The organism is Variovorax atrisoli (genome assembly GCF_014195185.1).
Classification (GTDB): Bacteria; Pseudomonadota; Gammaproteobacteria; order Burkholderiales; family Burkholderiaceae_C; genus Variovorax; species Variovorax atrisoli.
Window position 1 is genome coordinate 221,107 of the sequence record NZ_JACIBG010000005.1, and the last position, 57,143, is coordinate 278,249.

A 57,143-nucleotide genomic window follows, 5' to 3' on the forward strand; every position below is an offset into this window, starting at 1 on the left:
CTGAGCGCAGCGGCGAGAAGGCAGGGGCGGCGCGCCGCCGCTCAGCCTTTCTGCAGACGCTCGACGGCCATCGCCAGCGCGGCCGGCTTGCCGGACAGCACCAGGGTGTCGCCGTCCGACAGCACCGTGTCGTCGGCCACCGAGCGCGGCTGGCCGTCGTGGCGGCGCAGGCTTGCGATGCGCACACCCAGCGTATTCAGCCCGAGCCCCGACAGCGTCTGTCCGACGGCGCGCGCACGGGCGTCGAGCGTGAAGCTGTTGAGCCGCTCGTGGTCGATCTCGTCGGCGTTGTCGTCGTCGGCACCGTGGAAGTAGCCGCGCAGCAGGTTGTAGCGGGCGTCGCGCTGGTCCTGCACCACGCGGATCACGCGCCGCATCGGCACGCCGACGAGTGCCAGCGCATGGCTCGCAAGCATCAGCGAACCCTCGATGGCCTCGGGCACCACCTCGGTCGCTCCGGCGGCCTGCAGCTTCTCGAGGTCGTGGTCGTCCTGCGTGCGCACGATCACCGGCACGTGCGGCGCGTGGGCGCGCGTGTTGGCCAGCACCTTCATCGCGCCGGGCACGTCGAGGTAGGTCACGACCACCGCGCTGGCCCGCGCCAGGCCCGCGGCCATCAGCGCCTGCAGCCGCGCCGCGTCGCCGAACACCACCGAATCGCCGGCGGCGGCGGCCTGCCGCACGCGGTCGGGGTCGAGGTCGAGCGCCATGTACGGGATGCCCTCGCGCTCCAGGATGCGCGCCAGGTTCTGGCCGCAGCGTCCGTAGCCGCAGATGATCACGTGCTGCGCCGTGTTGATGGTCTTGCGCGCGATGGTCGTCATCTGCAGCGACTGCTGCAGCCAGTCGCTGGCCACGAGCTTTCGCACGATGGCGTTGCTGTACATGATGATGAAGGGCGTTGCGAGCATCGACAGCACCATCGAGGCCAGCACCGGGTTGGCCAGCCATTGCGGCAGCAGGCTGCGCTCCTGGGCCAGCGTCAGCAGCACGAAGCCGAACTCGCCGGCCTGCGCGAGATACAGGCCGGTGCGCAGCGACACGCCCGAGGTGGCGCCCAGCACCCGCGCCAGCACCGTCACCAGCGCCAGCTTGAAGGCCAGCGGCAACAGCAGCAGCACGCCCACCAGCACCCAGCGCTCCACCACGATGTGCCAGTCGAGCGACATGCCCACTGTGATGAAGAACAGACCCAGCAGCACGTCGTGGAAGGGGCGGATGTCGGTCTCGACCTGGTGCTTGTATTCGGTTTCCGATACCAGCATGCCCGCGATGAATGCGCCCAGCGCCAGGCTCAGGCCGGCCAGTTCGGTGAGCCAGGCCAGGCCCAGCGTGATCAGCAGCACGTTCAGGATGAAGAGCTCCTCGCTGCGGCGGCGCGCCACCAGCGTGAGCCACCAGCGCATCACGCGCGGGCCGCCGTACAGCAACACGCCGATCAGGAAGCTCGCCTTCAGCAGCGCCAGGCCCAGCGCCTTGGCCAGCGCTTCCGGCGGCGCGCCCAGGGCGGGGATCAGCACCAGCAGGGGCACGACCGCCAGGTCCTGGAACAGCAGCACGCCCATCACGCGCTTGCCGTGCTCGCTCTCCAGTTCGAGCCGCTCGGCCATCAGCTTGACCACGATGGCGGTGCTGCTCATGGTGAGCGCGCCCGACAGCGCCAGCGCCGTCTGCCAGCCCAGGTGCCATGCGGGCGGCAGCAGCCGCGCCATCAGCAGCGCGCCGGCGGTGGCGAGTGCCATCGTCAGCAGCACCTGCAGCATGCCCAGGCCGAACACGTGCTTTCGCATCGCGCGCAGCTTGGGCAGGCTGAATTCCAGCCCGATCACGAACATCAGGAACACCACGCCGAATTCGCCGAGGTGCTGGATGCCCTCGGTGTTCTGGGCCAGCGCGAAGGCATGCGGCCCGATCAGCACGCCGGCCGACAGATAGCCCAGCATCGGCGGCAGCTTGAGGGAGCGGCACGCCACCACGCCGATCACCGCGGCCAGCAAATACAACAGCGTGAGATCGAACGAAGACATAGACGCCGATGCTAGAGCAAGAGCCGTGCGCGCCGCCTCAGTGAGGACACCGGGCGCCGCGCGGCGCAGGCTGGCCGGCGTGCCCGTGCCGCAAGGGGCCCGCCGGGCGCGGGGGCAAGCCGCGGGCCCGTAAAATCCGGCGATGAGCTCCCGTCCCGCCCCGGCCCCCGTGGCCGATCCCGAGGCCATCCTGGCCCGGGCACGCCTCACCTTCGACATCGAAGCCGAAGCCGTTGCCGGCCTGAAGAGCCGCGTCGGCCCGAGCTTCGTCGAGGCCGTGCGCAAGATCCTCGAAGTGCGCGGCCGCGTGGTCGTGATGGGCATGGGCAAGAGCGGCCACGTCGGACGCAAGATCGCCGCCACCCTCGCCTCCACCGGCACGCCGGCGATGTTCGTGCACCCGGCCGAGGCCAGCCACGGCGACCTGGGCATGATCAAGTCGGTCGACCTGGTGCTCGCCATCTCCAACAGCGGCGAGGTCGACGAGCTCACCGTCATCCTGCCGGTCGTCAAGCGCCAGGGCGTGCCCCTGATTGCCATGACCGGCCGCCCCGAATCCACCCTCGCCCGCCACGCCGACATCGTGATCGACGCCGGCGTGTCCAAGGAAGCGTGCCCGCTCAACCTCGCCCCCACCGCCAGCACCACCGCCCAGATGGCGATGGGCGACGCGCTGGCCGTGGCGCTGCTCGACGCACGCGGCTTCGGCTCGGAAGACTTCGCGCGCTCGCATCCGGGCGGCGCGCTCGGACGCAAGCTGCTCACCCACGTGAGCGACGTCATGCGCTCGGGCGACGACGTCCCGCGCGTGGCGCCCGACGCCAACATCAGCGAGCTGATGCGCGCCATGAGCAACAAGGGCTTCGGCGCCGCGGCCGTGGTAGAGCCCGACGGCCGTGCCTCGGGCATCTTCACCGATGGCGACCTGCGCCGGCTGATCGAGGCCGGCGCCGACCTGCGCAGCCCGAGGGCGGCCGAGGTCATGCACCGCAACCCGCGCACCATCCGGGTCGACGCGCTGGCGGTGGAGGCCGCCGAGCTCATGGAGCAGTGCGGCATCACGCGGCTGTTCGTGATCGACGGCGAAGGCGTGGTCGTCGGCGCGATCAACACCAACGACCTGATGCGGGCGAAAGTCATCTGATGCCGCTCGAGTTCCAGGCCGAGGCATTGCTCGCCGCGCAGGACGTGCGCATCGCCTTCTTCGACATCGACGGCGTCCTGACCGACGGCGGCGTGTACTTCACCGAGCACGGCGAGACGCTCAAGCGCTTCAGCATCCTCGACGGCTACGGCCTGAAGCTGCTGCGCAAGGCGGGCATCGTGCCGGCGGTGATCACCGGGCGAGATTCCAAGCCGCTGCGCGTGCGCCTGGAGGCGCTGGGCATCAAGCACGTGCGCTACGGCACCGAAGACAAGCTGCCCGCCGCGCAGGCGATGCTCGACCAGCTCGGCTTCGGCTGGGCGCAGGCCGCGGCCATCGGCGACGACTGGCCCGACCTGCCGGTGCTATCGCGCGTGGGCTTCCCGGCGGCGCCGGCCAATGCCCATGCGGAAGTGCGCGGCATCGCCCGCTACGTGACCAAGGCCCGCGGCGGCGAAGGCGCGGCGCGGGAGTTCTGCGACCTGCTGCTCACGGCCTGCGGGCAGTACCGCGTCATGCTCGACGCGGCCCGGGGGCCGATCGCATGAGCGGCATGAAACGCGCGTGGGGCATGGTGCGCGACGGCCTCGACCGCGCCACGATCTACCTGCCGATCATCCTGACGGCCGCCGTCGCGCTCGGCACCTACTGGCTGGTGCGCAACGCGCCCAAGCTGCTGGAGCCCACTCCCAAGGTCGCGCCCACGCACGAGCCCGACTACTTCATGCGCGACTTCGTCATCAAGAACTTCCTGCCCAACGGCGACCTGCGCAGCGAGCTGCACGGCGTCGAAGGCCGGCACTACCCCGACACCGACACCATCGAGATCGACAAGGTGCGCATGCGCTCGGTGTCCCCCGAGGGGCTCGTGACGCGCGGCAGCGCCGACCGCGGGCTGTCGAATTCCGACGGCAGCGAGATTCAGCTCTTCGGCAATGCGATCGTCATCCGCGACCCCTCCGTGGGACCGAACGGCAAGCCCACGCCGCAGCTGGAGTTCCGCGGCGACTTCCTGCATGCCTATGTCGACACCGAGCGCGTCACCTCGAACAAGCCGGTCACGCTCATCCGCGGCACCGACCAGTTCACCGGCGACACGCTCGACTACGACAACCTCAGCGGCGTGGCCAACCTGAACGGCCGGGTGCGCGGCGTGCTGATCCCGTCGGCGGCAGCGGCCGCAGCTCCCGCGCCGGCCAAGAAGCGCTGAGGAAGATTCGTCGCATGGCCAACGGCAGCTCCCCGCTCGTCTTCATCACCGGCGCTTCCAGCGGCATCGGCCAGGCACTGGCCGCGAGCTTCTACAACGCGGGCTACCGGCTGGCGCTGGTCGCGCGGCGCACGGAAGAGATCGAATCGTGGGCGAGCGCCCACCGGCTGAGCCCCGACCGCTACCGGGTCTACGGTGCCGACGTCGCCCAGACCGACAGCATCGTCGCCGCCGGCAACGCGTGCATCGAACAGCAGGGCCTGCCCGACGTGGTGATCTCCAATGCGGGCATCAGCGTCGGCATCGACACGGGGGAGCGCGAGGACATCGACGTGATGGCGCGCACCTTCGCAACCAACAACGTGGGCCTGATGGCCACCTTCCATCCCTTCGTGCGGGCGATGGTCCGGCGCGGCAGCGGGCGGCTGGTTGGCATCGGCAGCGTGGCCTCCATCCGCGGACTGCCGGGGCACGGCGCCTACTGCGCCAGCAAGGCCGGCGTGGTGGCGTACTGCGAGAGCCTGCGCGGCGAACTGCACAAGAGCGGCGTCAAGGTCGTCACCCTGTGCCCGGGCTACATCGACACGCCGCTCACGCAGGGCAACCGCTATGGCATGCCCTTCCTCATGAAGGCGGAAGACTTCGCCGCCCAGGCGCTGCGTGCCATCGAGGCCGGCACCAGCTATCGCGTGATCCCTTGGCAGATGGGTGTGGTCGCGAAGATCATGCGCATGCTGCCGAACGCCGTGCTCGACCGGGCCGTGCAGGGGCGCGAGCGTAAAAAGCGAAGCGGCGAAGCCTGAAGAAACTCGGCGGCCTGATCGCATCCGGTCGGACCGAATCCACCGGCAGACACGCAAACAAGCAGATAAGTGGACAGGCAAAGAAAAAGGCTCCCGAGGGAGCCTTTTCAGTCTGAGTGTGCTTTGCAGGAGTGTCGCAGGGTTCAGTAGCCGCTGTTGCCGCCGCCGTAACCACCGCCACCGCCCGAGCGGCCGCCGCCACGGGGGCCTGCGCCGTAGGGGCTGCGGAAACCGCCATCGCCACCACCGCCGCCGCCACCACTGCGGCCACCGCCGCCGTAGCCGCCACCGCCGCCGGAGCGACCGCCACCACCGTAGCCGCCACCACCACCGCCGCCGTAGCCACCGCCACCACCGCCGCCATAACCACCACCACCGCCGCCGCCGTAGCCGCCGCTGCGCGGGGGACGGGCTTCCATCGGACGTGCTTCGTTGACGACGACGCTGCGGCCGCCCAGGGGCTGGCCGTTCATGCCGTTGATTGCGGCCTGTGCTTCCGCGTCACTGCCCATCTCGACGAAGCCGAAGCCCTTCGAGCGACCGGTGTCGCGTTCCATCATGACCTTGGCGCTGGTCACGGCGCCGAACTGCCCGAAGGCTTGTTCGAGATCTCCGTCGCGCACCGAGTAAGGCAGGTTGCCGACGTACAGTTTGTTGCCCATCAAGGGACTCCTATAAACACATCAAGAAAAGCGATGGAGTCCCGAAAGCATCACTCAAACGAGAGCGTCGAGTCGCGCGAAACTGACCGATCACCGAACTGCCTCCCGACCAAATTGAAGAGGGAGGCTCGTGCATTATGGGTGAAATATCCGAATTGCAAGCGGGAATTTGCTTCTTGAGGTAGCACCTGTCAAAACAATTCGGAAGTTTGCGCATACTCTCGTGATGAAGCGAAGTCCTTCGCCCTACATCCGTGCCTGCATGTAGAATTCCGATCGTCATTGGGGAGTAGCCGCCTTCCGATCTGCGAGAAGGGCCCGCGTCAACAGACTTGTCCTGTCCCACCAGGATATGGCGCGTGCAGTGAAAAACACCTGGCGAGACCTTTGACCGTGCAACTTCGGGAATATGGCCGAAGGTGTTGCACGGTCAATTGCGTCCTTCGGCCCAAGGAACCCCACGTCATCATGGAAGCTTTTCTCGTAGCAACGGGCGTCGTCGCGCTCGCGGAAATGGGCGACAAGACCCAGCTCCTGGCCCTTCTCCTGGCCGCGCGTTTCAGGAAACCCTGGCCGATCGTCCTCGGCATCTTCGCCGCCACCGTCATCAACCACGCGCTCGCGGGCGCGGTCGGCAACTACCTCACTCGCTGGCTCGGACCCGAGGTGCTGCGATGGATACTGGGCGGCTCGTTCATCGCGATGGCCGTCTGGATGCTGATCCCCGACAAGCTCGACGACGATGACGCCCCCGGTGCATCGAAGTTCGGCGTCTTCGGCACCACTGTCGTCGCGTTCTTCCTCGCCGAGATGGGCGACAAGACCCAGATCGCCACCGTCATGCTCGCCGCCCGCTTCACGCACGACTACTTCTGGGTGGTCGTGGGCACCACGCTGGGCATGATGCTGGCGAACGCGCCCGTGGTGTGGCTCGGCGAGAAGATCGTGCGGCGCGTGCCGATCAAGCTCGTGCACGGCATCTCGGCAGCGATCTTCCTGGTGCTCGGCGTTCTCATGATCGTCGGCATATAAAAAACACCGTCCCCCTCCCAGGAACACCGCGGAACCGGCTTTGCCGGGCCGCAGGTGTTGCCCCTTCCCAAGGGGGTAGGCGAAGCGACACGCAGTGCGCGAAGCCTGGGGGATATACTCTCTCTGCGCCGATTTGCTTCAGCTTGCGGGCGCTTGATAAATGCAGCTAAAGACAGTCAGTTGGCGAACAACCCGGCTCGTTTTTGGCGAGGCCGGGTTTTTTCATTCATGTCTTCGTCGCCACCTTTGGTCGTCACTCCGCAGTCGATGCAGTTCGCAGGCCCGCTGGCCCTGCGCAGCGGCGCATCGATCAGCGACTACACGCTCGCCTACGAAACCTACGGCACCCTGAACGCCGATCGCAGCAACGCCGTGCTCGTGTGCCACGCGCTCAACGCATCGCACCACGTCGCCGGCGTCTACCAGGGGCAGGCCCGCTCCGAGGGCTGGTGGGACAACATGGTGGGTCCGGGCAAGCCGGTCGACACCGACCGCTTCTTCGTGATCGGCGTCAACAACCTCGGCTCCTGCTTCGGCTCGACCGGCCCCATGCACGTCAACCCCGCCACGGGCCGTGTCTACGGCGCCGACTTCCCCGTGGTGACGGTCGAGGACTGGGTCGACGCCCAGGCCGCGCTGCTCGACGCGCTCGGCATCGAGACGCTCGCCGCAGTGATGGGCGGCAGCCTCGGCGGCATGCAGGCCCTTTCGTGGACGCTGCAGTATCCCGAGCGCGTGCGCCACGCCGTGGTGGTGGCCAGCGCGCCCAACCTCACGGCCGAGAACATCGCGTTCAACGAAGTGGCGCGCCGCGCCATCGTGACCGACCCCGATTTCCACGGCGGCCATTTCTACGAACACGGCGTGGTGCCCAAGCGCGGCCTGCGCATCGCGCGGATGATCGGCCACATCACCTACCTCAGCGACGACGTGATGAACGCCAAGTTCGGCCGCATCCTGCGCAGCGCGGTGGAAGGCGAGGCGGCAGGCGCGGACTACCGCTACTCCACGCAGGACGTCGAGTTCCAGATCGAGAGCTACCTGCGCTACCAGGGCGACAAGTTCAGCGAGTACTTCGACGCCAACACCTACCTTCTGATCACCCGCGCGCTCGACTACTTCGACCCCGCGCGCAACCACGGCGGCAAGCTCAGCGCCGCGCTGGCCCAGGCGCGCGCCAAGTTCCTGCTCGTGAGCTTCAAGACCGACTGGCGCTTCTCGCCCGCGCGCAGCCGCGAGATCGTCAAGGCGCTGCTCGACAACAGCCGCAACGTGAGCTACGCCGAGATCGACGCGCCGCATGGCCACGACGCCTTCCTTCTCGACGACGTGCGCTACATGGGCGTGGTGCGCTCCTACTTCGAGCGTGTCGCCAAGGAGTTCCAGCAATGAGCGACCTCGAACACCAAAGACTCATAGCGGAACTCGTGCCGCAGGGCTCGCGCGTGCTTGACCTCGGCTGCGGCGACGGCGCCCTGCTCGACCTGCTGCAGCGCGAGCGCGGCTGCACCGGCTACGGCGTGGAGATCGCCGACGGCAACGTGCTGCAGTGCATCCGCCGCGGCGTCGACGTGATCCAGCTCAACCTCGACGAAGGCCTCGCGATGTTCGACGACGCCTCGTTCGACGTGGTGCTGCAGATCGACACGCTGCAGCACCTGCGCAATGCGGAGGTCATGCTGCGCGAGACAGCGCGCGTGGGCCGCATCGGCATCGTCGCCTTCCCCAACTTCGCGCATTGGCCCAACCGCCTGAGCGTGGCGCGCGGGCGCATGCCCGTCACGCGCCGCCTGCCCTACCAGTGGTACGACACGCCCAACATCCGCGTCGGCACCTTCAAGGACTTCGAGGTGCTGGCCGGCAAGAACAACCTTCGCATCCTCGACGCCTTCGGGCTGCAGAACGGCCGCGACGTGCGCTGGCTGCCCAACGCGCGCGCCAGCACGGCCGTCTTCAAGTTCGAGCGCGGCGGCGGCTGATAGCGCGATGAGCTTCACGCTCGCACAGCCGGTCCACAGCGAGCTCGTCATCAAGAAGAGCCGTTTCATCGGCTGCGTGCAGCCGGTGGCCGACCGCGCGGCGGCACTGGCCGTGGTCGCCTCGCTGCGTGCCGAGCATCCCGCGGCGGCGCACGTGTGCTGGGCCCTCATGGCGGGCGGGCAGTCGGCCGCGAACGACGACGGCGAGCCCGGCGGCACCGCAGGACGTCCGATGCTGGAAGTGCTGCGCCACCAGCAGGTCGAGGGTGCGCTCGCGACCGTGGTGCGCTACTTCGGCGGCGTGAAGCTGGGCGCGGGCGGGCTCGTGCGGGCCTACACCGATGCGGTCGCGCAGGCCCTGCTCGGCGCCACGCTGGTGCCGCTCCTGCGCCAGCGCAGCCTGCGCTGCTCGGTGCCCTATGCGCTCGAAGGGCTGGTGCGGCGCGAGCTCGCTGCCGCGGGCGCGGTGCTCGAGGGCGCGCAGCACGGCGACGACGTGGCCTTCGCCTTCTCGCTGCCGGAGCCCGAGGCCGACGCCTTCATCGCGCGCCTCGGCGATGCTGCGCAAGGGCGCGTCGTCTGGCCGCAGGAGTGAGCCTCTTCGCCGGGACCGCGGGTGCCGGCTCGACCATCGCGAGAACGCCGCGCTGCGCCACCGGCAGGACGGCCGGTTCGTCGTCGCTCCCGCGCCGCGCCATCTCGGCGGTCACGATGCCGGTCGGCACCGCGAGCACGCCCCAGCCCACCAGCATCATCACCGAGGCGATCGCGCGGCCGAGGTCGGTCTTGGGCACGAGGTCGCCGAAGCCCACGGTGGCCATCGTCGAGATCGCCCAGTAGACCGCCACCGGAATGCTGGTGAAGCCGTGCTGCGGCCCCTCGACCACGTACATCAGCGTGCCCATCACCAGCACCACGAGCATCACGAAGCCGACGAACACGGTGATCTTCCGCCGGCTCGCCGCCACCGCCGAGACCAGCGCGCGGTACTCGACCGAGTAGCGCGATAGTTTGAAGATGCGGAACACGCGCAGCAGTCGCAGGATGCGCACGTCGATGAGATAGCCCAGCCCCATTTCCGGCGCGAAGACCACGAGGAAGGTCGGCAGCAGCGCGAGCAGGTCGATCACGCCGTAGAAGCTCGTCGCGTAGCGCAGCGGCCTGTTCACGCAGCTCAGCCGCGCGATGTACTCCAGCGTGAAGAGCGCCGTGAACACCCATTCGAGCACGTTGAACACCGAGCGCCACTGCTCGCGGATGGACTGCACGCTGTCGAGGATCACCACGAGCACGCTCGCCACGATCACCGCGATCAGCGCGAGGTCGAACCACAGCCCTGCGCGCGTGTCGGCCTCGAAGATCACCGTGAAGAGCGTGCGCCGCCAGCCGTGCGCGGGCTTGTCGAAGCGCGAGTCCGAAGAGGCCGACATGGCGCGCGATGCGGGCATGGTGGAAGGCGTGGCGTCGGCTGCGGTGTTCTGGCGGGTCATGGCGCCACATTGTCATGCGCGCGATCGACTTATTCAGTTACGCTTCTTGCGCAATGAAGTGCCGCAGGCCGTGAGTGCGTTCTTACGATAGTCCCTTTCATGAGGAGCTCCCCTTTGGCTACACAGTCCCCCTTCTTCGGCAAGCGTGATCGTGACACCGATTCGTTGACATCGCGCCCCGCGCCGCTCGTCGGCTCGGGCACCAACCTCTCCGGAAGCCCCGTCAATCCTTCTTCGCTCACCGCACAGCAAGGCGGCCTGAACACTCCCGCGACCGCGCCGGCCAAGGAAGGCGGCAGCAAGCTGACCGTCGGTCCCAACATCAAGCTCAAGGGCGTGGAGATCACCGATTGCGACACGCTCGTGGTCGAAGGCCTGGTCGAAGCCACCATGGACTCGCGCCTGATGCAGATCGCCGAACAGGGCGCGTTCAAGGGCTCCGCCGAGATCGACATCGCCGAGATCCGCGGCGTGTTCGACGGCAGCCTCACCGTGCGCGAGAAGCTCGTCATCCACTCGACCGGCAAGGTCACGGGCAAGATCCGCTACGGCAAGATCGTGATCGAGGAAGGCGGCCAGATCTCCGGCGAGATCAGCTTCGGCGCCGCCAAGCCCTCGCTGCAGGCTGCGGCCTGAAGTCGGCCCCCGGCTTTTCGCTTCGCTTCGCTGCGTGTAAATCCATCCCTCGAGGGGAATGGCGCGGACCGCCTGGGAGCGGCCCGGCGGCGCCCACGGGCGCCTTTCACGTGGCAGGCGCGGTCCATCCAAGACGCTCCAGCAAGGCACCGGCAGCAGCCGGTGCCTTTTCCTTTGCGCCGTTGATGAAGTAGACGAACACGTCGCGTTTCTTCGGCGACGTGGCCCACCCCTGCGCGCGCTCGGCCCATGTGTCGAGGGCCTTCGGCGCATAACCCAGCTTCAGCTTGGCGTCGGCCATCATCAGCCGCGCGTAGGCGATGTCGCCCTCGGGCTCTTCGAAGGACGGAAACTTGTCGGCGTCGGTGAACACCGTCGACACCTTGTACTTCTTCGCGAGCGCCTTGTAGGCGGGCACGATGAAGCTCTCGTGCCGCACGTCCATCACGTGGCGCAGCGCGCGGCTGCCCTCCTTCTTCGGCAGCAGCGCGAGAAAAGCCTCGAAGTCCTCCGCGTCGAACTGCTTGGTCGGCATGAACTGCCACACGATCGGCCCGAGCTTGTCGCCGAGCTCGGCCACGCCGCTGTCGATGAAGCGCTTGATGGAGTCGCCCGCGCCCGACAGCAGCTTGCGGTTGGTCGCGAAGCGCGAGGCCTTCATCGAGAACACGAAGTCGTCGGGCGTGTCGTCGCGCCACTTGCGGAAGGTCTCGGGCTTGAAGGTGCTGTAGTAGGTGCCGTTGATCTCGATGGCGCTGACCTTGCGGCTCGCGTAGTTGAGTTCCTTCGCGTGCGCGAGCCCCTTGGGATAGAAGTTGTCGCGCCAGGGCTCGTAGGTCCAGCCGCCGATGCCCACCTTGATGTTTGCCTTGCTCACGTGGCCCTCCGGGTTGAGATCGCCCGCACTCTACGCGCGGTCGCTCCAAGGCGCAAAATGCGTCCTTTCTTTCGTCACCCGCGGAGAACCCACCGATGAACGCCCCCCTGCACCGCGAAATGCCCGCCGGCACGCTCGACGCCGAGCGCGCCCTGTCCGACGTCACCGCCCAATGGGACGGCGACATCCTCAAGCAACTCACCGACTACATCGGCATCCCCGCGAAGTCGCCCGGCTTCGACAAGGACTGGTCGGCCAACGGCTATCTCGAGACGGTGCTGCGCAACGCCGCCGCGTGGGTCGAGGCGCAGAAGGTGGAGGGCCTGAAGCTCGAGATCGTGCGCCTGGAGGGCCGCACCCCGGTGCTGTTCTTCGAAGTGCCGGCCACCGGCACCGACATGGGCGAGACCGTGCTGATGTACGGCCATCTCGACAAGCAGCCCGAGTTCACCGGCTGGCGCAACGACCTCGGCCCCTGGACGCCCAAGTACGAGAACGGCCTGCTCTACGGCCGCGGCGGCGCCGACGACGGCTACGCGGTGTACGCCAGCATCGCCGCGCTGCAGGCGCTCAAGAACCAGGGCGCGGCGCATCCGCGCATCGTCGGCCTGATCGAGACCTGCGAGGAAAGCGGCTCCTACGACCTGCTGCCCTACGTCGACGCGCTGCGCCCGCGCCTGGGCAACGTCGAGCTCGTGATCTGCCTCGACTCCGGCGCCGGCAACTACGACCAGCTGTGGCTCACCACGTCGCTGCGCGGCATGGCCAGCGGCACGCTCAAGGTCGAGGTGCTGACCGAGGGCATCCACTCGGGCGACGCCTCGGGCCTCGTGCCCTCCAGCTTCCGCATCATGCGGCAGGTGCTCGACAGGCTCGAGGACAGCGCCACCGGCCGCCTGCTGCCCGCGAGCTTCCACTGCGAAGTGCCCGCCGACCGCCTCGCGCAGGCCAAGGCCACCGCCGCCATCCTCGGCGAGGAGGTCTACAAGCGCTTCCCGTGGGCGCACTACGACTGCGGCGGCTCGACCGTGTTCGCGCTGCCCACCACCACCGACCCGGTCGAGGCGCTGCTCAACCGCACCTGGAAGCCCACGCTGTCGGTGACCGGTGCCGAAGGCTTCCCGGCGCTGAAGGACGCGGGCAACGTGCTGCGCCCCTACACCGCCTTCAAGCTGTCGCTGCGCCTGCCCCCGCTGGTGGACGCGGCCGAGGCCGTGCAGAACCTCAAGACGCTGCTGGAGGACAACGCGCCCTACCAGGCCCGCGTCACCTTCGAGAGCAACGGCGGCGCCACCGGCTGGAACGCACCCACCATCACGCCGTGGTTCGAGGACGCGCTCAACAAGGCCTCGAAGGCGCACTTCGGCGCTTCCTGCGGCTACATCGGCCAGGGCGGCACCATCCCGCTGATGAACATGCTCAGCGCCGGCTTCCCGAAGGCGCAGATGATGGTCTGCGGCGTGCTCGGCCCGAAGAGCAATGCGCACGGCCCCAACGAGTTCCTGCACGTGCCCTATGCCAAGAAGCTCACCGCGGCCGTGGCCGAAGTGATCGCCGCATTGCCGGCCGCGCACCGCGCAGCAGCATCGGAGCCGGTGGCCGCTTGAGCGAGGCGCTGCCTCTGCCGCAGCGCGTTTCGCTGTCCACGCCCGGCGGCGAGACGCTCGCATTGCGCCGGCTGCCCGCGCCCGGCCCGGCGCGCGCCGTGGTCGTCGTGGTCCACGGGCTCGGCGAGCATGCGGGCCGCTACCACGGCCTGGCCGAGTACCTGCACGAATGGGGCTTCGCAGTGTGGGCGCACGACCACTACGGGCACGGCGAATCCAGCGGCCCGCGCGGCGGCCTGCCGAGCGAGCTGCGGCTGGTGGACGACCTTGCGCTGGTCATCGACGACGCGCGCCGCGAGAACCCCGGCCTGCCTCTGGTGCTGCTGGGCCACAGCCTCGGCGGCCTGGTGGCGGCGAGCCTGGTCGCGCGCGGCTTGCGGCAGGTCGATGCGCTGGTGCTTTCCTCGCCGGGGCTCGACCCGGGGCTGAGCGGCTTCCAGAAGATGCTGCTCGCGGTGCTGCCGCGCATCGCGCCCGGGCTGCGCGTGGGCAACGGGCTGGACGACAACTTCCTCTCGCACGATCCGGCCGTGGTGCAGGCCTATCGCGACGATCCGCTCACGCACGACCGCATCGGCGGGCGCCTCGCGCGCTTCCTCGCGTACGAGGGGCAGACCGTGCTGCAGCAGGCCCCGGACTGGCCCGTACCGACGCTGCTGCTCTACGCGGGCGACGACCGCCTCGTGCGCCCCGCGGCCAGCCGCGCCTTTGCGTCGGCGGCGGCGCCCGGCGGCAAGGTCGAGGCGCACTGCTTCGACAGCCTGTACCACGAGATCTTCAACGAGCTCGAAGCCGAGGCGGTCTTCGAGGCCCTGCAGCGCTGGCTCAACCGGCGCTTTCCGCCGCGGACCTGACGGTGCGCTTGCGGCGCGCCAGCCAGAGCAGCGCTGCACCGGTCAGCACCACCGGCACCAGCGAGCCGACGTTCAGCAGTTGCCAGCCCTGCGTGGTCACCAGCACGCCCGAGGCGAACGAGGTCAGCGCCAGCGTGGCGAACACGCAGAAGTTGAGCGCGCCCTGGGCGCGGTCGCGCTCCTCGGGCGCGTAGGCGGTGAGCGAGAGCGTGGTGCTGCCGGTGAACAGGAAATTCCAGCCCACGCCCAGCAGGAACAGCGCCACGATGAAGTGATGCAGTTCCACGCCCGAGAGCGCGACGGCGATGCAGCCGAGGTTCAGCAGCAGCCCCGCGCCCATCACCGGCAGCGCGCCGAAGCGGCGGATCAGGTGGCCGGTGAAGAAGCCCGGCGCGAACATGCCGATCACGTGCCATTCGAGCACCAGCGCGGCGTCGGAGAACGGCAGGCTGCAGATCTGCATCGCGATGGGCGTCGCGGCCATCAGCAGGTTCATGACGCCATAGCCCAGCGCGCCGGCTGCGGCCGCCACGATGAACACGGGCTGCCGCGCGATCTCCGACAGCGAGCGTCCGCCGCCCGATTCCTTGCGCGTGGGCGCCGGCGGGAATTCGATGAAGTGCATCACCACCATCGACAGCAGCGCCACCGCGGCGAGCGCGATGTAGGCGCCCGCGAAAGGCACGGCGAAGGCCTCGCGCGTGGCCTTGGCGAGGTTGGGCCCGGCCACGGCGCCGATCAGCCCGCCGGCCATCACCATCGACACCGCCTTCTCGCGCCATTCCGGCGCCGCCAGTTCGGCCGCGGCGAAGCGGTAGAGCCCCGCGTTGGCGTTGTAGTAGCCCGCGATGACGGTGGCGAAGCACAGCAGCCAGAAGTTCCTGGTGACGGCCGCGAAGCAGCACAGCAGCGCCGACACCAGCGCCACAGCCAGACCGGTCTGGAACGAGCCGCGCCGGCCGAAGCGCTGCTGCGTGCGCGCCACCAGCCCGGTGGAGAGCGCGCCGCCGATCACGTAGCTCATCACCGGCAGCGTGGCCATCCAGCCGCGCGGCGCGATGGCCAGGCCCACCAGGCCGTTGATGGCGATGAAGGTGACGTTGTTCGTCAGCAGCAGTCCCTGGCAGATGGCGAGCAGCCAGAGGTTGCGGTTCATGGTGCGGTCTCTCGTATCGCGCGCTGCAGGTCGCGCTCGATCTCGCTGAAGGCGATGGCGGGCAGGTCGCCCAGCGTGCGCTCGGTGCCGGTGAGCGCCACGCCGAGCACGGTCTGGAGCGCCTTGCCGTCGGGGCTGTCCTGCACGAACCAGCCTTCCTCCAGCTGCAGGCGGACCCGGCCCTCGCCGGGCACGCCCTTGTTGAAGGCGTTGACCATGCCGCCGTCGCCGATCTCGCGCACCCAGCCGCGCGTCTCCAGGCCCATGAGCGCGGCGTTCGACACCGCGCGGCCGGCCCATTGCGGCAGCTCGCGGCCGGCGCGCAGCGCATCGTCGAGCACGAAGGACTGGCGCGAGAGCTGCTCGAAGGGCTGCAGCAGCTCGTAGTCGGCCAGCACCTGGCCCCATGCGGCCGCGAGCGAGGCATCGAGCGCTGCGAAGTCCAGCGGATGCGGCAGGCCGATGCGCGCGTTCTCCGCCAGCTTCACCGGGTCGTCGTTCAGGTCGGCCAGCTCGCCTTCCGCCGTGACGCGGAACGTGCCCTGCAGCCTGTCGGCGGCATCGAACAGGCCCCAGACCAGCGGCCGGCTGAACACGCGCAGCACCGGATGGTTGGCGAAGAAGGGCATGAATTCGTCGGGGCTCCAGCGGCGCTGCGCGCACATCGCGGCTTCGAGCCGCCTGATCTGCGTGGTGGCGACGGTCTTCGCGAGCTTGCGCAGTTCCTTGAGCTGGGTCGTTGCGGCGGCCGCCTTGCCGGGGTCGTCGTTCGCGCCGGCCTTGGGCAGCGTCTTGAGCGCCTTGCCCTTCGCATCGTGCACGACGGGCTGGAAGCTGTCGTCCATGCGCACCTCGAAGCTGCGCGAGCCGAAGTCCAGGGTGAGGCGCGCGCGGACATCGAGGCCGAGCTCGGGCACGGTGCGGTCGGCCAGCTGGTCGAGGCTCAGGCCGCGCTGTTCGGCCACTTCGCCGAGCATGCGGTCGGCGCGGGTGCGCAGGTCGTCGTAGCGGGTCTGGCGCGAGAGTTCGGCCAGGTGCATCAGCGCGGCGTCGCTGCCGATCTCGCCGAGCATGGCCATGGCGTCGTAGGCGCGCACGCGGTCCAGCGCGGCGCGCCACTGGCGCAGCAGGCCGTAGAGCTGGCGCGCGGTCTCGCCGTCGCCCAGGCGGCCCTGCAGCGCGAACATCCAGCGTTCCTTGCTCGGGCGGCCGTTGCCGATCCACCAGGCCAGCAGCGCGCGGCCGAAGCGTGCCAGCGAGTCGGGCGTGATCGCCTCCAGCAGCCCGGCGAGCCCCGGATAGGGCGCGTCGGCCTTGCCGAGCATCATCGCCATCAGCACGTCGGGCACCACGGCCTGCGGCAGCGCGAGGCCGTCCTTGGCGAGGATCAGCCGGGGCAGCGTCGGCAGCGGCAGCGTCTTCGGCACCGCCGGCAGGCTGTCGGGCAGCACGTCCTCGGGCGCGATGGACAGCAGCTGCGCCACTGCATCGGCGGCTTCGGCGCCGTAGGCCCGTGCCTGCGTGCGCACCGCATCGGCATGGCCGTTGTCGTGCAGCCAGCGCAGTGCGGCCTGTGCCGATTCGTGCGCGGCGCCGGGCTCGCCCAGCGCAATGGGGACGAGGCCGCGCGCGGCGGTGTCGGGGTAGCGCTCCAGCCATGCGGCCGCCTCGCGCCGCACCCAGCGGTTGGTGTGGAAGCCCCTGGCGATCCAGCCGGCGAGCAGGTCCCACTCGATGACCGACGCCAGCTCGAACATCGCGCGCGAGCCCTGCTTGAGGAAGCGCGGCAGCCCCGGCAGCGCGTCCGCACCGAGGGCGTGGAGGATGGGCCGCACGCGCGCCACGTCGCCCATGAAGTGATCGACGGCCGGCCCGTGCGTGAACGCCGCCACGGCCAGCGGCGCGGGCAGCTGCCAGATGTATTCGGCCACGCCCCAGTGCGTGCCCGGGAGCGGGCCGAAATCCTCGGGTCCGGCGATCTCGCGGCGCCCGGCGGCCACGTCGTCGACGAGTTCGGGGCGCAGGCCCAGCATCCACAGCGCCTTGTGCACGCTGCCGCCTTCGCGGATGGCATCCGGCGCATCGGGCTGGTGGCGCGGGAACTCGGTCATCCACTGGTTCGAACGATCGCGCGAGACGCGCACCTCGCGCGCCAGCCAGTCGGACAGGTCGCCCGTGGCCTGCAGGTACTGCGGTGGCTGCAGGTCGGCCCAATGCAGCCGCGCCGTCGGCGGCAGCGGCTGCAGCGCCAGCACCGGAATGACGGGCAGCGCCTGCCGGTTCTTCCATGGCGGGCGGCGCAGCAGCGCGGGCCAGTCGTCGGCGGGCGCGTCGGCCACGCCGGGAGAGCCGTCTTCCTGCAGGCGCGCGAGCGTCTTGCGCTGCGCCTCGTCGCAGGAGGCCTCGAGCGGCTTCTGCCATTCGGGGTTCGCCGCGAGCAGCTCCAGGATCAGCGCGGCCCCGGCCTGGTGCCGCGCCGGGTTCGCCGACAGCAGTTCGCGCAGCACGAAGAGCGGCCAGCGAGCCGCCTGCTTCACCAGCGCGTTCTTGCAGTCGATCTGCTTGACCTGCGCGACGAAGAAGCGCACCACCTCCGCATCATGGATGGCCAGCAGGTCGGTGACGGCTTCCTTGTGCGGCGAGGGCTCGAAGAGCAGCTCGGCTGCCGCAGCGCCATGCATCTCGAGCATGCGCAGCCGCGCGGCGCGCGGCGGATAGAAGCTGGAGCGGTGGCGGCGGAAGAAGTCGAGGCTGTCGGCCAGGCTGCGTTCGTCGGAGAGCGAGCCGCCGCACTGGCCGCAGGGCCGGTCGTTGAACCGCGCGAGCGCCTCGCGCATGCTCTTGGACCACCGCACCTTGCCGTCGGGCCGCGCGTCGAGGCCGCCCTCTTTCTTCTCGTCTTCTCCCTTCGACTTGCGACTGCCCGCCATGCCATTGCTCTCCGTTGATGCCGCAGGGATTGTCGGCCAACACGCGCGGGCCAAAAAAAAGCGCCCTCGCGGGCGCTCGAACGCTGGAGAAGGCAGTCCGGTTCAGGACTGCTTGCCTTGCAGCAGACCGCTGAGCGAGCCCAGCAGGTCGTCATGGTTGCCCAGCCCCTGGTCGGGGACCTTGCCGTGGGGCGTGAGCTGGTCGATGAGCGCCGGCAGCATGGTGACCAGCATCGGCAGAAGCGTCTGCGCATTGATGCCGAGCTTGGATGCGATGCTCGCGATGGTGTCGCTGCCCAGCGCGTTCTGCAGCTGGTCGCCGGTGACGGGCTGGTTTTCTCCCTTGCCGATCCAAGAGCCGATGACGTCGCCCATGCCGGCCTGCTCGAACTTCGAGACCAGGCCACCCAGGCCGCCCACGCTGCCGTTGTTGGCAAGCAGGCCGCCCAGCGCGCCGGCCAGGCCGCCCAGATCACCCAGACCGCCGAGGCCTCCACCTTGCGGCTGCTGCTGTTGCGCAGCGCCTCCGAGCACCTGGCCGAGTACCGAATCGAGCAATCCCATGGCTGTTTCCTTGGTGTGTGACAGAACCGCCAACATTGTTAAATGCCGCGGACCGTAAGTCGAAAGTGCCACGCCACTTTCGAACCGGCAACGTGACAAATTACTTGGTACGTGCCGTCCGTTTGGCGAGCAGCGCGGGGCTGACTCCCTGCACGCCCACCAGGCCGAGCACGGTGACGAGCGAATTCTGCGCGCCTTTCCACGCATCTGTCATGTCAATGGACTCGCTCAGCGAATGGAATCCCGAGGCCCTTCCGCCGCCGCCCACGATGATCGCCGGCACGCCCAGCGAGATCGGCACGTTGGCGTCGGTGCTGCCGCCGCGCAGCAGCGTCCTGTTGCCGAAGGCGGCGTTCGAGCGGATCGCGGCTTCGACGATCGGCGAGTCGGGCGGCGTACGGCCTCCGGGGCGCTCGCCGATGAGCTTGATGCTCACGCTCAGCGTGCTGACGTTCCAGCGCCTGTTCTCCTCGACCACGGCCTCGTCGATGGCCGCAAGGATCTTCTTCTCGGTCTCCAGCAGCGAGGCCATGTCGTCCGAACGGATGTCGATGGCCATGCGCGCATCGGGCGCGATGGTGTTCACCGACGTGCCGCCGCTCACGGTGCCGACGGTGAACGTCGTCTTCGGGAAACTCGGCGTGCGGATGTCGGCGATCTTCGCGATGGCGCGGCCCATGCCGTGGATCGCGCTGGGCACCTGCCCGAAGGCGCCGAAGCTGTGCCCGCCGGGCCCCTGGAAAGTGACCTCGTAGCGGTGGCTCGCGGTGCCCAGCACCAGCACCGAGCCGGGCGCCGAAGGCTCGAGCCCCACCATGCCGTCGATGTCGAGGTGGTCGCGGAAGATCGCCTTCATGCCGCGCAGGTTGCCGAGTTCTTCCTCCCCCACGTTGGCGACGAACATCAGGTCGCCCACGGTCTGGATCCTGTTGTCGTTGAGCACCTTGAGCCACGAGAGCAGCACCGCGAGGCCGCGCGTGTCGTCGGCGATGCCCGGCGCATGGAGCCGGCCGTCGCGCTCCTTGACCTTCACGTCGGTGCCGGCGGGGAACACGGTGTCGAGGTGGGCCGAGATCAGCAGCTTGGGCCCGTTGCCCGTGCCCCTGCGCAGGCCGACCACATTGCCCTCGGCGTCGATCTTCGCGCTCGTCAGCCCGAGCGCCTTCATGCGGGCGAGAAAAGCTTCGGCGCGCCGGTGCTCCTTGAACGGCGGGGCCTCGATCTCGGTGAGCATCTTCAGGTCTTCGATCGAGCGGTCGTGGTCGGCCCTGACTGCGTCCAGCAGCTTCTGGATGGCGGGGGACGCCATCAGCTGGGTGAAAGCCTGGTCGATCTCGGGGCTGACCTGAGCGGGCGTCGGGGCGACGGCCTGGGGCTGGGCGAGCGCGCCTTGAGCCGCGCAAAGCAGCGTCGCGGCAAGTGTCAGAGGGGCGAGGCGCAGCAGGCCGGGCAACTTGAACATGGGCGCGGGAGTCCTTCTTTTGTCTTAAAGAAGTAACGATTGTTTCTCAGGCTGTCCAGGCGCGCGTTGCGGAAAACACCCACCGGCACGCCGGCGGCGCTCCGCCTGACCGTTCGCCCGCCTAGAGGCCGGCCAAGGCCACCAGCGCGGCCAGCGCCGCCGTCTCGGCACGCAGCACCCTCGCGCCGAGGGTGACGGGAGCGAAGCCTCGGGCGATGGCCTGCTGCTCCTCTACGGCGCTCAGGCCGCCTTCGGGGCCGCTCAGCACGGTCGCGCCCTGGTCGCCCGGGGCGATGGCCGCGATGCCGCGCGTGCCCTCGGCCAGGCTCAGCACCAGGCGCACGGCCGGTTCGCGCTGGGTTTCGAGCCAGGCAGCGAAAGGCTGCACCGGATGGATCGCCGGCACGCGGTTGCGGCCGCATTGCTCGCAGGCCGCGACGGCGATGGCTTCCCAGTGCGCACGCTTCTTCTCAGCACGCTCGCCGGCCAGGCGCAGCACGCCGTGGGCCGTGGCCAGCGGCTGGATGCTCGCCACGCCGAGTTCGGTCGCCTTCTCGACCAGCCAGTCCATGCGCTCGTTGGCCGGCATGCCGACTGCGAGATGCACCGCGCGCGGCGCTTCGCGCTCCACGGCGAGGTGCGCGCCGACCGTCACCGAGACGTCGCTGCGGCCCATGCGCTCGACCGTGGCCGCGTACTCGCCGCCCGAGCCATCGAACAGCGTGAGCGCGTCGCCGGGCTGCATCCGCAGCACCTGCACATGGCGCGCGGCGCCTGCCGGCAGCGCCAGGCTGGCGCCGGCGCTCAACGGCACTGAACAGTGGAAACGCGGCATGCTCCGGAACCGATAGCTGCGAGCGGCCGTTGCGCGGGCGCCGCAGGGTGGTGCTTTTTCAGTTCGCCTTCAGACACGGCCGTAGGCGTAGCCGGTGATGGCCGAGGTGCCCTCGATCTCGTCGATCACGCGCGACAGGGGCGTCAGTTCCGAATAACGGCTCGCGGTAGCGCGGATGTAGGCGATGAAGCGCGGCGTGTCGGCCAGGTAGCGCGGCTTGCCGTCGCGCAGCGTGAGGCGCGCGAAGATGCCGGCGACCTTCAGGTGGCGCTGCAGGCCCATCCACTCGACCGCGCGATAGAAGGCGCCGAAGTCCTCGTCGACCGGCAGCCCGGCCTTGCGCGCCGCCTGCCAGTAGCGGATGGTGACGTCGAGCACGAACTCCTCGTCCCAGCTCAGGAAGGCGTCGCGCATCAGGCTGGCGATGTCGTAGGTGATGGGGCCGTACACCGCGTCCTGGAAGTCGAGCACGCCGAGAGCAGCGCCCGAGTCGCCGCCGGGCGTGGGGGCCGCATCCACCATCAGGTTGCGAGGCATGAAGTCGCGGTGCACGTAGACGCTGGGCGACGCGAGGTTGCTCTCGACGATCAGCTTGAAGCTGCGCTCGAGCCGCTCCTTCAGCTTGCCCTCGACGGCGATGCCGCGGTGGCGGCCGATGTACCACTCGGGGAAGAGGGCCAGTTCGCGCTCCAGCAGCGCCCGGTCGTAGGGGGGAAGCACGCCGGGCCGGGAGGAAAGCTGCCAGCGGACCAGCGCGTCGATGGCCTGGTCGTAGAGCGGGCGGGCGGCCTCCGGGCGGGTCGGATCGATCACGTCCAGCATGGTCTGGCGGCCCAGGTCGTCCAGCAGCAGGAAGCCGTTGGGCTCGTCCCATTCGAGCACCGTGGGGGCCAGCACACCGGCCGTGGCCATCAGTCCGGCCACCTGCACGAAGGGGGCGCTGTTTTCCTTGTCGGGCGGGGCGTCCATGACGATGCGCGTGGGGGTGGCAGCGTCGGTGGTGTCGAGCCGGAAGTAGCGGCGGAAGCTCGCGTCGGCCGAGGCGAGCCTCACGGTTTCGGGCCGCAGCGCGTGGCGCGGCGCGACGGCCGCCAGCCAGCCTCGGAACGCTTCGGCCCGCTGCGGATCCGTCCAGGCAATGGTTTCGGCAGGGCGGCTTGGGGCCAATGCGGCCGGGGGCGGGGGTGCTGTCATGGATAATCGATTCTACAAATCCGCCTGGCGCGGCAATCCCCCTTGGCCGGCTTCCGGCCGATGCGGATCGCCACCGGCCCCTGCAACCCGCCGGCCTGCCGCGCCGTCCCCCGACGACCTTTCGTTCCGAACCGATGCCTACGACCCAAAGCCCTCACGCTTGGCACCTTGTGCGCTCGCTGCTCTCCACGGGAGAGTCGCCGGCTTTCCTCGGAACGGCCGGGCGGGAGGCCTGATGAGCCGACGTCGTGTCGCCGCCCCGCGTCCGCGGCGCCCGGGCGTGCCGCCCCTGCCGCTGGCCGTGCTGTCGCTGGCGCTGATCCATGTGCACGGCGCCTCGGCCCAGACGGCCGGCAATCTCGCCGACGCCCCGCTCACGCTGAAGCGCACGCCGCAGCTCACCGAGACCCTGACGCCCGCCGACCGCGGCCAGATGCCCAGCCTGGTCACCGGCGACCGCATCTCCGGCCGGCCCGACCTCGAGACCGTGGTCGAGGGCAACGCCACGCTGCGCCGCGGCGCGGTGTCCATCACCGCCGACCGGCTCGAGTACTACCAGCCCGACGACCGCGCCAAGGCCACCGGCAGCGTGCGGGTCAACCAGGCCGGCAACGTCTATGAAGGCCCCGAGCTGCAGCTCAAGCTCGAGACCTTCGAGGGCTTCTTCAACAACGTGCGCTACCAGTTCCTCGCGAACGAGGCGCACGGCGAGGCCAAGCGCATCGACTTCGTCGACGCCAACGTCTCCATCGCCCGCGAAGCCACCTACACCACCTGCCGCCGCGAGGACTTCCCCGGCTGGATGCCCGCCTGGCTGCTGACCGCGACCTCGATCACCACCGACACCGAGGAGAACGAGGGCGTGGCGAAGAACGCGCGCCTGAGCTTCATGGGCATCAGCACGCCGCCCATCCCGAGCGTGAGCTTCCCGCTGTCGAACGACCGCAAGACCGGCCTGCTGCCGCCCACCATCGGCATCGACAACATCAACGGCCTGGAGATCGCGCAGCCGTACTACTGGAACATCGCGCCCAACCGCGACGCCACGTTCACGCCGACGATCATGAGCAAGCGCGGCGTCAACTTCAGCAATGAGTTCCGCTACCTCGAGAAGCAATACAAGGGCGAGATCCGCCTCGACCTGATGGGCAGCGACCGCCTCGTGGGCGACCGCTACAACGAGCTGCGCACCAGCCAGCTCCAGCAGCTGGCCAACGGGCAGATCACGGCCGGCAGCCTGACCAACCCGCCGAAGAACACCCGGCGCTGGGGCCTGTGGCTCACTCACCACCAGGACTTCGACGCCAAGGCGCTCGGCCTCGATTCGCTCTCGGCCAACGTCACCATCAACCGGGTGAGCGACGACGACTACTGGCGCGACTTCACCCGCACGCCCTCGCTCGCGCAGCGCCAGCTGCCGAACGACGCCTCGCTGAACTGGAGCAAGGGCGACTGGAGCGGCATGATCCGCACGCTCAAGTACCAGAACCTGCAGTACAACCTGTCGCCGATCACGCCGTCGTACGACCGGATGCCGCAGATCACGGCCAACTACAGCAAGTACGACTGGCACGGCTTCGACGTCGCGCTGAACCTCGACTACACGCGCTTCCGCGTGAACAGGCTCTCGCCGACGCAGCTCGGCTACGACGTCAACCAGCAGTCTCAGCCCGACGGCGACCGCGCCATGGCCGTGGCGACGATCAGCCGGCCCTTCATCACGCCGAGCACGTACGTCATCCCGAAGCTGATCCTGAACGCGGCTTCGTACAACTACTATCTGCCGCAGTCCGACATTCCGAAGCTCACGCTCAATGGCGTGCAGTACGTCAACGGACAGGTCTACAACCCGAGTTCGCTGTACTTCTTCCCGACGTCCAGCAACCGGGTGGTGCCGACCTTCAGCCTCGACAGCGGCATGACCTTCGAGCGCGACGCCAGCTATTTCGGCCGCGCCTTCCGCCAGACGCTGGAGCCGCGCGCGTACTACGTGTACACGCCCTACCGCAACCAGAGCATGCTGCCGAACTACGATTCGGCGGCCAACGACTTCAGCTTCGCGACCATCTACACCGAGAACGCGTTCTCGGGCGGCGACCGCATTTCCGACACCAACGCGCTCACGCTGGGCGTGACCTCCCGCCTGATCGACCCGGACACCGGCGTCGAGGCCGCGCGCTTCGGCATCGCGCAGCGCCTGCGCTTCAGCGACCAGAAGGTCACGCTGCCGGGCGGCACGCCGGTGACCGACCGAGCGAGCGACCTGCTGCTGGGCGCCACGATCAACTGGACGCCCAAGTGGAGCCTGGACACGCTGGTCCAGTACAACCCCGACACCCGCCGGTCCGAGCGCTCGGCCATCAGCGCGCGCTACAACCCCGAGCCGTACCACAACCTGAGCGCGGCCTTCCGCTATCAGGCGCCCAGCACCCCGACCGCGACCGACGGCAACAAGTCGATCGACGTGGGCTGGCAGTGGCCGCTGAACGACCTGTGGGGCGACAAGGGCAAGAACCTCGGCCCCGGCAAGGGCCAGGGCGGCGGGCGCTGGTATGCGGTCGGCCGCCTCAACTACAGCCTGCAGGACAAGAAACTCACCGACGGCGTGCTCGGCTTCGAATACGACGGCTGCTGCTGGATCGGTCGCGTGGTGATGCAGCGCATCACCACCGGCCAGGTGACGGCGAACACGCGCATCATGTTCCAGCTCGAATTCGTCGGCTTCTCCAGCATCGGCTCGAGCCCCATGCAGACGCTGCGGCAGAACATCCAGCGCTACGAACCCCTGCGCCAACCGGGCGAAGCGCCCAGCCGCTTCACCAACTACGACTGAGACGACTGACTCCGACTGAGCTAGCGAGCGACGCCATGAAAAACATCCGTTCCATCATCACCCTGGGTTGCCTCGCGGCGATCGCCGCCACGGCGGGTGCCCAGGGCTATCGTCCCGGTACCGGCATCACGGACATCATGCGCGCCGGTCCGCGCCTGGGTCCGCCGCCGGCGCGCCCGTCCACCGCTCCTGCGGCGGCCCCGGTGCAGCGCTCGGCGGAATTCATCGTCGCGCTGGTCAACTCCGAGCCGATCACCAACACCGACGTGCAGTCGCGCGTGACGCGGCTCATCAAGGAGAACCCCGACGCCGAGCGCGTGCCCCGCGGCGAGCTCACGCGGCTCGTGCTCGAGCGCCTGATCACCGAGCGCGCGCAGCTGCAGCTCGCGAAGGAAAACGGCATCAAGGTCGATGAAGTGGCCATCGACCAGGCCGAGCAGACCGTGGCGCGCCAGAACGAGATCAGCCTGGTGGAGCTGCGCCGCCGCGTGGCTGCCGAGGGCATCGCGCAGCAGGACTTCCGCAACGACCTGCGCGACCAGCTGCTGCTCACCCGACTGCGCGACCGCGAGGTCGAGTCGAAGGTCAAGATCAGCGACGCCGAGGCCGACGAGTACCTGCGCGATCAGCGCAACCAGTCCGTCAAGAACGTGGCGCTGGAGAACCTCAACCTCGCCCAGGTGCTGGTGGCCGTTCCCGAGAACGCCACCGACGCGCAGGTGGCCGCCGCCCAGAAGAAGGCGCAGGACATCGCCCAGCGCGCCCGTGCCGGCGAAGACTTCGCCAAGCTGGTGCGCGAGAACTCCGATTCGCCCGACCGCGGCAACGGCGGCGCCATCGGCATGCGAAGCGCCGACCGCTACCCCTCGCTGTTCGTCGAGGCCACGCAGTCGACCGCCGTGAACGGCATCGCCGGGCCCGTGCGTTCGAGCGCCGGCTTCCACGTGCTGAAGGTGCTGGCCAAGGCCCAGATCGGCTCCGGCGACGCCACCGTCACCCAGACCCAGGTGCGCCACATCCTGCTGCTCAACGATCCCAAGCGCACCACCGCTCAGGCGGTTGCGCAGCTGGCCGAGTTCAAGCGCCGCATCCAGGCCGGCACCGCAGACTTCGCGGGACTGGCGCGCGACAACTCGCAGGACGGCAGCGCCAAGCAGGGCGGCGATCTCGGCTGGTCGCGCCCCGGGCAGTTCGTGCCAGAGTTCGAGGAAGCCATGGACCGCCTCTCGCCCGGCCAGATCAGCGACCCGGTTGTCTCGCGCTTCGGCGTTCACCTGATCCAGGTGGTGGCGCGCCGCGATTCGAAGCTGAGCCAGTCGGAGCAGCGCGAAGCCGCACGCGCCGCGCTGCGCGAACAGCGCGTCGAGGAAGCCTTCACCACCTGGGTGCAGGAAGTGCGCGCGCGTGCCTACGTCGAATACCGTGAGCCGCCGCAGTCCTGATGGCATGCGCCCAAGCTGCGCGCACCTCGGGTCGGTTTCCCGGCTTCCTTGCGGGAGCCGGCTCGCTTTCACGTCGATGATGGCCTGACGGCATGGCGCAGCACATCGCCAGGAAGCGATTCGGCCAGCACTTCCTGTCCGACGGCGGGATCATCGATGCGATCGTGCGCGAGATCGCGCCGCAGCCCGGCGATGCCATGGTCGAGATCGGCCCGGGGCTCGCCGCGCTGACGCAGCCGCTGGTGGAGCGGCTGGGCCGGCTCACCGTGATCGAGCTCGACCGCGACCTTGCGAAGCGCCTGCGCGAGCATCCGCAGCTCGACGTGGTCGAATCCGACGTGCTCAAGGTCGACTTCGCCGAACTGGCCGCGAGGTTTCCGGCCGACAAGCCACTGCGCGTGGTGGGCAACCTGCCCTACAACATCTCCACGCCGATCCTCTTCCATCTGCTGGGCTGCGCCCATCTGGTCGCCGACCAGCACTTCATGCTGCAGAAGGAAGTGATCGACCGCATGGTGGCCAGGCCCGCCACGTCCGACTACAGCCGCCTGAGCGTGATGCTGCAGTGGCGCTACGAGATGGAGAACGTGCTGTTCGTGCCGCCCGAGAGCTTCGACCCGCCGCCGCGCGTGGACAGCGCCGTGGTGCGGATGGTGCCGCTGGCGATGCCGCCGGCCGTCGACGAGCAACGCCTGGGCGAAATCGTGCAGGTCGCCTTCAGCCAGCGCCGCAAGCTGCTGCGCCACACGCTGGGCAAGTGGCTGGAGGAACACGGTTTTTCCGGCGACTTCGACACCCAGCGGCGGGCCGAGGAGGTGCCGGTGGCCGACTACGTGGCGCTGGCCCAGGCCGTACCCCGATGAAAAAAGCGCGCCCCAGGCGCGCTTTTTTCATTTGCTTGTTGCCGGCAAGCTTTGCCGACTTTTCTCGATCAAGCGGCAGCGAGCCAATAGCCCGCGTTGAAGGGGCTGCTCATGCGCAGCGCCAGCGGCGAGACGTCGACCAGTTTGTCGGTCGGCATCTTTTCGCCGGCCGGCTCGGCTGCTGCCGTGGAGTTCACTTCGATGCCATCGAGGGTTTCAACGTTCGGGTGAGCCTCGTTCGCCCGTTCTGCTTGGCTGGTGGATGCAGAACGGGCTACAGAAAAGAATAGAAGCACCGGAACGGGACCTTGCGGTCGCCCCAGTAGTCCGAGGCGTCGCGGAAGATGTCGAGCAGCTGCTCGCGGGCTTCCTTGTCGAACTTGGCGTTGGCCGGAATCTGCTCCAGCACGATGACGAATCCCGGCTGCGGGCCCGATTTATGCAACGGGTCGGTCATGCAGTCGTACAGCGCGTCGAAGTTCTTCCCGAAGTGGGCCGGGAACGTGAACTGCTGCGCGATCAGGTCGAGGACGTCCTGCTTGGTCTGGGCGTTGCCCAGGTTGGCGTACAGGAAGTGCTGGCCGGCCGCATTGGCTGCGTCCTGCAGGTCGTTCACGCGGAACGCGCGGATCGATTGCACGATGTTCGGGCGTACGGCACGAAGGGATAAGGTCATCTCCGCTGGTCTTTCCATAGTCATCATCATTTCGTCGGGGCGCTTCGAGGCGCCGCTCAGGTCGTTTTCATCGCTCATGGCGCAATCCGTCTGAAGCTCGCGTAGTGGTCTGCGGTGTACCAGCAGGCCTCGGGCGCGGTGCGTCGCTCTCCGCCGCAGACGATCCGCCGTGCGCCGCGGTCGCGAGAACCGGGCGTGGATACCGTGTATTCACGGTAGTGGCCACGGCGGGCGGGCGGCAACAGACGTTCGCGATTGCCGAACACCGAGCCGTCCTTGTCATACCGGAAGGGGCCGCCATCGAGAATGGCCTGGTAGGTCCGCTGGCCCTGCACCGGCAGGTCGGCCAGTGCGATGGTTTCATCGGCGGAGGTCTTCCCGGCGCCGAACCATCCGCGGGCCTCGGCCCCCGTCGTCAACGCCACCAGCATCAGACTGGTGAGCGCAAACTTTGTGACAGAGGACGTGATCGAGGCGTAAGCCGCCATGGGGCACCACAAGAAAAGAGCGGGGGGTCGAATCGGCGATCAACGTCGGGGTTAACCCGCAAATTCAAGCCCGCGAGTGTGCACCACGCTGGCGAAAATAGCAAGCGACTGCCCAAAGTTTGAGCAGTCGCGAGGCTATCGAATGGCTTTTCAAGTTGGCGGCCACTCTCGCCAGAGGGCTTATCTCTCGGCGTTTGCGTCCGCCACCGTCAAGGCTGTCATGTTCACGATGCGCCGAACAGTTGCACTCGCCGTGAGAATATGCACAGGTTTGGCCGCACCAAGCAGAACCGGGCCGATGGCGATGTTGCCGCCCGCCGCCGTCTTGAGCAGGTTGTAGGAAATATTGGCCGCGTCGATGTTCGGGAAAACCAGCAGGTTGGCGTCGCCCGCCAGCGCGCTGTGGGGCATGACGACGGCGCGCTGCTTGCTGTCGAGCGCCACGTCGCCGTGCATTTCACCGTCCACCTCGAGCCAGGGCGCCTGCACACGCAGCAGGTCGAGCGTGCGGCGCATCTTGACGGCGCTGGGCCCGTTGCTGGTGCCGAAGTTGGAGTGCGACAGCAGCGCAGCCTTCGGCTTCAGGCCGAAGCGCATCATTTCCTCGGCCGCCATGGTGGTGATCTCGGCCAGTTCCTCGGGCGAGGGGTCGTAGTTGACGTGCGTGTCGACCAGGAACACCTGGCGATCGGGCAGCAGCAGGCCGTTCATGCAGGCGTACACCGGCACGTCCTGCGGGGTGCTTTCGCAGCCGCCAGGGCGCTTGCCGATCACCTGGTCGATGTAGTGCAGGTGGTTGGCGGTCGTGCCCCAGGTGCCGCAGATCAGGCCGTCGACCTCGCCCTTGTGCAGCAGCATCGAGCCGATCAGCGTCAGGCGCCGGCGCATCTCGATCTTGGCGACCTGCACCGTCACGCCCTTGCGCTCGGTCATGCGGTGGTAGGTCTGCCAGAACTCGCGGTAGCGGTGGTCCTGCTCGACGTTGACCACGTCGTAGTCCAGCTCCTCCTTCAGGCGCAGGCCGAATTTCTCGATGCGCTGGGCGATGATGGCCGGCCGGCCGATCAGCGTCGGGCGTGCCACGCCCTCGTCCACCACGATCTGGGCCGCGCGCAGTACGCGCTCTTCCTCGCCTTCCGAATACGCCACGCGCTTCTTGCTGGCGCGCCGGGCGGCGTCGAAGATCGGCTTCATCGTGGTGCCCGAGGCGTAGACGAAGCTCTGCAGCTTGTCGCGGTAGGCGTCCATGTCCTTGATGGGACGCTGCGCCACGCCGCTTTCCTCGGCAGCCTTGGCCACGGCCGGCGCGATCTTCATCATCAGGCGCGGGTCGAAGGGCTTGGGTATCAGGTATTCGGGGCCGAAGCTGAGCTTTTCACCGACATAGGCGGCAGCCACGCGCTCGCTCTGCTCGGCCTGGGCCAGGTCGGCGATGGCGTGCACCGCGGCGATCTCCATCTCGTCGGTGATCGTCGTCGCGCCGCAGTCCAGCGCGCCGCGGAAGATGTACGGGAAGCACAGGACGTTGTTGACCTGGTTCGGATAGTCGGTGCGGCCGGTGGCCATGATCACGTCGTCGCGCACCGCGTGGGCGTCTTCCGGAGCGATCTCGGGGTTTGGGTTGGCCAGCGCGAAGATCACCGGGCGCTTGGCCATCTTGGCCACCATGGCGGGCTTGAGCACGCCGCCGGCCGACAGGCCCAGGAACACGTCGGCACCCTCGATCACCTCGCCGAGCGTGCGCGCGTCGGTCTTCTGCATGAACTGGCGCTTGTCGTCGTCCATCAGCTCGGTGCGGCCTTCGTAGACCACGCCGGCCAGGTCGGTGACGAACACGTTCTCGCGCTTCAGGCCCACCTTGAGCAGCAGGTTCAGGCAGGCCAGCGCCGCGGCGCCCGCGCCGGAGGCGACCAGCTTGACTTCCTCGATCTTCTTGCCGGCCACCTTCAGGCCGTTGACCATCGCGGCCGCCACGGTGATGGCCGTGCCGTGCTGGTCGTCGTGGAAGACCGGGATCTTCATGCGCTTGCGCAGCTCGCGCTCGACGTAGAAGCAGTCGGGCGCCTTGATGTCTTCCAGGTTGACGGCACCGAAGGTGGGCTCCAGCGAGGCGATGATGTCCACCAGCTTGGCCGGGTCCTTCTCGTCGATCTCGATGTCGAACACGTCGACGCCCGCGAATTTCTTGAAGAGGACGCCCTTGCCTTCCATCACCGGCTTGGAGGCCAGCGGGCCGATGTCGCCCAGGCCCAGCACGGCGGTGCCGTTGCTGATGACGGCCACGAGGTTGCCCCGGGAGGTGTACTTGAAGGCGTTGGCCGGGTCCTTGACGATCTCCTCGCAGGGAGCCGCCACGCCGGGCGAATAGGCCAGCGACAGGTCGCGCTGGTTGACCATCTGTTTCGTCGCCGCGATGGCGATCTTGCCGGGAACGGGAAACTCGTGGTACTCGAGGGCGGCACGGCGCAGCTCTGCGCGTTTGTCTTCGGGCGTGGGAGTCGATGAGGTCGAGGGGGTCGAATCTGACATGTGCCGTAGCTCCTGGTGGCGCTTCTTCTGGGGGCGCCGATTGTAGACCTCGCGCATGACGCCCTAGGCCGCATGGCCAGGGGCTCCCATGACCAATAGCACGGGTGTTTCCGCGGGGCTGTGTGGCAATATGCACGGTTCGGACAAAACCTGAAAAACCTGAAGAGGAGTGACCGACCATGGCCCTGATGGATTTCATCAAGAAGCAGTTCATCGACATCATCCAGTGGACCGAGACCGGCGATGGCACGCTGGCCTGGCGCTTCCCGATGGCGGAGATGGAAATCCAGAACGGCGCCTCGCTCACGGTGCGCGAATCGCAGGTCGCCGTCTTCGTCAACGAGGGCAAGGTGGCCGACGTGTTCGGCCCCGGCATGTACAAGCTCACGACGCAGACGCTGCCCGTGCTCACGTACCTGAAGAACTGGGACAAGCTGTTCGAGTCCCCCTTCAAGAGCGACGTCTACTTCTTCAGCACCCGCCAGCAGGTCGACCAGAAGTGGGGCACGCCCCAGCCGATCACCATCCGCGACAAGGACTTCGGCGCCGTGCGCCTGCGCGCCTTCGGCAACTACTCCTTCCGCATCGGCGATGCCAAGGCCTTCCACACCGAGATCTCCGGCACGCGCGACACCTACACCGTGGCCGACCTCGACGGCCAGCTGCGCGGCCTGGTGCTGCAGAACATCAGCAACGCCATCGCCTCCAGCGGCGTGCCCTTCCTCGACCTCGCGGCCAACCAGATCCAGTTCGCGCAGGCGCTCGCCGCCCAGCTGGTGCCCGAGTTCGAGAAGATCGGCATCAAGCTCGAGAACATCACGGTCCAGAACGTCTCGCTGCCCGAAGAGCTGCAGAAGATCCTCGACCAGAAGATCGGCATGGGCATGGTCGGCAACGACATGGGCAAGTTCATGCAGTACCAGACGGCGCAGGCGATTCCCAAGTTCGCCGAGGGCGCGGCCGGCGGCGGCGGTGTCGCTGGCGACGCGATGGGACTTGGCGCGGGCGTGGCGCTCGGCCAGGTGCTGGCGCAGAACCTCGCGCAGGGCCTGAGCCCCAACGCCGCGGCTGCCGCTGCAGCCCAGCAGCAGCAACCGTCGGTGGCCGTGGTGAGCGCTGCCGACGTGATGACCACGCTCGAGAAGCTCGGCGAACTCAAGACCAAGGGCATCCTCACCCAGGAAGAGTTCGACGCCAAGAAGGCCGAACTGCTCAAGAAGCTGGTCTGACCCCAGGCTTCGCGCACTTCGTGTCGCCCTCCCTCGTCCCTTGCAGGGGGCGATGCCAGCAGCCCGGCATAGCCGGCTGCGCGGTATCTCCCGCCTCGTTCGTCGTGTCTTCAGCCGCGTGCCATGGCTGAGGAAAACGGCAACCAACGCTACTACCGGGCGCCCTGCCCCGGCTGCGGAGCGCCGGTCGAATTCCGCTCGGCGCAGTCGACCCATGCGGTCTGCCCCTACTGCCAGAGCACCGTCGTGCGCCAGGGCGACACGCTCGCGCGCACCGGCAAGATGGCGGAGCTGTTCGACGACTTCAGCCCGCTGCAGCTGTTCGCCGCCGGCCGCATCCAGGACAAGCCCTTCACGCTGATCGGCCGGCTGCAGTACACCTACCCCGGTGGCCGCTGGACCGAATGGATCGCCGCGCTCGACGGCGACCGCACCGCCATCCTCAGCGAGGACAACGGCGCCTACGTCTTCGCCCTGCCCTTCGACCTGCAGCGCGCGGCGCCGCCGCCCGGCGACCTTCGCGTGGGCGCCACCAGCGCCTTCGCCGGCCAGAGCTACACCGTCACCTCGAACGAGCAGGTGGCGCTGACCTCGGCGCAGGGCGAGCTGCCGCACCTGCCCGAGCTCGGCCGGCCCTTCGCGATGGTCGAGCTGCGCAACGACCGCGGGCTGGTGCTCAGCATCGACTACGGCACCGCCAAGCCCAGCGCCTACCTCGGCCGCTCGGTACAGCTGGAAGACCTGCAGCTGACCGGCCTGCGCGCCGAGTCCGCCAAGGACGAAAAAGGCCGCAGCTTCAACTGCCCCAACTGCGGCTCGCCCGTCACCGTCAACCTCGCCGACAGCAAGAGCATCACCTGCGGCTCGTGCCACAGCATCATCGACCTGTCGCAGGGCATCGGCGGCGAGCTCAAGCACGCCACGCAGGACGAGCCCGTGCGCCCGCTCATCGCGCTGGGCAGCATGGGCCAGCTGCAGGGCGCGCAGTGGCAGGTGGTGGGCTTCCAGCACCGCATGGGCAGCGAGCCCGGCGACGACGAGCACTTCGGCTGGGACGAATACCTGCTCTACAACAACAAGCGCGGCTTCAGCTTCCTGGTGGACGCAGAGGACGGCTGGAGCATGGTCAAGCCGACCACCGGCGCGCCGGTGATGGCCGAGAACGGCACGAGCGCCACCTACCTCGGCAAGCGCTACCAGCAGCAGTACGCCTACAACGCCGAGACCACCTACGTGGCGGGCGAGTTCTACTGGCAGGTCGAGCGCGGCCAGAAGACCTTCAACCGCGACTTCGCCAGCGGCGGCGCGCTGCTGTCGATGGAGCGCTCGGCCAACGAGCTCACCTGGTCCGCGGGCAGCAAGATCGACAGCGGCGCGGTGGCCACCGCCTTCAAGCTCGACGCGAAGAAGGACATGTTCAAGCGCGCCGACGCGCTGCCGGTGAGCGCCGCGTCGGGGCTGGGCTGCGGCACCATCATCCTCATCATCGTCGTGATCATCATCCTGCTGATCATCCTGAGCACCTGCAGCAGCAGCGGATCGTCCAGCGGCTACCGCAGCTCGGGCGGCTCCTACGGCGGCTATTCCAGTGGCGGCGGCCACAAATGACGGCGAAGATGCGCGCGATGCTCTCTCTAACTACTGCTACGACTGGAGGTCCCCATGGGATTTGAATGGCTGAAACCGGGCGTGGTCCTCGGATCGCTCGTGTACGCGCTGATCGGCGTCGTGATCTTCTGGCTGTGCTTCCTGATCATCGACAAGATCACGCCCTACGACCTGTGGGGCGAGATCGTCGAGAAGCAGAACGTGGCGCTGGGCCTCGTCGTGGCGGCAATGAGCCTCGGCATCAGCATCATCGTCGCAGCAGCGATCCATTAGCCCCCGGCCTTGCTCTTCGCTTCGCTACGCGTCGTTCGCCACCCCCCGCGGGGGAGGCGCGGTCCGCCTCGGGGCGGTCCGGCGGCGACCGCCTGATCCATGGATACCCCTGCCAGTCCGCTGCCGGCCAAAGGCCCGCAGCCCGTGGAGATCGCGCTGCTCGCCAGCGTGTTCGTGGTCGCCGCCTGCGGGCTGGTCTACGAGCTCACCGCGGCCGCGCTCAGCTCCTACCTGCTGGGCGACTCGGTGCTGCAGTTCAGCACCATCATCGGCACCTACCTGTTCGCCATGGGCGTGGGCTCGTGGCTCTCGCGCTACTTCGAGCGCCAGCTGCCCGCGCACTTCCTTCGCATCGAACTGCTGGTGGCGCTGATCGGCGGCGCGCTGCCGGCGATCCTGTTCCTGGCCAACGCCTACGTGCCCGGCGCGTTCCGGCTGCTGCTCTACGGGCTGGTGATGGTCGTGGGCACGCTGGTGGGGCTCGAGATCCCGCTGGTGATGCGCATCCTGAAGCGCAACATCGTGCTGAAGAACCTGGTGTCGCAGGTGCTCACCTTCGACTACCTCGGCGCGCTGGCGGTGTCGGTGGCGTTCCCGCTGATCCTGGTGCCGCAGCTCGGCATGATCCGCACCGGCCTGCTGTTCGGCTTCATGAACGCGGCGGTGGCGGTGTGGGCGCTGTGGCTCTTCCGCCATGAGCTGCGCCGCGTGGGCGCGCATGCCGTCGCGTGCGTTCTCGCGCTGGGGGCGCTGGTGGGGGCTTTCGTCGGCGCCGACCACATCACCACGCTGGCTGAAGACAAGTTCTACCAGGACCGCATCGTCTTCAGCGCCACCTCGCCCTACCAGCGCATCGTGGTCACGCGCGGGCTGCTGGGGCATCGGCTCTTCCTCAACGGCAACCTGCAGTTCGCCGAGCGCGACGAATACCGCTATCACGAGGCGCTCGTGCATCCGGTGATGGCCGCCCAGGGCGCGCCGAAGAAGGTCGCGGTGCTCGGCGGCGGCGACGGCATGGCGGTGCGCGAGATCCTCAAGTACCCGTCGGTCGAATCGATCACGCTGGTGGAGCTCGACCCGAACATGACCAGGCTCTTCACAGAGCACGAGACGCTGGCCGCGCTGAACGGACATTCGCTGTCTTCGCCGAAGGTGAAGATCGTCAACACCGATGCCTTCCAGTGGCTGCAGCAGCCTGGTGACATGTATGACGTGATCGTGGTCGACTTCCCCGATCCCACCAACTTCGCCATCGGCAAGCTCTACACCAACAGCTTCTACGCGCTGCTCGAGAAGCGGCTGTCGGCCAGCGGATACGCGGTGATCCAGACCACCTCGCCGCTGGTGGCGCGCAAGAGCTACTGGACCGTGGCGGCGACCATCGAGTCGGTGGGACTGCGCGCCACGCCGTACCACGCGCACGTGCCCAGCTTCGGCGAATGGGGCTACATCATCGCGAGCCGCAGGCCCTACCGCATGCCCGATGCGCTGCCGCCCGGCCTGCGATTCCTCTCCCCGACCACCCTGCCGCTGATGTTCGACTTTCCGCTCGACATGGCGCGCGTGCCGGCCGAAGTGAACCGCCTCTCGAACCAGATCCTCGTCACCACCTACGAGCAGGAGTGGGGCAAGGTCATGGCGCATTGAATGACGTACTCCCCCAGGCTTCGCGCACTTCGTGTCGCTTCGCCAACCCCCTCGCCGGGGGCAACACCTGCGGCCCGGCGGAGCCGGTTCCGCGGTGTTCCTGGGACAGGCAGGTGCGTATGAGGCGGCGTGGGTTTCTTGGGGCTGCCGCGGGGGCTGCTGGTGCATTCGCGCTCGCCGGCTGCGAGGCGCCTCCGCCGCCCATCGAGGGTGGCTTCACCGGCATCGACGTCGCGCGTGGCCATGCGATGCGCGACCGCACTCTCGGGAGCACGACGCCTGCCGTGGTGAAGCGCACGCGCGTGGTCATCGCGGGCGGTGGCGTGGCGGGCCTTGCCGCGGCCCGCGCGCTGCGGCTCTCGGGCGTCGACGACTTCGCGCTGCTCGAGCTGGAAGACACCGCCGGCGGCAACGCGCGCGGCGGCATGGTCAACGGCATCGCCTGCCCGCTCGGCGCGCACTACCTGCCGGTGCCGGGCGACGACGCGCGCGAGGTGCAGGACCTGCTGGAAGAGCTCGGCCTGCGCCGCCGCGTGGCCGGCCGCTGGGAATACGACGAGGTCACGCTCTGCCACAGCCCCCAGGAGCGCCTGTTCTTCCAGGGCGAGTGGCAGGACGGCCTGCTGCCCGTGCATGGCGTGGGCGAGGCGACGCTCGCGCAGTACCGCAGGTTCGCGCAGCGCATCGACGCGCTGCAGCACGCCGCGCATTTCGCCATTCCGACGCTCAAGGTCGCCATCACGCCCGAGCTGCTGGCGCTCGATGCGGTCAGCTTCCAGAACTGGCTCGACAGCGAAGGCTTCAGCGATGCGCAGCTGCGCTGGTACCTCGACTACTGCTGCCGCGACGACTACGGCGCCGGCATCGGGCAGGTGTCGGCCTGGGCCGGCATCCACTACTTCGCGAGCCGGCACGGCTTCCACGCGCCCGGCGATCCGACGGGCAGCGTCAACGATTCGAGCCCCGAGCGCGACGGCATCCTGACCTGGCCCGAAGGCAACGGCTGGCTCGCCAGGCAGCTCGCCAGGCCGCTCGGCGAGCGGCTTCGCACTGGCAGCGTCGTCACGCGCATCGCGCAAGTGCGCGACGGCGTCGAGGTCGATGCATGGGATGTGGCATCGAAATCCATGGTGCGCTGGCAGGCCGAGCGCTGCATCGTCGCGCTGCCCGTGTTCATCGCCGCGCGCGTCGTCGAGAACCCGCCCGAGCTGCTGAAGAACGCCGCCGCGCACGTGCGCTATGCGCCCTGGCTGGTGGCCAACATCCACCTGCGCGGCCCGCTGGCCGACCGGCCCGGCGCCGCACCCAGCTGGGACAACGTGATCTACGGCACCAGGGGTCTCGGCTACGTGGACGCGCGCCACCAGGCACTGGACCCCACGCCGCGCGGCACCGTGCTGAGCTGGTACCGCCCGCTGGGCCCGAGCGGCTACGACACCGTCGACGGCCGCAAGCTGCTGCTGGAGCGCCCGTGGACCGGCTGGCGCGACGACCTGCTCGCCGAGCTGTCGGTGCCCCACCCCGACCTGCCTTCGCTGGTCTCTCGCATCGAGATCACGCGCTACGGGCACGCCATGTCCATCCCCAGGCCCGGCCTGCTGGCGCAGATCGGCCCCGAGCGCAGCGCACCCGACGCCGGGCATCGCGGCAGCGTGGTGGCGGGCCTGCTGTCGTTCGCGCACGCGGACTGGTCGGGCTATTCGATCTTCGAAGAGGCGTTCACGCGCGGGCACGTCGCGGGAACGGATGCGGCGGCGGCATGAAGACACTGGTGCTCGGCGGCTACGGCAACTTCGGCGCACGCATCTGCCGCGCGCTGGCCGGCAGTCCTGGCATCGAGCTGCTCGTGGCGGGGCGTGACGCGCAGCGCGCCACGGCCTTCGCTTCATCGCTGGAGGCGGCCGCGAGCGGCGTACGCATCGACGTGCAGGCTGCCGATCTCGCACACACGTTGCGAGGTCTTGGCGTGGAGCTCGTGATCCACACCGCCGGCCCCTTCCAGAACCAGGACTACCGCGTGCCGCACGCCGTCGCTGCCGCGGGCGCGCACTACATCGACCTGGCCGACGGACGCCGCTTCGTGTGCGACTTTCCTGCCGCCCTGGACGCCGCCTTTCGCCGCGCCGACCGCATCGCCGTGAGCGGCGCCAGCACAGTGCCCGCACTGTCGTCCGCCGTGGTCGACCATCTCGCGGACGGCTGGCAGCACATACGGAGCATCGACATCTGCATCGCCCCCGCGCAGGGCGCGCCGCTCGGCGAGGCCACGCTGGCTGGGGTGCTCGCGTACTGCGGCGAGCCCATCCGCGTCTGGCAGGGCGGTCGCTGGGTCGAGCTTCCCGGCTGGGCCGATCCGGAGAAAGTGGAGTTCGCGCGCATGAAGCCGCGCCGCGGCGCGCTCTGCGACATTCCCGACCTGGAGCTCTTTCCGGCGCGGTACGAAGGCGTGCAGTCGGTGATGTTCCGCGCCGCGCTCGAAGTCGGGCTGACGCAGCGCGCCTTCGCCTTTCTGGCCCTCATGCGCCGCGCGGGACTGCTGCCGGCGCCGCAGAAGCTGGCGCCCCTGCTGCACGCCACCGGCGGCGTGTTCGACGCGCTGGGTACTGCGCTGGGCGGCATGGTCGTGCGCGTCGAAGGCACCGATGCGCAGGGCCGGCCGGCACGGCGCGCCTGGCACGTCGCTGCCGACGACAACCATGGGCCGGAGATCCCGTGCATGGCCGCGATCCTGCTGGCGCGCCGGCTCGCGAAAGGCGACGCGACGCTGCCGCCCGTGGGTGCGCACGCCTGCATGGGTCTGTTGACCCTGCCCGAATTCGGGCCGGAGTTCGCTCGCTGGGGCATGGTGACCGACGTGGTCGAAGAAGCGCCGATCGCAGTGGCAGGCCATGGCGCACCGGCGTTTTGAGTTCGACATGCCGGCGCCTGCCGACGTGGTATTCGACGCTTTCCACTACCACGTCTGGCGCGCACGCTGGGACTCGCTGGTCGGCAACGCCCGCGTGGTGGGCGGCGCGCCCTGTCCCTTCGTCGGGGCCGAGACGGAAAACACGGGTCACGGTTGGTTGCGCGGCTTGTCGATGCGAACGCGCTTCGTGAGCTTCGATCGACCGCATGTGGCTGCAGCCTCGATGGTCGGCCGCTCTTTCCCCTTCAGCCGCTGGGCCGCTTCCATGCGGCACCGCGACGTGCAGCCGGGTCATTCCGTTCTCATCTACGTCTACACCATCGAGGCGGGGCCGAAGGCCTTGCGCTGGTTGCTGGAGCCGGTGGTCGCGTGGGTCTTTGCATGGCAGACGCGGCGGCGCTTCGCGCGCTTGCATGCGTTCCTGGCCACGCATGCGCATGAAGTCGTTGCGTGGCAGCACGCTGAGCGTGGGAGCTCCGCCACGTGAAGGATTCTGTTGCGCAGGAGCGCTTGTTGCGTCTGAGCCTCGTCGCCGTCTGGCTATTCACCGCCGTCGCCAGCATCGTCGAGTTGAACGGCCAGAGCCGCCAGGTGCTGGCCGCCGCCGGCATCGCATCGCCGCAGTGGCTGGTGCAAGGGCTGATCATTGGCGGCGCGGCTGCCGATCTTGCAGTCGGCATCGCACTGTGGCGCTGGCCTGGTCGCGCAAGCTATGCGGCGGCCCTGGCCCTGATGCTCGTCATGACACTGGTGGCGACCGTGCTGCAGCCCGGCCTGTGGCTGCACCCGCTCGGGCCGCTGCTCAAGAACATCCCGATTGCCGCACTGCTCTGGCATCTGTATCGGCGCGCCGCACCATGACATGAACACCTACCTCGTCCTCAAGTGGCTGCACATCGTCTCCAGCGTGCTGATGGTCGGCACGGGGCTGGGCTCGGCCTTCTACATGTTCTTCACCAACCGCAGCGGCAGCGTGCCCGCGCAGGCGGTGGTGAGCCGGCTGGTGGTGCGCGCCGACTGGTGGTTCACCACGCCCACCGCGATCCTGCAGCCGGCCACCGGCTTCGCGCTGGCGCACATGGCGGGCTTTCCGCTTTCCACGCCGTGGCTTGCGCTGTCGCTGGGGTTGTTCGTTTTCGCGGGGGCCTGCTGGCTGCCGGTGGTGTGGCTGCAGATCCGCATGGCGGCGATCGCGGCGCAGGCGCATCGCGACGCAGTGCCGCTGCCGCCGCTCTATGCGCGCTACCAGCGTTGGTGGGAGTTGCTGGGCTACCCGGCCTTCGCGGCCATGGTGGTGGTGTTCTACCTGATGGTGAATAAGCCCCAGCTATGAGCCGCTGAAACGAGCCGATGAAAGAAGGCCTGGCGCGGGCCTGTGCGGTTTTCACGAAGACTTCACACACAGCGCGATTGCTTCACAGATGGCTCGCACACTCGCGGGCGCCAACAAAAACAGTGGGGAGCTTCCATGCTTCAAGTCGCCAACAGAAAACTCGCGTCGATCAGCGACGTGCTCTTCACCGGGCTGGGCCGCGCGCTCGGCTTCCTGCGTCCGCTGGCTCGCGGGCTCATCGGTTCCTGGCGACCACCGGGCTGGCTGCGCATCCTGGGCGCCTTCCTTCTTCTCGGGCTGCAGTGGCTCCAGCAGCGGCTTGCATGGCTGGTGTTGCTTGTGTTGATCGCACTGGCCGGCTGGATCGCCCATCCCCACGTGATGAAGTGGTGGCACGGCCTCACGCCCGACCGCGTCGAGCCGGTGGTCGCCACCGCCAAGGCCGATGCGCCGCAGCGCACCCAGATCGAGCTCGACAAGGGGCCGAATCCCTTCGTCGTGAATTTCTCTGCCTCGGTCGCTCCGATTGCGCGCATCGGCCAGGAGGCCACCGGCGTCACCATCGAGCCCGCCGTTGCCGGCCGCTGGACCTGGACAAGCCAGAAACGCCTCGAATTCCTGCCCGCACAGGACTGGCCCGTCGGCCAGCCGTACAAGGTTCAGATCGCCGACAGCGCCCTCGCGCCGCACATCGAGCTGGCACAGCGCAAGTACGAGTTCACCTCGCCCGAGTTCACAGCGCAGATCATCGGCGCCGAGTTCTACCAGGACCCGGTCCAGGCCAACGTGCGACGCGCACTCTTCCAGGTGCGCTTCTCGCACCCCGTCAACACGGCCGAGTTCGAGAAGCGCCTGGTGCTGACCTACGACCAGCCCTGCAGCAGCTCCTTCTTCAGCGTGGGCAAGTGCGCGAGCGAGAAGTTCACCGTCAGCTACGACAAGCTGCGCCTCATCGCCACGCTGCAGTCGGAGCCGCTGCCCATTCCCGAGAAGAACCGGCCCGCGATCTTGAGCCTCACGGCCGGCGCGGTCGCGCAGAAGGGCGGGCCGGCGCTGCGCAACGACCAGTCGCGCGCGGTCGACATCCCCGGCCTCTACAGCCTTTCCATCTCCGGCATCGAGCCCACCATCGTCACCGGCGAGAACGGCGAGCCCGAGCACGTGATGCAGGTCAGCGCCTCCATGCCGGTGCACGAGCGCGAGATGGCGCGCGTGGTGCAGGCCTGGCTGCTGCCCGTGACGGAAGAGGCCAAGGGCGATCCCGCGGAGAAGTTCGACTGGTCCGCCGATCCGTCGAAGGTGACCGACGCCGTGCTGCGCCGCGCAAAGAAGCTCAACCTGCAGCCCATCGCCAGCGAGCGCGAGGTGACCGAGATGGTCAGCTTCCGCATGCCGCAGGCCGAAGGCGGCCGCTACCTGCTGGTGCGCGTGGCCAAGGGCCTGAAGACGCCCGGCGGCTACCAGCTCGGAGCCGCGCGGCAGGACGTGCGCCTGCTCAAGACCTTCGCGCCCGAGCTCAGCATCATGAGCCAGGGCTCGCTGCTCGCGCTCTCGGGCGAGCGCAAGCTGCCGATCCTGGTGCGCGACCTGCCCGGCATCCGGCTGGAGATCGGCCGCCTGCTGCCGCAGCAGCTGCAGCACCTGGTGACGCAGACCAGTGGCGACTTCGCGCATCCGCAGTTCTACGGCGGCCTGCAGTCGGACAACCTCGTCGACCGCTTCCAGAAGGAGATTCCGCTGAGCATCCCCGCCGGCAAGGCGCACTACGAGACCGTCGACTTCGCCGACTACCTGCGCAGCGACGCGACTGATCGCCGCGGCGTGTTCCTGCTCAAGGTGCAGGGCTACGACCCCAAGGCGAAGAAGAAGCCCGATGGCGAAGGCCAGCCCGAGGAGGCGCAACAGCCGCAACAGGAAGAGCAATCCTCCGAAGAGGATGGCAGCAGTGACGGTGAAGGCGGCAGCCCCGAGCAGCAGGTCGACCAGCGGCTGGTGCTCGTCACCGACCTGGGCATCGTCGCCAAGAAGTCGCTCGACGGCACGCGCGACGTGTTCGTGCAGAGCATCGCCAGCGGCCAGCCCGTGGCGGGTGCGATGGTCGAGGTGTGGGGCCGCAACGGCATGATCGTCGCGTCGCAGTCCACCGACGCCACTGGCGCGGCCAAGCTGCCCAACCTCGCCGGCTATCAGCGCGAGAAGGCGCCGGTGGTGCTGGTGGTGCGCAAGGACGGCGACCTGAGCTTCCTGCCCTTCAACCGCAGCGATCGCACGCTGGACATCTCGCGCTTCGACGTGGGCGGCCTGCGCGCGGCCGGCGTGCCGAACCAGATGACGGCGTACGTCTTCAGCGACCGCGGCATCTACCGTCCCGGCGACACCATGCACATCGCGATGATGGTGAAGGCCGGCAACTGGGGCACCTCGCTGCGCGACCTGCCGCTCGAAGCCGAGATCATCGACGCGCGCGGGCTCAGCGTGCGGCGCGAGAAGCTCCGCCTCGGCCCGGGCGGCGCGGCCGAGATCGCCCACACCACGCAGGACATCTCGCCCACCGGCAACTACGCCGTCAACCTGTACCTGCCGCGCCAGTCGTCGCCCGGCACTCCCGAGGTCGAGAGCCTGCTGATCGGCAGCACCACGGTGAAGGTGCAGGAGTTCCTGCCCGACCGCACCAAGGTCACGGCCAAGCTCAGCAATGAAGTTGCCGAAGGCTGGGTGAGCCCGAAGGACCTGAAGGCGCAGATCGACGTGCAGAACCTCTTCGGCCCGCCCGCGCCCGACCGGAAGGTGGAAGGCACGCTCACGCTGAGCCCGGGCTTTCCGGTGTTCCGCGCCTTCACCGACTATGCCTTCTTCGACCCGCAGCGCGCCACCGAGAAGCAGGTGGACGACCTGGGCAGCGTGCAGACCAGCGCCGAGGGCAAGGCCGAGTTCGACCTGCGCCTCTCGCGCTTCGACGCCGCCACCTACCAGGTGCACGTGCTTGCCAAGGCCTTCGAGCCCGAGGGCGGGCGCAGCGTGTCGGCCGAGGCCCAGACGCTGGTGAGCGACCTGCCCTATCTCGTCGGCGTGAAGGTCGACGGCGACACCAGCTACGTGAGCAAGGGCGCCACGCGCAACGCCACGGTGATCGCCATCGACCCGCGCGCGAAGAAGACGGCCGTGGCCGACCTGAAGATCGAGCGCGTCGAGCGCAAGGTGATGTCGGTGCTCATCAAGCAGGACAACGGGCTGTACCGCTACGAGTCGCGCCTCAAGGAGATCGTGCTCGACGAGAAGCCCTTCGCCATCGCGGCAGCGGGGAACAACGTGGCGCTGGACACCTCCGCGCCCGGCAACTTCGCCTACGTGATGCGCAACGCGCAGGGGATGGAGCTCAACCGCGTGGAGTACAGCGTGGCCGGCAACGCCAACGTGTCGCGCTCGCTCGACCGCAACGCCGAACTGCAGCTCACGCTCGACCGCAAGGACTACGAGCCGGGCCAGGAGATCTCGGTGAGCATCCGCGCGCCCTACGTGGGCGCGGGCCTCATCACCATCGAGCGCGACAAGGTCTACGCCCACGCGTGGTTCAAGACCGACAAGACCGCCTCGGTGCAGAAGATCACCGTGCCAAAGGACTTCGAGGGCACCGGCTACATCAACGTGCACTTCGTGCGTGACCCGGCCTCCGACGAGGTCTACATGAGCCCGCTGTCGTACGGCGTGGTGCCCTTCGCGACCGCGCTGGCCAGGCGCACCGCCAACCTGCAGCTCACCAGCAGCGAGCTGGTGAAGCCGGGGCAGACGATGAAGATGAAGCTCACCAGCGACAAGCCCACGCGCGCCGTGGTGTTCGCGGTGGACGAAGGCATCCTGCAGGTGGCGCGCTACAAGACGCCCGACCCGCTCAAGCACTTCTTCCAGAAGCGCGCACTCGAGGTGGGCACGCTGCAGACGCTCGACCTGATCCTGCCCGAGTTCAAGAAGCTCATGCAGGGCGCCGCCCCCGGCGGTGACGGCGAAGGCGAGCTCGGCAAGCACCTGAACCCGTTCAAGCGCAAGCGCGACAAGCCGGTGGCCTACTGGTCGGGCCTGGTCGACGTGAACGGCAGCCGAGAGTTCAGCTACACGGTGCCCGAGAGCTTCAACGGCAGCCTGCGCGTGATGGCCGTGGCGGTGAACGACGAGACCACAGGCGCCAAGAGCACCCGCACCGTGGTGCGCGGCGACATGGTGATCCTGCCGAACGCACCGCTGGCCATGGCGCCCGGCGACACTGTCGAGGTGGGCGTTGGGCTGGCCAACAACATCGTCGGCTCGGGCAGGGAGGCGCCCATCGCGCTCACGCTCACCGCATCGGGCGGCCTCGAAGTGGTGGGCGACGCCACGCAGACGCTCAAGGTCAACGAGCGCGGCGAGGCCAGCACCAAGTTCAACGTGCGCGCCAAGCCGGGCGAGCAGGCGGTGCTGGGTTCCTCGGCGCTGGTGTTCACCTCCACGCACAAGAACTACAGCGCGCGCCTGTCGACCGAGGTGAGCGTGCGGCCCGCGTCGCCCTTCGTCACGCTGGTGCAGGCCGGCAGCTTCCAGCGTGCGGGAGAAATCTCGAGCCAGGCCGACCTGTATCCGAACTTCCGCCAGAGCGACGTGGCCGTGTCGGCCGCGCCGTGGGCCTTCGCGACCGGACTCATGCAGTACCTGGAGGCGTACCCGCACGGCTGCACCGAGCAGATCACGAGCCAGACCTTCCCGGCCGTGCTGCTGTCGGGCCGCCCGGAACTGGTGAAGGAGATGTCGCGCGGCCGTACCGCTGAGCAGGGTCCATTGCCCGAGGCGCGCAAGACCTTCGAGCGCTACCTGGTGCAGCTGCGTGCGCGGCAGACGGCCGACGGCGGCTTCTCGCTGTGGCCCGGTGCCGGCACCGATGCCTTCGCGACGCTCTATGCGGTGCAGCTGCTGGTCGAGGCCAAGGACCACAAGCTGCCCGTGCCGCAGGACCTGCTGCAGAAGGCCGACACCTACCTGCAGGGCTGGCTCGGCAGCGGCGACAACACGCTCGACGGCTGGCGTCAGCGTGCGCAGGCGGCCTACCTGCTGACGCGCCAGGGCATCGTCGCGCCGGCCGCGCTCGCCAACCTGCGCGAAGCCCGCCGCAACCAGATGTCGCGGCAGGGCGTGGGCTGGGGCGACGACCTCGGCGCCGTGTACCTCGCAGCGAGCTATCAGCTCGTGAAGCAGGAGCAGGTGGCCAACGAGCTGCTGGACCCGGTGTGGTCCGACCTGCTTGCGCGCACCGAGAAGAAGCAGCGCCGCAATGCCTGGGGTGCCTACTACGACCCGCTGGTGCACGACAGCATGACGCTGCACCTGGTGGGCCGCCACTTCCCCTCGCGCCTGAAGGCGCTGAAGCCCGCGGTGTGGGAAGGCATGGCCGAGATGGTGCGGGAGGGCTGGTACAACAGCCTGTCGTCGGCCTCGATGCTGCTGGCGGTGGACTCGTACTTCGAGGCCGTGGGGCAGAACGTGGAGGGCAAGCTCTCGGCGAGCGCTGTCAACGCCCAAGGCCAGGCCGCGGCGCTCGCGCTGGGCTCGGTGAACCCGATCACGCGTGCCGCGGTGCCGGCCGGCACCGCCAGGCTGAAGCTGTCGAACGACAGCGACTTCAACCTCTACTACAGCTGGGCCGAACAGGGCTTCGAGCGCAACGTGCCCGCCACGCCGGTGAACAAGGGCATGGAGATCTTCCACGAGGTGCTCGACGCCAAGGGCAACACCATCACCAAGGCAAAGCTCGGCGAAGAGGTCACGGTGCGGGTGCGCGTGCGCAGCCTGGAGCGCGCGCAGATCAACGACGTGGCGCTGGTCGACGTGCTGCCCGGTGGCCTGGAACCGGTGCTGCAGGCCGTGGGCGACGACGAGGATGCAGCCAATGCCGATGCGCCGATCTGGAAGAAGCGCCTGGGCGGCGGCGGCTCGTGGAAGGTGCAGTACGCCGACATCCGCGAAGACCGCGTCGTGTTCTACGGCGGTGTCGGCAAGGACCTGCTCGAGGTGACGTACAAGGCCCGCGCCACCAACGTGGGCGACTACGTGGTGCCGGCCGCCTACGGCGAGGCGATGTACGACCGTCGTGTGTTCTCGCGCTCGGCGGGAGCACGCTTCCAGGTGGTGGCGAATTGATCACGCGCGCGCTTGCCTTGCCCCCTCTCCCGCGTGCGGGAGAGGGCCAGGGTGAGGGCGCGGCGCCTTCCATGAGCACCGAGCTCGATCCGTCGCCCACGCCCTCACCCCAACCCTCTCCCGGGGGGAGAGGGAGGAAGAGAGCAGTCATCGCTTTCGCAGCCGTAGTCTTCCTGCTCGCGCTGCTGCGCCTGTGGCCCCACGCCCCGCTGAGCGAAACCGTCGGCAGTTCGCGCGCCGTCTACGCGCAAGGCGGCGAGCTGATGAGGCTCACGCTTGCCGCCGACGAGCAGTACCGGCTCTGGGTGCCGCTGGAGCGCATCTCGCCCACGCTGGTCGATGCGGTGCTGCTGTACGAGGACCGCCGCTTCTACGCGCACCCCGGCGTCAACCCCGCCGCGCTGGTGCGCAGCGCATGGCGCATCGCCAGCGGCGAGCGCAGGCAGGGCGGCTCCACCCTCACGATGCAGCTTGCACGCCGCGTCTACGGCATCGACAGCCGCACGCCCACCGGCAAGGTCGTGCAGATCTTCGCGGCGCTGTGGCTGGAGGCCCGCTTCAGCAAGCACGACATCCTGGAGGCGTATCTCAACACCGCACCCTACGGCGGCAACATCGAGGGCGTGCAGGCCGCCAGCCTCATCTACTTCCGCAAGGACGCCGCCAGGCTGAGCCTGCCCGAGGCGCTGACGTTGGCGGTGATTCCGCAGAACCCCGTCAAGCGCATCGCCGAGCGCGGGCGCAATGCGGAGCTGCAGGCCGCGCGCGAGCGGCTCTCGGCGCTGTGGGCCGAGCGCGATCCGACGGCGAAGCAGCATGCTCCCGACGCGCAGCTCGCGCTGTCGGCCCAGTCGCGCGGCAGCCTGCCCTTTCTCGCGCCCCACGCCACCGACATGCTGCTCGCGCAGGAGCGCGGCGTGCAGGAGGTGCGCACCACCATCGACCTGCGCATGCAGGCGACGCTCGAGCGCGTCATGGCGCAGTACCTGCGCGCGCATGCCGACGTGGGAATGAACAACGCGAGCGCGCTGCTGCTCGACGCGTCGACGATGCAGGTGCGCGCGATGATCGGCTCGGCCGACTTCCGCAACGACGCCATCTCGGGCCAGGTCAACGGCGTGCTGGCCAAGCGCTCGCCGGGCTCCACGCTCAAGCCCTTCATCTACGCGCTGGCGCTCGACCAGGGCCTGCTGCATCCGAAGACGATGCTGAAGGACGCGCCCACCTCCTTCGGCCCCTACACGCCTGAGAACTTCGACCACCGCTTCGCAGGGCCGCTGCCGGCGCAGGAGGCGCTGATCCGCAGCCGCAACGTGCCCGCGGTGGCCGTGGCCGCGAAGCTCTCGAAGCCCGGCCTCTACGACTTCATGCGCCTTGCGGGCGTGCAGAAGCTGCAGAGCGAACAGCACTACGGCCTCGCGCTGGTGCTGGGCGGCGGCGAGGTCACGCCCGAGGAGCTGGCCGGCATGTACGCGACGCTGGCCAACGGCGGCGTCTCGCAGCCCATCCGCTACACGCAGCCCGCGCCCGGCGAGAAGCCCGTGCAGCCGCTGCGCCTGCTGAGCGAGGAGGCCTCGTTCATCACGCTCGACATGCTGCGGCAAACGCCGCGCCCCGACACCACGCTGCCCGCGCGCCCCGCCATCGCATGGAAGACCGGCACCTCCTGGGGCTTTCGCGATGCGTGGACCGCGGGCGTGTTCGGCCGCCACGTGCTGGTGGTGTGGGTCGGCAATTTCGATGGCAGCAGCAACCCCGCGCTGGTGGGCGTGGATGCCGCCGCGCCCCTCTTCCTGCGCATGGTCGACGCACTGCGCGCCGAGCGGCTGGACCCGGGCGAGATGGCTTCGCGCCGACCGCCCGACCTGCGCCAGGTCGAAGTCTGCTCGGCGACCGGCGGCCTGCCCGATGCGCTGTGCCCGGTGCGCACCATGACATGGTTCATCGCCGGCAAGTCGCCGATCCAGGTCAGCAACCTGCACCGCGCCGTGTGGGTCGACGAGACCACGGGCAAGGTCGTCTGCGGCCCGCAGCCGAATGCGCGGCAGCAGGTTGTGGAGCAATGGGGCAGCGACATGCGCCGGCTGTTCCGCCAGGCGGGGCTGCCGCGTGCGAGCGCACCTTCCGACGGCTGCGAGAAGTCGCAGGGCAGCGAGGGCGACGCCTCGTCCGACAGCGCGCCGCTCATCACCTCGCCGCTGCGCGGCGTGCGCCACACGCTGCGCGCGAAGAAGCCCGAGCCCCTGGTGCTGCGCGCCGAAGCCGCGGCCGGCACGCAGGCGATCTACTGGTTCGCGGACGACGCGCTCATCGGCCGCGCCGCGCCGGGCGAAGGCATCACATGGATGCCCGATCTCGCGTCATCCGGGCGGCGCTACCTGCTGCGCGCGGTCGATGACCAGGGCCGCGCCGAGTCGCGCGAGGTGACGGTCGACATCGCGCCCTGAAATCCCATGGGGCATGTCATGGCCGCGTCATGCCTGGCCGGCATGGTCACGCGTTTTCGACTTGGAACCTTTCCCGCTCATGACGCGTTTCGCTCCCCTGTCCTTCGTCGCCCTTGCCGCCGCCCTCGCATGCACCGCAGCCCAGGCGCAGACCGCCTTTCCCGCCACGCTCGCCGGCCACGCCGTGCTGCCCGCGCAGAGCTTCGTCGCCGCGCCCAAGGATGCGCCGGCCGACCTGCAGGTCAGCGGCAAGTTCACCACCGGCAAGCGCGTGGAGGCGGTGGGCTCGGTCGAAGGCCTCTCGGGCGGCCGCGGCACCGGCGTGTCGCTGCCCTTCAAGGGCCAGCCGCTGCAGGGCCACTCGGGCATCAAGAAGATGGACGACGGCAGCTTCTGGATCCTCACCGACAACGGCGCCGGCACCAAGGCCAACTCGCCCGACTTCATGCTCTACCTGAACCACTACAAGGTGGACTTCAAGAGCGGCAAGTTCAACCGCATCGAAACCGTCTTCCTGCACGACCCCGACAGGAAGGTGCCCTTCCGCATCGTCCATGAAGGCACGAAGCAGCGCTACCTGACCGGCTCCGACTTCGACCCCGAGAGCTTCCAGTTCGCCGGCGGCGCGCTGTGGATCGGCGAGGAGTTCGGCCCCTTCCTCATCAAGGCCGACCTGAAGGGCAAGGTGCTCGCCGTGTATGACACGCTGGTCGACGGCAAGACCGTGCGCTCGCCCGACCATCCGGCCGTGACCACGCCCGGCGCCCCGGGCGGCGCGGTCGACTTCCAGATCAAGCGCTCCAAGGGCTTCGAGGGCATGGCCTCGTCGAAGGACGGCAGCAAGCTGTACGCGCTGCTCGAAGGCCCGGTGTGGAACGCCGAGGCGAAGGACTACGAGAAGGTCGAAGGCAAGGAAGCGCTGCGCGTGCTGGAGTTCGACGTCGCCACCGAGAAGTGGACCGGCCGCCACTGGAAGTACGTGCTCGAGGCGAATGGCAACGCCATCGGCGACTTCAACATGATCGATGCGACCACGGGCCTCATCATCGAGCGCGACAACGGCGAAGGCACCAGCGACAAGGCCTGCCCCGAAGGCCAGAAGCGCACCGACTGCTTCCACGACATCGCGAAGTTCAAGCGCGTCTACAAGGTCGAGCTCAACGACGCGAACGTGGGCGGTCCGGTGCGCAAGATCGGCTACATCGACCTGCTGGACATCGCCGACCCGAACAAGCTCGCGCGCAAGTCCCTGAACGACGGCGTGCTGAAGTTCCCCTTCTTCACCATCGAGAACGTCGACGTGGTCGACGCGACGCACATCGTGGTCGGCAACGACAACAACCTGCCCTTCTCGAGCAGCCGCGAGCCGAACAAGGCGGACGACAACGAGCTGGTGCTGCTGGAGGCGGGGGCGCTGCTGCAGGCGAAGTGAGCTAGCGGGCGCGTCCGGGGGAATGCCCCGGATCGCAGGCGGGGTGGTTGAGAAGATTCCTTTTCAGATGAGTATTATTCTCATCTTCTCGGATTTTCTCTCCCCTCCTCCATGAACCTCCGTACGACCTCGCACGCCGTCCGGCGCGCGTCGTGACTGCCGGCGTTCGCCATCGCTTAGGCGTTGTTTCGCGCGCCGTGGCCGCCATCGCCGGCGGCTACGGCGTCGCGGCGCTCTCTTCCGTCGTGCTCGCACTGTGCTTGCCCGCCGCCTTCGGCATGGCGCGCAGCGAGGCCACGATGACCGGCCTGCTCGTTTCCTTCGCCGTCTTCGCGCTCTCCGTGATGTGGGTCTTCGCCGCGCGCACGGCGTTGCGTGCGTGGTCCGGCCTTGCCGTGGCCGCGGCGGTGCTGGGTGCGCTCCTCATGCTGCTCATGCGCACCACCGGAGCGGCCGCATGAAGGAAGGCTTCCGCCAGTCGATGGCATGGCTTCACACCTGGTCGGGCCTTCTGGTCGGCTGGGTGCTGTTCATGGTGTTCGCGGCCGGGACGGCTTCGTACTTCAAGGATGAGATCACCTTCTGGATGAAGCCGGAACTGCATGCACCGGCCGCGCGCGCCCAGGTGCCGCAGGTCCAGGCGGCCGAGGGCGCGGTGGCCTATCTGCAGAAGCACGGCGCCGGCAGTCCGCGCTGGTTCATCAACCTGCCGGCCGAGCGCCAGCCGTCGACCGACGTGCTGTATCTGGCCACGCCGGCCTCGGCTGCCGCACCCGGCGACAAGCCGCGTCGCCGCTTCGACCGCGTATCGCTCGACCCCTCCACCGGCGAGGCGCTCACCGCCGCACGGGCCACGCGCGGCGGCGAGTTCTTCTATCGCCTGCATTTCGACCTGCACTACATGCCCGCGCTGTGGGCGCGCTGGATCGTCGGCTTCTGCGCGATGTTCATGCTGGTGGCGATCTTCAGCGGCATCGTCACGCACAAGCGCATCTTCAAGGACTTCTTCACCTTCCGCCCGAAGAAGGGCCAGCGCTCGTGGCTCGACGCGCACAACGTGACGGCGGTGCTCGCCCTGCCCTATCACCTGATGATCACGTACACGGGCCTGGTCACGCTGATGTTCATGTACATGCCCTGGGCCCCGCAGGTGGCCTACAAGGAGCGCGGCGGCGAGCAGGCCTTCTTCTCCGAGGTCTTTCCCGGCGGCGGCCGCGACCAGGTCAAGGCGTCCGGCAACAAGGCGCCGCTCGCACCGATCGCGCCGATGATGGCGCAGGCCTCCGCGCACTGGAACGGCGCCGCCGTGGGCCGCATCACCGTGCACCAGCCCAACGACGCCAACGCGGTCGTCTCGCTCACCCGCGCGGAAGGGCCGCAGCTGTCCTACGACAAGCCGTCGATGCTCTTCAACGGCACCACGGGCGCGCTGATCGGCGCTTTCGGCGACGTGCCCAAGCCCGCGGCCGAGACGCGCGGCGTGCTCTACGGCCTGCACATCGCACGCTTCGGCGATCCGCTGCTGCGCGCGCTGTTCTTCCTCTCGGGGATCGCGGGCTGCCTGATGGTGGCGACGGGGCTTTTGCTGTGGGCCGTGAAGGAGCGCCAGAAGTTCGCGAAGGCGCTCAAGCAGGGCGGGCGCATCGGCTTCGGACTGCGCCTCGTCGACGGCTTGAACCTCGGCGCCATCGCCGGACTGCCCGTCGCGATGGCCGCCTTCTTCTGGGCCAATCGCCTGCTGCCGGTCGGCATGGCCGAGCGCGGCGACGCGGAGATCCGCTGGTTCTTCATCGTCTGGGGCGCGGCTGCGGTGCTCGGGCTGCTGCGGCCCACGCTGCGCATGTGGCAGGCGCAGCTCGCGGCGGGCGCGCTGCTCTTCGCACTGCTGCCGGTGCTCAACGCCTTCACCGGGCCGGCGCCGCTGACCGTCAGCTTGCGCACCGGTCCCAGCGCGGTGGCGGGTTTCGACCTGGTCGTGATCGCGCTGGGCCTGGGGCTCGCGGGCGCGGTGTGGATCGTCGAGCGCAAGCGGCGCAAGTCGATGGCTGCCCGGCAGCAGGCGCAGAAGCATCCGCCGGCCTCGCCGCAACAGCAGCAGTCGTCGTCGACGCTCGCCGCGTCGGGCCAGGGATCGTGACGGCGATGGATTCGTCCCTTCTTTCCCTCGTGTTCGCCGCCTCGCTCGCGGGCTTCTGCGCGCTGAGCCTCGCGATGGACCGCCACAGCGAGGACGTCTACGGCCGAGGCAGCACGCCGGGGCGGTGGCGGCGCTGGCTGCAGCTCGGCGGTGCCGTGCTGCTGTGCCTGTCGCTGGGAGGCAGCCTGCGGGTGGCCGGCAGCGCGGTCGGCTGGGTGCTGTGGCTGGGCACGCTCACGGCCGCGGCGCTGTCCACGGTGGCGCTGCTCAGCTACGCGCCGCGACGCTTCCACTGGATCGCATTCGCGGCGACGGCCGTCGCGCTGTGCAGCCTGCTGGCGAGCTTGCTTTCGCCGTCGTCCGCATCGCTCACGCCGTGACGGAAGCGGTGCGCAGCGCCTGCGCGCTCATCGCGCCTTCCACCGCCCTACATAGGGCCGCGCCACATCGCAAACCAGCGCGCCCTTCGGGCCTTGCAGGCCCATCGTGTCGAGCGTTTCCTGTACCTGGCTCAGCGCGGCCACCACCGGGCGGCCGATGACCGCCACCCTCAGCCTCCGCGGTTTCACGCAGGCCGCCGCACCGAGCTGCCGCCCGAGAGCACGCCCTGCGTCATCGGCAGCGCCATGAAGTCGTGCGGGAAGCCCATCGACACGGCGCTGGCCGCTTCCAGGCGTTGCAGCGCTTCGGCGTCGAGCTGAACGTCGAGCGCGCCGAGGTTGTCCTCGAACTGCGCGAAGGTGCGCGCGCCGATGATCGGCATCACCGTCGGCGCGCGGCGCTGCAGCAGCCACGCCAGCGCGACCTGCGCGCTCGAGCGGCCCTGCTCCTTCGCGACCTGCCCGACCACTTCGGCGATCTCCAGCGAGCGGGCGCTGAGCGCGCCGTTGCCCACGGCCACGTCCTTGCGCGAGCCCGTCACGCCCGAGCCCGGGTCGTTGCGATGCTCGAGATCGGCGCGCGTGTACTTGCCCGAGAGCACGCCGCTGCCCAGCGGCGACCACGCCAGCACGCCAAGGCCCAGCTCCTGCGCCATCGGCAGCAGCTCGCGCTCCACGGTGCGCTCGATCAGGCTGTATTCGATCTGCAGCGCGACCACCGGCGACCAGCCGCGCAGCTCGGCCAGCGTCTGCATGCGCGCGATCTGCCAGGCCGGCGTGTCGGAGATGCCCGCGTACAGCACCTTGCCCGAGCGCACGAGGTCGTCGAAGGCGCGCATCACTTCCTCGAAGGGCGTGAGCCCGTCCCAGATGTGCAGGTACAGCAGGTCGATGTAGTCGGTGCCCAGCCGCTTCAGGCTGGCCTCCACCGAGCGGACCATGTTGCGGCGGTGGTTGCCGCCGGCGTTCGGGTTGCCCGGCTGCATGTTGAGCGAATACTTGGTAGCCACCACCACCGACTCGCGCCTGTCGGCGATGAACTGGCCCAGCACCCGCTCCGAACTGCCGTTGGTATAGAAGTTGGCGGTGTCGATGAAGTTGCCGCCGCGCTCCAGGTAGAGGTCGAACATGCGGCGCGATTCGCCCGCGTCGGCGCCCCAGCCCCATTCCTGGCCGAAGGTCATGGTGCCCAGCGACACGGGGCTGACGCGCAGGCCCGAGCGGCCGAGGGTGATGTAGTCGTCCAGCTTCATGATGCAGATTCCTTTCGTGCTTTCGTTGCGAGGTGAAGGCGGCGGCGCGAGGGCCGCACTGCCATGGCCTCGAAGGTATTGGCGCGATTGCTCCTGAAAAAGCCGGCTGGATCGAATGCTTTGTGAAGCCGGTCTTCATAATGGCCACCATGTCGCCCGAACTGCTTCCGGCCATAGCCGCCCTCGCCCGCGTGGCGCACCACGCCAGCTTCACGCGCGCCGCGGAGGAGCTCGGGGTGTCGCCATCGGCCCTTTCGCAGACCGTCCGTACGCTGGAGCAGAAGCTCGGCGTGCGGCTGCTGGACCGCACCACGCGGCGCGTCGGCGTGACGGAGCTGGGGCAGCAGTTCCTCGCGGGTGCGCAACAGGGCCTGGCCGCGCTCGCGCAGGCGGTCGAGGGCATCGACGAGGCGCGCGACAAGCCGGCAGGGCTGCTGCGCCTGAACGTCTCGCGCGTGGCGGCGGAGCTGCTCTTCTTCCCGCACTTCGGCGCGTTCGCCGATGCCTATCCGGACATCACGCTCGAGTTCGTCTGCGACAACCGCATGGTCGACCTCGTGGAAGGCGGCTTCGACGCCGGCATCCGCCTGGGCGAGAGCCTCGCGCAGGACGTGGTGGCCGTGCCGGTGGGCGGGCCGCTGCGCATGGTGACTTACGCGGCGCCCAGCTACCTGAGGGGGCGCAAGCCGCCGCGCACGCCTGAGGACCTGCGCGAGCACCGCTGCCTGAACTACCGCCTGACCACCGGCGGCCTCTATCGATGGGAATACGCGCAGGACGGGCGCGTGCTCGACGTGGAGCTCGCAGGCCCGCTCGTCAGCAACGACGCAGACCTGCTGCTCGCGGCCGCGCGCTCGGGCGCGGGCATCGCGACGTCGTTCGAAGGAGCGGTGCGGGAGGACTTCGCGGGCGGCCGCCTCGTGCCGCTGCTGGAGCCCTGGTGGCCGACCTTCCCGGGCTTCTATCTCTACTACCCGAGCCGCGCGCAGATGCCGCGCAAGCTGCGGGTGTTCATCGACTTCCTGCAGGCGCGGCACGCGCCGCCGCCGGTGTCGCAGCGGGCGGTCAAGCCCGCATCAGCGCCTCGATCTCGTCCGCCTTCACCGGCACGCCGCGCGAGATGAGTTCGCAGCCGGTGGCGGTGACGATCGCGTCGTCCTCGATGCGGATGCCGATGTTGTGGAACTGCTCGGGCACGCCCTCGGCGGGGCGCACGTAGATGCCGGGCTCCAGCGTGAGAACCATGCCGGGGTGCAGGATGCGGCTCGGCCGGTTCTTGATGACCTCGTTCGACAGCGGGTCCTTGCGCTCGCTCACCTCGCCGACCTGCGTGGGCTCGACGTAGCTGCCGCAGTCGTGCACGTCCATGCCGAGCCAGTGGCCGGTGCGGTGCATGTAGAACTGGAAGTAGGCGCGCTTGTCGATCACGTCGTCGACGCTGCCGACCTTGTTGGCGTCGAGCAGGCCGAAGTCGAGCATGCCCTGCGCCAGCACCCGCACCGCCGCGTCGTGCGGGTCGTTGAAGCGGTTGCCGGCCTTGGTGGCCGCAGCCGCCGCGTCCTGGCTGGCCAGCACCAGGTCGTACAGCGCGCGCTGCGGGCCGGTGAACTTGCCGTCGGCGGGGAAGGTGCGGGTGATGTCGCTGGCATAGCCGTCGAGCTCGCAGCCCGCGTCGATCAGCACCAGCTCGCCCTTGCGCACGGGCGCGGCGTCGGCGCGGTAGTGCAGCACGCAGGCATTCGCGCCGGCCGCGACGATGGAGTAGTACGCGGGGTACTGCGAGCCGCCCAGGCGGAATTCGTGCAGCAGCTCGGCGTCGAGGTGGTACTCGCGGGCGTCCTTGCCCTCGCGCAGCATGCGGGCCGACAACTGCATCGCACGCACGTGCGCGCGGGCGCTGATCTGCGCGGCGCGGCGCATGATGTCCTGCTCGTGCGCGTCCTTGACCAGGCGCATCTCGTCGAGCGGGCCGCACAGGTCGCGTTGCTCGTCGGGGCACAGCGCACCGAAGCGCACGCGCGCGCGCACCGATTGCAGCCAGCCGTCGACACGGCTTTCCAGGCCCTTGTGGATGGCGAAGGGAAACCACACGGTGGCGCGGTTCTCCAGCAGCTTGGGCAGCTTCGCGTCGAGTTCGGTGACGGGGAAGGCCTCGTCGACGCCGAGTGCCGCGGGCGCCGCGTCGGGGCCCAGGCGGTAGCCGTCCCAGATCTCGCGCTCGATGTCCTTGGGCGCGCAGAACAGCGTCGAGCGGCCGTCGCCCGCCAGCACCAGCCAGGCGTTGGGCTCGGTGAAGCCGGTCAGGTAATAGAAGTAGCTGTCGTGGCGATACAGGAAGTCGGTATCGCGGTTGCGCGGCCGCTCGGGCGCGGTCGGGATGATGGCGATGCCGTCCTTGCCCAGTTGCGAGGCGAGGCGCGCGCGGCGCTCGGCGTAGATCGTGGTGGCGATGTCTGCTGCGGTCATCTTGTTGGCGTGTTCAGTTGGGCGAGCCGTTCGGGGGTTCCCACGTCGGTCCAGGGGCCGGTGTAGAGCTCGGCGCTCACGAGTTCATTGTCCATCGCGGCGCGCAGGATCGGCGCCAGCGGGGCTTTGCGGCCGGCCGGGTTGCCGTTAGGGATGTCGCAATAGGGCGGCGCGAAGAGCGCAGCGCGGTACAGGCCGATGGTCGAGAAGGTGTATTTCTGGTCGGCGGTGTTGAGCGCGAGGCCATCCGGCGAGAGTCCGAAATCGCCCTTGGGGTTGTGCGCAGGGTTGGGCACCAGCCAGAGATGCGCGAGCCTGTTGCTGGCCACGAACCGGTCGACCGAGGCCTGCGTGAAGGCGAATCCGGGCGCGAATACGTCACCCGCCGCGACCCAGAACACGTCGCCCAGCAGGGGCAGCGCGCGCACGATGCCGCCGGCCGTTTCCAGCGCACCGCCGAAGTCGCGGCCCTCGTCGGAGTATGAAATCGATAGCGCGGAATGACCGCCCAACAAGGGTTTTGCGCCGAACCGCTCCGAAATCTGGGCGCCGAGCCAGTCGGTGTTGACGACCAG

General features: G+C 68.8%; 48 protein-coding genes and 1 riboswitch (2 of these 49 only partly in view). Of the genes, 31 read left to right on the plus strand and 17 right to left on the minus strand.

The annotated features are described in order from the left end of the window. Positions 1–4, plus strand: the final stretch of a protein-coding gene (locus FHY06_RS18845) for a zinc ribbon domain-containing protein (protein WP_184606015.1). Its footprint begins 980 nt before the window's first position; the window shows 4 of its 984 coding nt (coding positions 981–984); its start codon lies off the left edge, out of view; it ends in the stop codon at positions 2–4. 37 nt (positions 5–41) lie between these two features. Here the strand turns inward: FHY06_RS18845 and FHY06_RS18850 are convergent, their stop codons facing one another. Further along, a complete protein-coding gene (locus FHY06_RS18850) occupies positions 42–2,027 on the minus strand; it encodes a monovalent cation:proton antiporter family protein (RefSeq protein ID WP_145759479.1) in 1,986 nt (661 codons plus the stop codon). 142 nt (positions 2,028–2,169) lie between these two features. Between FHY06_RS18850 and FHY06_RS18855 the strand changes: the two genes are divergently transcribed. Genes FHY06_RS18855 through FHY06_RS18870 form a run of 4 tightly spaced genes read left to right on the plus strand, consistent with a single transcriptional unit; the run spans position 2,170 to position 5,184 of the window. Next, the gene (locus FHY06_RS18855) at positions 2,170–3,171 is read left to right on the plus strand and encodes a KpsF/GutQ family sugar-phosphate isomerase (protein WP_019653674.1); all 1,002 of its coding nucleotides are present in this window, start codon (positions 2,170–2,172) and stop codon (positions 3,169–3,171) included. Beyond that, positions 3,171–3,719, plus strand: a complete 549-nt coding sequence (locus FHY06_RS18860) for a KdsC family phosphatase (RefSeq protein ID WP_184606016.1) — start codon at positions 3,171–3,173, stop codon at positions 3,717–3,719. The genes FHY06_RS18855 and FHY06_RS18860 overlap by 1 nt, the downstream gene beginning before the upstream one ends. Then, positions 3,716–4,381 carry an LPS export ABC transporter periplasmic protein LptC gene (gene lptC, locus FHY06_RS18865; RefSeq protein WP_184606017.1) on the plus strand — a complete coding sequence of 222 codons (666 nt, stop codon included), beginning with the start codon at positions 3,716–3,718 and terminating at the stop codon, positions 4,379–4,381. The genes FHY06_RS18860 and lptC overlap by 4 nt, the downstream gene beginning before the upstream one ends. Before the next feature lie 14 nt (positions 4,382–4,395). After that, positions 4,396–5,184: an SDR family oxidoreductase gene (locus FHY06_RS18870; protein WP_184606018.1), complete on the plus strand. Its 789-nt coding sequence runs from the start codon at positions 4,396–4,398 to the stop codon at positions 5,182–5,184. A 143-nt stretch (positions 5,185–5,327) separates the two neighbouring features. Here FHY06_RS18870 and FHY06_RS18875 read toward each other — a convergent pair whose 3' ends face one another. Further along, positions 5,328–5,846 (minus strand): RNA-binding regulator, encoded by a 519-nt coding sequence (locus FHY06_RS18875; protein ID WP_184606019.1) that lies wholly within the window; start codon positions 5,844–5,846, stop codon positions 5,328–5,330. Between the two features lie 272 nt (positions 5,847–6,118). After that, positions 6,119–6,297: riboswitch (yybP-ykoY riboswitch) on the plus strand. A gap of 17 nt (positions 6,298–6,314) precedes the next feature. Between FHY06_RS18875 and FHY06_RS18880 the strand changes: the two genes are divergently transcribed. From FHY06_RS18880 to FHY06_RS18895, 4 genes are all read left to right on the plus strand, one after another. Continuing rightward, positions 6,315–6,878, plus strand: a complete 564-nt coding sequence (locus FHY06_RS18880) for a TMEM165/GDT1 family protein (protein ID WP_019653679.1) — start codon at positions 6,315–6,317, stop codon at positions 6,876–6,878. A gap of 228 nt (positions 6,879–7,106) precedes the next feature. Beyond that, on the plus strand, positions 7,107–8,270 hold the full coding sequence (gene metX / locus FHY06_RS18885; protein ID WP_019653680.1) for a homoserine O-succinyltransferase MetX: 1,164 nt from the start codon (positions 7,107–7,109) through the stop codon (positions 8,268–8,270). After that, complete coding sequence (gene metW, locus FHY06_RS18890) at positions 8,267–8,857, plus strand: methionine biosynthesis protein MetW (RefSeq protein ID WP_019653681.1); 591 nt, start codon at positions 8,267–8,269, stop codon at positions 8,855–8,857. Before metX ends, metW begins: the two co-directional genes overlap by 4 nt. Before the next feature lie 7 nt (positions 8,858–8,864). Then, positions 8,865–9,452 carry an IMPACT family protein gene (locus FHY06_RS18895; protein ID WP_184606020.1) on the plus strand — a complete coding sequence of 196 codons (588 nt, stop codon included), beginning with the start codon at positions 8,865–8,867 and terminating at the stop codon, positions 9,450–9,452. Here the strand turns inward: FHY06_RS18895 and FHY06_RS18900 are convergent. Next, positions 9,397–10,347, minus strand: coding sequence for an ion transporter (locus FHY06_RS18900; protein WP_145759483.1), 951 nt, complete (start codon positions 10,345–10,347; stop codon positions 9,397–9,399). The genes FHY06_RS18895 and FHY06_RS18900 overlap by 56 nt on opposite strands. A 114-nt stretch (positions 10,348–10,461) precedes the next feature. Here FHY06_RS18900 and FHY06_RS18905 point away from each other — a divergent pair, with 114 nt between their 5' ends. Then, on the plus strand, positions 10,462–10,983 hold the full coding sequence (locus FHY06_RS18905) for a bactofilin family protein (RefSeq protein ID WP_019653684.1): 522 nt from the start codon (positions 10,462–10,464) through the stop codon (positions 10,981–10,983). Positions 10,984–11,089: 106 nt separating this feature from the next. Here FHY06_RS18905 and FHY06_RS18910 read toward each other — a convergent pair whose 3' ends face one another. Continuing rightward, on the minus strand, positions 11,090–11,860 hold the full coding sequence (locus FHY06_RS18910; protein ID WP_184606021.1) for a DUF72 domain-containing protein: 771 nt from the start codon (positions 11,858–11,860) through the stop codon (positions 11,090–11,092). Positions 11,861–11,955: 95 nt separating this feature from the next. Here FHY06_RS18910 and FHY06_RS18915 point away from each other — a divergent pair, with 95 nt between their 5' ends. Both FHY06_RS18915 and FHY06_RS18920 read left to right on the plus strand, forming a co-directional pair. Further along, a complete protein-coding gene (locus FHY06_RS18915; protein ID WP_132755613.1) occupies positions 11,956–13,467 on the plus strand; it encodes a M20 family metallopeptidase in 1,512 nt (503 codons plus the stop codon). Beyond that, positions 13,464–14,321, plus strand: a complete 858-nt coding sequence (locus tag FHY06_RS18920) for an alpha/beta hydrolase (protein WP_184606022.1) — start codon at positions 13,464–13,466, stop codon at positions 14,319–14,321. Before FHY06_RS18915 ends, FHY06_RS18920 begins: the two co-directional genes overlap by 4 nt. Here the strand turns inward: FHY06_RS18920 and FHY06_RS18925 are convergent. The 6 genes from FHY06_RS18925 to FHY06_RS18950 form a co-directional block, all read right to left on the minus strand. Further along, complete coding sequence (locus FHY06_RS18925) at positions 14,293–15,477, minus strand: MFS transporter (RefSeq protein ID WP_184606023.1); 1,185 nt, start codon at positions 15,475–15,477, stop codon at positions 14,293–14,295. The two genes, FHY06_RS18920 and FHY06_RS18925, sit on opposite strands and share 29 nt — an antisense overlap. Beyond that, positions 15,474–18,407: a DUF4132 domain-containing protein gene (locus FHY06_RS18930; RefSeq protein ID WP_184606024.1), complete on the minus strand. Its 2,934-nt coding sequence runs from the start codon at positions 18,405–18,407 to the stop codon at positions 15,474–15,476. Before FHY06_RS18930 ends, FHY06_RS18925 begins: the two co-directional genes overlap by 4 nt. A 102-nt stretch (positions 18,408–18,509) precedes the next feature. After that, positions 18,510–18,971: a YidB family protein gene (locus FHY06_RS18935; RefSeq protein ID WP_221404308.1), complete on the minus strand. Its 462-nt coding sequence runs from the start codon at positions 18,969–18,971 to the stop codon at positions 18,510–18,512. Between the two features lie 100 nt (positions 18,972–19,071). Then, positions 19,072–20,433: a M20/M25/M40 family metallo-hydrolase gene (locus FHY06_RS18940; protein WP_184606026.1), complete on the minus strand. Its 1,362-nt coding sequence runs from the start codon at positions 20,431–20,433 to the stop codon at positions 19,072–19,074. Positions 20,434–20,554: 121 nt separating this feature from the next. Then, positions 20,555–21,268: a 16S rRNA (uracil(1498)-N(3))-methyltransferase gene (locus FHY06_RS18945; RefSeq protein WP_184606027.1), complete on the minus strand. Its 714-nt coding sequence runs from the start codon at positions 21,266–21,268 to the stop codon at positions 20,555–20,557. 69 nt (positions 21,269–21,337) lie between these two features. After that, on the minus strand, positions 21,338–22,462 hold the full coding sequence (locus FHY06_RS18950) for an aminoglycoside phosphotransferase family protein (RefSeq protein WP_019653693.1): 1,125 nt from the start codon (positions 22,460–22,462) through the stop codon (positions 21,338–21,340). A gap of 235 nt (positions 22,463–22,697) precedes the next feature. Here FHY06_RS18950 and FHY06_RS18955 point away from each other — a divergent pair, with 235 nt between their 5' ends. From FHY06_RS18955 to rsmA, 3 genes are all read left to right on the plus strand, one after another. Continuing rightward, positions 22,698–25,295: an LPS-assembly protein LptD gene (locus FHY06_RS18955; RefSeq protein WP_184606028.1), complete on the plus strand. Its 2,598-nt coding sequence runs from the start codon at positions 22,698–22,700 to the stop codon at positions 25,293–25,295. A 35-nt stretch (positions 25,296–25,330) separates the two neighbouring features. After that, a complete protein-coding gene (locus FHY06_RS18960; protein ID WP_145759492.1) occupies positions 25,331–26,737 on the plus strand; it encodes a peptidylprolyl isomerase in 1,407 nt (468 codons plus the stop codon). Positions 26,738–26,829: 92 nt separating this feature from the next. After that, positions 26,830–27,600 (plus strand): 16S rRNA (adenine(1518)-N(6)/adenine(1519)-N(6))-dimethyltransferase RsmA, encoded by a 771-nt coding sequence (gene rsmA / locus FHY06_RS18965; protein ID WP_184606029.1) that lies wholly within the window; start codon positions 26,830–26,832, stop codon positions 27,598–27,600. A 274-nt stretch (positions 27,601–27,874) separates the two neighbouring features. Here the strand turns inward: rsmA and FHY06_RS18970 are convergent, their stop codons facing one another. From FHY06_RS18970 to FHY06_RS18980, 3 genes are all read right to left on the minus strand, one after another. Beyond that, positions 27,875–28,300, minus strand: a complete 426-nt coding sequence (locus tag FHY06_RS18970; protein ID WP_086011111.1) for a barstar family protein — start codon at positions 28,298–28,300, stop codon at positions 27,875–27,877. A gap of 50 nt (positions 28,301–28,350) precedes the next feature. Further along, complete coding sequence (locus FHY06_RS18975; RefSeq protein ID WP_019653699.1) at positions 28,351–28,764, minus strand: guanyl-specific ribonuclease; 414 nt, start codon at positions 28,762–28,764, stop codon at positions 28,351–28,353. Between the two features lie 180 nt (positions 28,765–28,944). Beyond that, a complete protein-coding gene (locus tag FHY06_RS18980; RefSeq protein WP_020723010.1) occupies positions 28,945–31,293 on the minus strand; it encodes an NADP-dependent malic enzyme in 2,349 nt (782 codons plus the stop codon). Between the two features lie 179 nt (positions 31,294–31,472). Between FHY06_RS18980 and FHY06_RS18985 the strand changes: the two genes are divergently transcribed. The 15 genes from FHY06_RS18985 (at position 31,473) to FHY06_RS19055 (ending at position 52,849) form a co-directional block, all read left to right on the plus strand. Then, a complete protein-coding gene (locus FHY06_RS18985; protein ID WP_019653701.1) occupies positions 31,473–32,522 on the plus strand; it encodes an SPFH domain-containing protein in 1,050 nt (349 codons plus the stop codon). 123 nt (positions 32,523–32,645) lie between these two features. After that, positions 32,646–34,130: a DUF4178 domain-containing protein gene (locus FHY06_RS18990; protein ID WP_132755599.1), complete on the plus strand. Its 1,485-nt coding sequence runs from the start codon at positions 32,646–32,648 to the stop codon at positions 34,128–34,130. Between the two features lie 54 nt (positions 34,131–34,184). Beyond that, on the plus strand, positions 34,185–34,403 hold the full coding sequence (locus tag FHY06_RS18995; protein WP_019653703.1) for a DUF350 domain-containing protein: 219 nt from the start codon (positions 34,185–34,187) through the stop codon (positions 34,401–34,403). A gap of 99 nt (positions 34,404–34,502) precedes the next feature. Beyond that, positions 34,503–36,050 carry a polyamine aminopropyltransferase gene (locus tag FHY06_RS19000; RefSeq protein ID WP_019653704.1) on the plus strand — a complete coding sequence of 516 codons (1,548 nt, stop codon included), beginning with the start codon at positions 34,503–34,505 and terminating at the stop codon, positions 36,048–36,050. Positions 36,051–36,169: 119 nt separating this feature from the next. Then, a complete protein-coding gene (locus FHY06_RS19005; RefSeq protein ID WP_184606030.1) occupies positions 36,170–37,813 on the plus strand; it encodes an NAD(P)/FAD-dependent oxidoreductase in 1,644 nt (547 codons plus the stop codon). After that, entirely contained in the window at positions 37,810–38,958 is a 1,149-nt protein-coding gene (locus FHY06_RS19010) for a saccharopine dehydrogenase family protein (protein ID WP_184606031.1), read from the plus strand. Before FHY06_RS19005 ends, FHY06_RS19010 begins: the two co-directional genes overlap by 4 nt. Beyond that, positions 38,939–39,445: an SRPBCC family protein gene (locus tag FHY06_RS19015; RefSeq protein WP_184606032.1), complete on the plus strand. Its 507-nt coding sequence runs from the start codon at positions 38,939–38,941 to the stop codon at positions 39,443–39,445. Before FHY06_RS19010 ends, FHY06_RS19015 begins: the two co-directional genes overlap by 20 nt. Then, a complete protein-coding gene (locus tag FHY06_RS19020) occupies positions 39,442–39,819 on the plus strand; it encodes a DoxX-like family protein (RefSeq protein WP_145759498.1) in 378 nt (125 codons plus the stop codon). The genes FHY06_RS19015 and FHY06_RS19020 overlap by 4 nt, the downstream gene beginning before the upstream one ends. Before the next feature lies 1 nt (position 39,820). Beyond that, a complete protein-coding gene (locus FHY06_RS19025; RefSeq protein WP_184606033.1) occupies positions 39,821–40,291 on the plus strand; it encodes a DUF2269 family protein in 471 nt (156 codons plus the stop codon). 135 nt (positions 40,292–40,426) lie between these two features. Further along, complete coding sequence (locus FHY06_RS35055; protein WP_184606034.1) at positions 40,427–46,453, plus strand: alpha-2-macroglobulin; 6,027 nt, start codon at positions 40,427–40,429, stop codon at positions 46,451–46,453. Between the two features lie 71 nt (positions 46,454–46,524). Then, complete coding sequence (gene pbpC / locus FHY06_RS19035) at positions 46,525–48,900, plus strand: penicillin-binding protein 1C (RefSeq protein WP_221404309.1); 2,376 nt, start codon at positions 46,525–46,527, stop codon at positions 48,898–48,900. A 79-nt stretch (positions 48,901–48,979) separates the two neighbouring features. Then, complete coding sequence (locus tag FHY06_RS19040) at positions 48,980–50,332, plus strand: esterase-like activity of phytase family protein (protein WP_019653712.1); 1,353 nt, start codon at positions 48,980–48,982, stop codon at positions 50,330–50,332. Positions 50,333–50,484: 152 nt separating this feature from the next. After that, a complete protein-coding gene (locus FHY06_RS19045) occupies positions 50,485–50,793 on the plus strand; it encodes a DUF3649 domain-containing protein (RefSeq protein ID WP_184606035.1) in 309 nt (102 codons plus the stop codon). Further along, a complete protein-coding gene (locus tag FHY06_RS19050; RefSeq protein WP_184606036.1) occupies positions 50,790–52,469 on the plus strand; it encodes a PepSY-associated TM helix domain-containing protein in 1,680 nt (559 codons plus the stop codon). The genes FHY06_RS19045 and FHY06_RS19050 overlap by 4 nt, the downstream gene beginning before the upstream one ends. A 5-nt stretch (positions 52,470–52,474) precedes the next feature. Continuing rightward, the gene (locus FHY06_RS19055; RefSeq protein WP_184606037.1) at positions 52,475–52,849 is read left to right on the plus strand and encodes a DUF3325 domain-containing protein; all 375 of its coding nucleotides are present in this window, start codon (positions 52,475–52,477) and stop codon (positions 52,847–52,849) included. Between the two features lie 27 nt (positions 52,850–52,876). Here the strand turns inward: FHY06_RS19055 and FHY06_RS19060 are convergent, their stop codons facing one another. Together FHY06_RS19060 and FHY06_RS19065 are read right to left on the minus strand one after the other, a co-directional pair. After that, positions 52,877–53,017 carry a hypothetical protein gene (locus FHY06_RS19060; RefSeq protein ID WP_184606038.1) on the minus strand — a complete coding sequence of 47 codons (141 nt, stop codon included), beginning with the start codon at positions 53,015–53,017 and terminating at the stop codon, positions 52,877–52,879. A 17-nt stretch (positions 53,018–53,034) separates the two neighbouring features. Continuing rightward, positions 53,035–54,102, minus strand: coding sequence for an aldo/keto reductase (locus FHY06_RS19065; protein ID WP_184606039.1), 1,068 nt, complete (start codon positions 54,100–54,102; stop codon positions 53,035–53,037). Between the two features lie 149 nt (positions 54,103–54,251). Between FHY06_RS19065 and FHY06_RS19070 the strand changes: the two genes are divergently transcribed. Continuing rightward, positions 54,252–55,226: a LysR family transcriptional regulator gene (locus tag FHY06_RS19070; RefSeq protein WP_184606040.1), complete on the plus strand. Its 975-nt coding sequence runs from the start codon at positions 54,252–54,254 to the stop codon at positions 55,224–55,226. On the opposite strand, the gene FHY06_RS19075 is transcribed toward FHY06_RS19070, so the two are convergent. Continuing rightward, on the minus strand, positions 55,168–56,568 hold the full coding sequence (locus FHY06_RS19075; RefSeq protein WP_145759520.1) for an aminopeptidase P N-terminal domain-containing protein: 1,401 nt from the start codon (positions 56,566–56,568) through the stop codon (positions 55,168–55,170). The two genes, FHY06_RS19070 and FHY06_RS19075, sit on opposite strands and share 59 nt — an antisense overlap. Continuing rightward, positions 56,565–57,143, minus strand: the 3' portion of a protein-coding gene (locus tag FHY06_RS19080) for a nucleotidyltransferase family protein (protein WP_145759719.1). Its footprint extends 135 nt past the window's final position; the window shows 579 of its 714 coding nt (coding positions 136–714); its start codon lies beyond the right edge, outside the window; it ends in the stop codon at positions 56,565–56,567. Before FHY06_RS19080 ends, FHY06_RS19075 begins: the two co-directional genes overlap by 4 nt.

Bases quoted from the DNA above. Each gene is read 5' to 3' on its own strand.
- FHY06_RS19055 (WP_184606037.1), top strand. From the start codon at position 52,475: ATGGATTCGTCCCTTCTTTCCCTCGTGTTCGCCGCCTCGCTCGCGGGC.
- FHY06_RS18975 (WP_019653699.1), bottom strand. From the start codon at position 28,764: ATGGCGGCTTACGCCTCGATCACGTCCTCTGTCACAAAGTTTGCGCTC.
- FHY06_RS19000 (WP_019653704.1), top strand. From the start codon at position 34,503: ATGGATACCCCTGCCAGTCCGCTGCCGGCCAAAGGCCCGCAGCCCGTG.
- FHY06_RS18980 (WP_020723010.1), bottom strand. From the start codon at position 31,293: ATGTCAGATTCGACCCCCTCGACCTCATCGACTCCCACGCCCGAAGAC.
- FHY06_RS18935 (WP_221404308.1), bottom strand. From the start codon at position 18,971: ATGGGATTGCTCGATTCGGTACTCGGCCAGGTGCTCGGAGGCGCTGCG.
- FHY06_RS18995 (WP_019653703.1), top strand. From the start codon at position 34,185: ATGGGATTTGAATGGCTGAAACCGGGCGTGGTCCTCGGATCGCTCGTG.
- FHY06_RS18875 (WP_184606019.1), bottom strand. From the start codon at position 5,846: ATGGGCAACAAACTGTACGTCGGCAACCTGCCTTACTCGGTGCGCGAC.
- FHY06_RS18870 (WP_184606018.1), top strand. From the start codon at position 4,396: ATGGCCAACGGCAGCTCCCCGCTCGTCTTCATCACCGGCGCTTCCAGC.
- FHY06_RS18990 (WP_132755599.1), top strand. From the start codon at position 32,646: ATGGCTGAGGAAAACGGCAACCAACGCTACTACCGGGCGCCCTGCCCC.
- FHY06_RS18915 (WP_132755613.1), top strand. From the start codon at position 11,956: ATGAACGCCCCCCTGCACCGCGAAATGCCCGCCGGCACGCTCGACGCC.
- FHY06_RS18850 (WP_145759479.1), bottom strand. From the start codon at position 2,027: ATGTCTTCGTTCGATCTCACGCTGTTGTATTTGCTGGCCGCGGTGATC.
- FHY06_RS18950 (WP_019653693.1), bottom strand. From the start codon at position 22,462: ATGACAGCACCCCCGCCCCCGGCCGCATTGGCCCCAAGCCGCCCTGCC.
- FHY06_RS19005 (WP_184606030.1), top strand. From the start codon at position 36,170: ATGAGGCGGCGTGGGTTTCTTGGGGCTGCCGCGGGGGCTGCTGGTGCA.
- FHY06_RS35055 (WP_184606034.1), top strand. From the start codon at position 40,427: ATGCTTCAAGTCGCCAACAGAAAACTCGCGTCGATCAGCGACGTGCTC.
- FHY06_RS19075 (WP_145759520.1), bottom strand. From the start codon at position 56,568: ATGACCGCAGCAGACATCGCCACCACGATCTACGCCGAGCGCCGCGCG.
- FHY06_RS19070 (WP_184606040.1), top strand. From the start codon at position 54,252: ATGTCGCCCGAACTGCTTCCGGCCATAGCCGCCCTCGCCCGCGTGGCG.
- FHY06_RS18970 (WP_086011111.1), bottom strand. From the start codon at position 28,300: ATGACTATGGAAAGACCAGCGGAGATGACCTTATCCCTTCGTGCCGTA.
- FHY06_RS18930 (WP_184606024.1), bottom strand. From the start codon at position 18,407: ATGGCGGGCAGTCGCAAGTCGAAGGGAGAAGACGAGAAGAAAGAGGGC.
- rsmA (WP_184606029.1), top strand. From the start codon at position 26,830: ATGGCGCAGCACATCGCCAGGAAGCGATTCGGCCAGCACTTCCTGTCC.
- FHY06_RS18925 (WP_184606023.1), bottom strand. From the start codon at position 15,477: ATGAACCGCAACCTCTGGCTGCTCGCCATCTGCCAGGGACTGCTGCTG.
- FHY06_RS19050 (WP_184606036.1), top strand. From the start codon at position 50,790: ATGAAGGAAGGCTTCCGCCAGTCGATGGCATGGCTTCACACCTGGTCG.
- FHY06_RS18855 (WP_019653674.1), top strand. From the start codon at position 2,170: ATGAGCTCCCGTCCCGCCCCGGCCCCCGTGGCCGATCCCGAGGCCATC.
- FHY06_RS18945 (WP_184606027.1), bottom strand. From the start codon at position 21,268: ATGCCGCGTTTCCACTGTTCAGTGCCGTTGAGCGCCGGCGCCAGCCTG.
- lptC (WP_184606017.1), top strand. From the start codon at position 3,716: ATGAGCGGCATGAAACGCGCGTGGGGCATGGTGCGCGACGGCCTCGAC.
- FHY06_RS18860 (WP_184606016.1), top strand. From the start codon at position 3,171: ATGCCGCTCGAGTTCCAGGCCGAGGCATTGCTCGCCGCGCAGGACGTG.
- metX (WP_019653680.1), top strand. From the start codon at position 7,107: ATGTCTTCGTCGCCACCTTTGGTCGTCACTCCGCAGTCGATGCAGTTC.
- FHY06_RS19025 (WP_184606033.1), top strand. From the start codon at position 39,821: ATGAACACCTACCTCGTCCTCAAGTGGCTGCACATCGTCTCCAGCGTG.
- FHY06_RS19010 (WP_184606031.1), top strand. From the start codon at position 37,810: ATGAAGACACTGGTGCTCGGCGGCTACGGCAACTTCGGCGCACGCATC.
- FHY06_RS18960 (WP_145759492.1), top strand. From the start codon at position 25,331: ATGAAAAACATCCGTTCCATCATCACCCTGGGTTGCCTCGCGGCGATC.
- FHY06_RS18940 (WP_184606026.1), bottom strand. From the start codon at position 20,433: ATGTTCAAGTTGCCCGGCCTGCTGCGCCTCGCCCCTCTGACACTTGCC.
- FHY06_RS19040 (WP_019653712.1), top strand. From the start codon at position 48,980: ATGACGCGTTTCGCTCCCCTGTCCTTCGTCGCCCTTGCCGCCGCCCTC.
- metW (WP_019653681.1), top strand. From the start codon at position 8,267: ATGAGCGACCTCGAACACCAAAGACTCATAGCGGAACTCGTGCCGCAG.
- FHY06_RS19015 (WP_184606032.1), top strand. From the start codon at position 38,939: ATGGCGCACCGGCGTTTTGAGTTCGACATGCCGGCGCCTGCCGACGTG.
- FHY06_RS18895 (WP_184606020.1), top strand. From the start codon at position 8,865: ATGAGCTTCACGCTCGCACAGCCGGTCCACAGCGAGCTCGTCATCAAG.
- pbpC (WP_221404309.1), top strand. From the start codon at position 46,525: ATGAGCACCGAGCTCGATCCGTCGCCCACGCCCTCACCCCAACCCTCT.
- FHY06_RS18985 (WP_019653701.1), top strand. From the start codon at position 31,473: ATGGCCCTGATGGATTTCATCAAGAAGCAGTTCATCGACATCATCCAG.
- FHY06_RS18900 (WP_145759483.1), bottom strand. From the start codon at position 10,347: ATGACCCGCCAGAACACCGCAGCCGACGCCACGCCTTCCACCATGCCC.
- FHY06_RS19065 (WP_184606039.1), bottom strand. From the start codon at position 54,102: ATGAAGCTGGACGACTACATCACCCTCGGCCGCTCGGGCCTGCGCGTC.
- FHY06_RS18955 (WP_184606028.1), top strand. From the start codon at position 22,698: ATGAGCCGACGTCGTGTCGCCGCCCCGCGTCCGCGGCGCCCGGGCGTG.
- FHY06_RS18880 (WP_019653679.1), top strand. From the start codon at position 6,315: ATGGAAGCTTTTCTCGTAGCAACGGGCGTCGTCGCGCTCGCGGAAATG.